Source organism: Pseudomonas sp. KCJK9058, from assembly GCF_046230975.1.
Lineage (GTDB): Bacteria > Pseudomonadota > Gammaproteobacteria > Pseudomonadales > Pseudomonadaceae > Aquipseudomonas > Aquipseudomonas alloputida.
In genome coordinates this window covers 115,344-170,988 of record NZ_JBJJLR010000004.1, presented here as the reverse complement: position 1 = coordinate 170,988, position 55,645 = coordinate 115,344, and the positions used below count along the sequence as shown (strand labels likewise).

The following is a 55,645-nucleotide window of genomic DNA, read 5'->3' as shown; positions in this document are numbered from 1 at the left end:
TCGGCCTGAGCCTGAATACCAGCCTGCGAGACCAACGCCACGGCACCCGGCTGGTTGCCGCGCTCAGCTTCATCACCCTGGCCGGTGTATTCCTCGGCTGGCCCTACCTCCATGAGTTCGACCAAGGCGTGATGACACTGGTCCAGGAGCATCGCAGCCAGGCCATCGACAGCACCGTGGTGCTGGTGACACGGCTAGGCGATTTCCGCACCCAGTTGTTCCTCGGCGGCCTGCTGACCGGCCTGCTGCTGCTTGCCCGTCAGTGGCGACACGCATTTTTCGCCGCTGGCGCGTTGATGGGCACGGCGATCGCCAACGGCACACTGAAATGGCTATTTGCCCGGGCCAGGCCGGAAGTACTGACCGACCCACTGACCAGCTATAGCATGCCCAGCGGGCACAGCTCGGCATCGTTCGCGTTCTTCCTGGTAATGGCCGTACTGGCGGGGCGTGGCCAGCCACCACGCATGCGCCTGACCTGGGTGATGCTGGGGTGCATTCCGGCGCTGGCGATTGCCCTGTCGCGGGTGTACCTGGGGGCGCACTGGCCAACCGATATCCTGGCTGGGGCCCTGCTGGCCTGTTGCGTATGCGCACTCAGCCTGACATTGGTACAACGCCAGCAGACCCTGCCAGCTCTGCCGCTGCGGGTGTGGTGGCTGGTGTTGCCGGCATGTGTGGCGCTGCTGACGTTCTTCGCCATGCATGCGCTGCCGCAGGCGTTGGTCAGGTATCAATATTGATGTTGCCTGTGCCGGCCTATTCGCGGGTGAACCCGCTCCTACACTGGGTATCGCGCTTGTCGTAGGAGCGGGTTTACCCGCGAAGGGGCCGGAACAGGCAATACAGAACCATCAGGCGAACAACTCACCCTGAATCCGCTCCAGCAGCTTCTGGATTTCCCCCAGCCGCTGCTGCGGCGAATCGAGGGTCAGCAGGTCCAGCTTGTCTTCTTCCATGAACGGCAACAAGTACGCCAGCTGATTGGCCAGCGCCTGACGCCCGTCCACCGGGCGCGGCATGCCCAGCGCTTCGACCATGGGGTGCTCACCCAGGGCCACCAACAGCGCCAGCAGGTCGTCATCGGCCTCCAGCAACGGGCTGTCTGCCTGCTCCGGCAGCCATTGCACCTGGCCCACCAGCAACTGGTCCTTCTGCACCTCGGAGCTTTCCAGATTGAAGCGCCGCACGCCCTCGACGCGAATACCCAGCAAGCCATTATCCTGCTGCACGAAGTCGCGGATCACCGCTTCACAGCCGATCGAGGCGACCACCGGCGGCGCCTTGCCAACTTGTTCGCCCTCAAGGATGCACACCACACCAAACCCTTCGCCCTGCTTCATGCAGCGCCCGATCATGTCCAGGTAGCGTGCCTCGAAAATCTGCAAATCGAGGAAGCAGCCAGGAAACAGCACGGTATTGAGCGGAAACAGCGGTAGCGTCATCACAATTCCTCAAGCCACCAGGCTGACTGCCAGCGGCAGGAACACCGCTGTAGCCACCCCCATCAGGCTCATCGCCAGCGCGGCAAAGGCGCCGCATTCGTCACTTTCCTGCAGGGCCACCGAAGTGCCCACTGCGTGTGCGGTCACGCCCAGCGACATGCCGCGCGCCTCAGGGCTGTGCACGCCGAAGCGGCTCAGCAACGCCGGGCCGAAGATCGCCCCGATCACCCCGGTAATCAACACGAACACTGCCGCCAGGGCCGCCACGCCGCCAATCTGCTCAGCCACCAGCATGGCGATCGGCGAGGTGACGGACTTCGGCGCCATGGTCATCAGGATCATGTGCTCGGCACCGAACCACCAACCCAGCACCAGGCAGCAGAGCGTGGCAAACAGGCCTCCGACTACCAGCGTAGTAAATGTCGGCCAGAACAGCTGGCGGATACGCCGCAGGTTGAGGTAGAGCGGCACAGCCAGGGCCACCGTAGCGGGCCCCAGCAGGATGTTCATGATTTCGGTGCTTTTGCGGTATTCGCTGTAATCGATACCGCACAGCAGCAACACACCGATCACCAGCAGCATCGACACCAGTACAGGTTGCAGGAAGATCCAGCGGGTTTTCTCGTAGGCTGCCAGCACTACCTGATAGGCCCCCAGCGTGATGCCAATACCGAACAATGGGTGGTGAATGACCGCATCGAGTGCGCCCTGCCAGTCGAGCATCATGGCTGCTCCTCACGCTTGCCCTGGCGCTGGATGAGCTTTTGCATCAGCACACCGACGAACACAAGGGTCACCAGGCAGGAGATCAGCAAGGCCCCGACAATCGCCCAGAAGTCGGCGGCAATGTCCTTGGCATATACCATCACCCCGACTGCCGGCGGTACCAGCAGCAGCGGGAGATAGCGCAGCAAGCTGCTGGCGGCCTCGTTCAGCGGCTTGCCGACCTCACCGCGAGCCATGAGAAAGAGCAGCAGCAACAACAGGCCGATGATCGGCCCGGGCAAAAACGGCACAAACAGGTGATTGATCGCCGTCCCCAGCAGCTGGAACAGTACCAGCCAGGTCAAACCACGCAACAGCATAAGCATCTCCCTCGGGCATGGCCGCCATTATAAGCACGCTCAGCTATAGACCGATATTCGCCGAAAAGCGGGCAACTTGACTGAAACGGTTCGCCGTGCTGATCTTGTACTTTCGTACCAATTGACAACTCGGAGAGTCCGCGATGCCCCATGTACCGGTTACAGAGCTTTCGCAGTACGTTGGCAAGGAGCTGGGCCACTCGGAGTGGGTTAAGATCGACCAGCAGCGCATCAACCTGTTCGCCGAGGCGACCGGCGACTTCCAGTTCATCCATGTCGACCCTGAGAAGGCAGCAAAAACCCCGTTTGGCGGCACGATTGCCCATGGTTTCCTGACCTTGTCGCTGATCCCCAAGCTGATCGAGGACATCCTCGTTCTGCCGCAAGGGCTGAAGATGGTGGTGAACTACGGGCTGGACAGCGTGCGCTTCATTCAGCCGGTCAAGGTCGACAGCCGGGTTCGGCTGAAGATAAAGCTGGGCGAGGTGACCGAGAAAAAACCGGGGCAGTGGCTACTCAAGGCGATTGCCACGCTGGAGATCGAGGGTGAAGAGAAGCCTGCTTATATAGCCGAGTCGCTGTCGCTCTGTTTTGTCTGATACATGCCCGGGGGGCTGCAGTGCAGCCCCCGATCCACAAATCCCCCGCACTCGCGTAAACTGCCAGCCTTCGCGCAGCCTAGGGCTGCCCCTGTCGATTTATCAAAGGTGCCCGCCATGCCCTGGCTGCAAGTACGCCTGGCCATCAGCCCGGAACAAGCCGAAACCTATGAAGATGCGCTGCTTGAAGTAGGCGCCGTCTCGGTCACGTTCATGGATGCCGAAGATCAACCGATCTTCGAACCAGACCTCAACACCACCCCGCTGTGGTCGCACACTCACCTGCTGGCGCTGTTCGAGGCCGATGCCGACCCTGAACAGGTGTTCGCCCACTTGCGCCTGCTGACCGGCGCCGAGCTGCCCGAGCACCAGGCCGAGGTGATCGAGGATCAGGACTGGGAGCGCAGCTGGATGGACAACTTCCAGCCGATGCGCTTCGGCCGCCGCCTGTGGATCGTGCCCAGCTGGCACGATGCCCCGGAAAAGGACGCCGTGAACCTGCTGCTCGACCCGGGCCTGGCCTTTGGCACCGGCACCCACCCCACAACGGCCCTGTGCCTGGAATGGCTCGACGGCCAGCAGCTTGAAGGCACCCAGGTGCTGGACTTTGGCTGCGGTTCGGGCATCCTGGCCATCGCTGCGCTGCTGCTGGGCGCTCGCGAAGCGGTAGGTACCGACATCGACGTGCAGGCCATCGAGGCTTCGCGCGACAACGCCCAACGCAACGGCATTGCCGACGAGAAACTGGCGCTGTACCTGCCCGAACACATGCCGGCGATGCAGGCCGACGTGCTGGTTGCCAACATCCTCGCCGGCCCGCTGGTGTCGCTGGCGCCACAGTTGTCCGGCCTGGTTCGCCCAGGTGGCCTGCTGGCGCTGTCGGGCATCCTCGCCGAGCAAGGTGAAGACGTGGCCGCCGCTTATGCCGCCGACTTTGAACTGGACCCGATCGTCGTGCGCGACGGCTGGGTGCGCATCAGTGGTCGGCGTCGCTAAGCGGGCCTAGAATACTTTTCTGCACAGCTCCCGGATCGCCGCATGACCGACAGTTTCGTCACCCAGTGCCCGCATTGCCAGACCAGCTTTCGCGTCACCCACCACCAGTTGGGCGTGGCGCGTGGCGTGGTGCGCTGCGGTCACTGCCTGCAGGTATTCAATGCCGCCAAGCAGCTGCTGGAGCAAAACCGCGCCGCTACCACAAGCGCCCCCGTGGTGCCGGCACCGGTACCTGCAGTGCCTGCCGAGCCGCTGGCCGAGCTGGCGCCAGAGCCTGCCATCAGTGTACGCGGCACCCCTCCTGACCAGGACTGGGCGCTGACTGCCCAGGCGCTGGACGAGCTCGACCTCGACAAGGAACTGGAGCGCCTGGAGCGTCGCGGCCAACCGGCCCCGACCCACCCGGCCAGCCAGGATGACAAGCTGCAGGCACGGCGCGATGAACTTCACCCGGACGAGCACGCAGAAGACCTTTTCGGTACGGCTACCGATGAGCCCTACGCGCCGCAGGAACCGGCAGAGCCTACCCCGGTGCTACTGGAACCGGAACCTTTGGAGCTGGACCTGGAGCCTGCCCCCGGCGAGCGTACCGAGCCTACCCTGGGCAGCAACCTTGACCTGGACATCGATGGCGAGCCGCCTGTGCACCGTGCGGCCGAACGCGATGACCAGCCCGCATTCAGCGAACCGCTGCGTATCAGCGATGACGAAACCCCGGAAACGGGCCTGAGCGCCCGCGACGACGAGCCACTGGCGCTGCGCCTGTCGGCGCATGACGACGAGCCCGTCGAGCCGCTGCCCGGAGAGCGCTTGGAACCAGGCTTTGCTGGCAAGCCCGAGCGCCCCTCGCGCAAGGAGCCGCTGGTCGATGTGGTCGATGACCCGCTGCAGCTAGGCTGGGAAAAACCCGCACCCAACTGGGGCAAGCGCCTGCTGTGGGGCTTTCTGACCCTGCTGGCTGGCGGCCTGCTGGCGTTCCAGTACGTGTGGTTCCACTTCGACGAAATGGCCCGCCAGGACCAGTATCGGCCGATTTTCCAGCAAATCTGCCCGATGCTCGGCTGCCAGGTCCCTACCCGCGTCGATATTGCACGCATCAAGAGCAGCAATCTGGTGGTGCGCAGCCATCCAGACTTCAAGGGCGCACTCATTGTCGACGCGATCATCTACAACCGCGCACCGTTCGCCCAGCCGTTCCCGTTGCTGGAACTGCGCTTCGCCGATCTCAATGGCCAACTGATCGCCAGCCGTCGCTTCAAGCCCAGCGAGTACCTGTCGGGGGAACTGGCAGGGCGTGGCGAAATGCCCAGCCAGACGCCAATCCACATTGCCCTGGACATCCTCGACCCTGGGCCGAAGGCCGTGAATTACAGCCTGAGCTTCCGTTCGCCGGAGTAGGCGACAAGCGGCCAGCAGCAAGCGACAAGACAAGAAGCCCCAACCGCGACCGCTTTTTGTCCTGTCGCTTGCTGCTTGAAGCACAAAGGCATAAGCCGACAACTGTTCAGATTTTATCCAAATCCATCTTTATCCAGTCATCGAGAGCGGGTATCATGCCAACCCTTTTTCGAACTCCAAGATTCGGCCCCACAACAGGGATCACCTATGTCGGCGGTACGCATCGGCCAATACACACTACGTAACAACCTGATCCTCGCGCCCATGGCCGGGGTCACGGACCAGCCTTTCCGTACACTTTGCCAGCGCCTGGGCGCCGGCATGGTGGTGTCGGAAATGGTAAGCAGCGACATGAGCCTGTGGAACAGCCGCAAGTCGAGCCTGCGCCGCATCCATGAAGGTGATCCCGAGCCACGCTCGGTGCAGATCGCCGGCGGTGATGCGCAGATGATGGCAGCGGCGGCAAAGGCCAATGTCGAAGCGGGTGCCCAGATCATCGACATCAACATGGGCTGTCCGGCAAAAAAAGTCTGCAACAAAGCCGCAGGCTCTGCTTTATTGAGAGATGAAGCCTTGGTCAGCGAGATCCTCCACGCCGTAGTCAGCGCTGTGGACGTACCGGTGACCCTGAAAATCCGCACCGGCTGGGACCGGGCGAACAAGAACGGCCTGAACGTGGCGAAGATCGCCGAACAGGCTGGCATCCAGGCGCTGGCGGTGCATGGCCGCACACGTGCCGACCTGTACACCGGCGAAGCCGAATACGACACCATCGCGGCCATCAAGCAGGCGGTGTCAATCCCGGTTTTTGCCAACGGCGATATCACCTCGCCAGAAAAGGCCCGGGCGGTGCTGGAAACCACCGGGGTCGATGGCCTGTTGATTGGCCGGGCTGCCCAAGGGCGGCCATGGATCTTTCGCGAGATCGAGCATTACCTGCGCACTGGCGAACATCTGCCAGCGCCGCAACTGGACGAAGTGGAACGCATCCTGCTGGAGCATCTGGCCGCGCTGCATGCCTTCTATGGCGATGTGATGGGCGTACGTATCGCCCGCAAGCACGTTGGCTGGTACCTGGCAACACGACCCGGCGGCAAGGAGTTTCGCTCCCGGTTCAACGCTTTGGAAGACACACAAGCGCAGTGCGCCAACGTTCGCGCGTTTTTCAGCGAACGTCGACAGAGCCTTGAGACAGAGGACGGACAAGGGGTGGCCGCATGACGATGATGACCGAGAATTTTGTGAGTGGAACAACGCCCGTGAGCGACAACGCCAACCTGAAACAGCACCTCAACACGCCGAGCGAAGAGGGCCAGACCCTTCGCGACAGCGTCGAGAAGGCGCTGCACAACTACTTCGCCCACCTGGAAGGCGCGACCGTGACGGACGTGTACAACCTGGTGCTCTCCGAAGTCGAGGCGCCCCTGCTCGAAAGCGTGATGAACTACGTGAAGGGCAACCAGACCAAGGCCAGCGAGATGCTCGGGCTGAACCGAGGCACCCTGCGCAAGAAGCTCAAGCAGTACGACTTGTTGTAAGCCAGAATCCCATCCAGAAAAGGCGACTCCCTGAACAGAGGCGCCTTTTTTGCTGACTCCACCGCGTTATTGGAACCCGAAATGACCGACCAGACTACCCGCCTGCCAGTCCGCCGCGCCCTGATCAGCGTCTCCGACAAGACCGGTATCCTCGAATTCGCCCGTGAGCTGCAGCAGCTCGGTGTCGAGATCCTGTCCACCGGCGGCACCTACAAGCTGCTCAAGGACAACGGCGTAAACGCGGTGGAAGTGGCCGACTACACCGGCTTCGCCGAAATGATGGATGGCCGGGTCAAAACCCTGCACCCGAAGATTCACGGCGGTATCCTCGGCCGTCGTGGCACCGACGACGCCATCATGAACGAGCACGGCATCAAGCCGATCGACCTGGTTGCGGTCAACCTGTACCCGTTCGAAGCCACCATTTCCAAGCCTGGCTGTGACCTGCCGACCGCCATCGAGAACATCGACATCGGCGGCCCGACCATGGTCCGTTCGGCAGCCAAGAACCACAAGGACGTGGCCATCGTGGTCAACGCCAGCGACTACGCCGGCATCGTCGAAGGCCTCAAGGCCGGTGGCCTGACCTATGCCCAGCGCTTCGATCTGATGCTCAAGGCGTTCGAGCACACTGCCGCCTACGACGGCATGATCGCCAACTACATGGGCACCATCGACCAGGCCAAGGACACCCTGAGCACCGAGGCGCGCAGCGAATTCCCGCGCACCTTCAACAGCCAGTTCGTCAAGGCACAGGAAATGCGTTATGGCGAGAACCCGCACCAGAGCGCGGCGTTCTATGTCGAAGCCAAGAAAGGCGAAGCCAGCATTTCCACCGCTGTCCAGCTGCAAGGCAAGGAACTGTCATTCAACAACGTGGCCGACACTGACGCCGCGCTGGAATGCGTAAAGAGCTTCGTCAAGCCGGCCTGCGTCATCGTCAAGCACGCCAACCCGTGCGGCGTGGCGGTAGTACCGGAAGACGAAGGCGGCATCCGCAAAGCCTACGACCTGGCTTACGCGACCGACACCGAATCGGCGTTCGGCGGCATCATCGCATTCAACCGCGAACTGGACGGCGAAACCGCCAAGGCCATTGTCGACCGCCAGTTCGTCGAAGTGATCATCGCCCCGAAAATCTCCCAGGCCGCCCGCGACGTAGTGGCTGCCAAACAGAACGTACGTCTGCTGGAGTGCGGCGAGTGGCCAGCCGAGCGCGCTGCCGGTTGGGACTTCAAGCGCGTCAACGGTGGCCTGCTGGTGCAAAGCCGCGATATCGGCATGATCACCGCCGATGACCTGAAGATCGTCACCAAGCGTGCCCCGACCGAGCAAGAGATCCACGACCTGGTATTCGCCTGGAAAGTGGCCAAGTTCGTCAAGTCCAACGCCATTGTCTACGCCAAGCAGCGCCAGACCATCGGCGTCGGCGCCGGCCAGATGAGCCGCGTCAACTCCGCCCGCATCGCTGCAATCAAGGCCGAGCACGCTGGCCTGCAGGTGCAGGGCGCGGTCATGGCGTCGGATGCATTCTTCCCGTTCCGTGACGGCATCGACAATGCAGCTAAAGTGGGTATCAGCGCCGTGATCCAGCCGGGTGGTTCGATGCGTGATGCTGAAGTCATCGCTGCTGCCGACGAGGCCGGCATCGCGATGGTCTTCACTGGCATGCGCCACTTCCGCCACTAATTACGCGGATCCCGAGGCGAGTCGAGATCCTGTGGGAGCGGGCTTGCCCGCGAATACGATGGTGGATTCACCGCCGCATTCGCGGGCAAGCCCGCTCCCACAGTGTTCGGCGCAAGCCACGGGATCACTTGAATCGAGGTTTTGACATGAAAGTTTTGATCATCGGCAGCGGCGGCCGTGAGCACGCCCTGGCCTGGAAAGTCGCCCAGGACCCACGCGTCGAGAAAGTCTTCGTTGCCCCGGGCAACGCCGGTACCGCCATTGAAGCCAAGTGCGAGAACGTCGCCATCGACGTGTGTGCCCTGGAGCAACTGGCCGACTTCGCCGAGAAAAACGTCGACCTGACCATCGTCGGTCCGGAAGCACCGCTGGTTATCGGCGTGGTCGACCTGTTCCGCAGCCGCGGCCTGGACTGCTTCGGCCCAACCAAGGGCGCGGCCCAGCTGGAAGGCTCCAAGGCCTTCACCAAGGATTTCCTGGCACGTCACAAGATCCCGACCGCCGACTACCAGAATTTCACCGAGATCGAGCCAGCGCTGGCCTATCTGCAGGAAAAAGGCGCGCCAATCGTGATCAAGGCCGATGGCCTGGCGGCAGGCAAGGGCGTGATCGTCGCCATGACGCTGGAAGAAGCCGAAGCCGCCGTGCGTGACATGCTGGCTGGCAACGCCTTCGGTGAAGCAGGTTCGCGTGTCGTGATCGAAGAGTTTCTCGACGGCGAAGAAGCCAGCTTCATCGTCATGGTCGACGGCCACAATGTGCTGCCCATGGCCACCAGCCAGGACCACAAGCGCGTCGGCGACCAGGATACCGGCCCGAACACGGGCGGCATGGGCGCCTACTCCCCTGCCCCGGTGGTTACCGCCGACGTGCACCAGCGCGTGATGGACCAGGTGATCTGGCCAACCGTGCGCGGCATGGCCGAGGAAGGCAACGTCTACACCGGCTTCCTCTACGCCGGCCTGATGATCGACAAGGCGGGCAACCCCAAGGTCATCGAGTTCAACTGCCGCTTCGGCGACCCGGAAACCCAGCCGGTCATGCTGCGCCTGGAGTCGAGCCTGGTCCTGCTGGTGGAAGCTGCGTTCGCCAAGGCACTGGACAAGGTCGAAGCACAGTGGGACCCGCGCCCGAGCCTGGGCGTGGTCCTGGCAGCTGGCGGTTACCCGGGCGACTACGCCAAGGGCGACGTGATCAACGGCCTGGACGCTGCCGCCAAGATCGAAGGCAAGGTATTCCATGCCGGTACTGCGCTCAAGGATGGCAAGGTAACCACCAACGGCGGGCGCGTGCTGTGTGCCACCGCCATGGGCAGCACCGTTGCCGACGCGCAGCAGCAGGCTTATCGCCTGGCCAAGGAAGTCAGCTGGAACGGCAGCTTCTACCGTTCCGACATCGGCTATCGGGCCATCGCCCGCGAGCGCGGTGAGCACCAGCAGTAAGTACTACCGGTATGCCGTAGCGGTTTCAGCCTGCGGCATCCGGCTCGTCGACAGGGCCCGGAATGGGCCTTGCCTTCGACTTCGCGCGCCGCGCATAGTGAGTACCCGGCACATCGGCCAAGAAGGGATTTCGTAGTGCGTCGGCTTCGGATTGCCTCAGCTCTGATCGTCAGCTTGCTGACCCTGCTCTGCATGTTTCCGGCTGCGGCCGAACATGACGGAGGCTGGACCGTTCTGCTCGACGAACAGGCCAACCTGCAACTGAGCGATGTGCGCTCCGAGCGCTATCGCAACCAGTTCAGCCCACTGCCTCTCGCCGACCTTGATGCTGCCCCGGCTGGACAGGCCTTGTGGCTGCACTATCGTCTGGCACCAGGTGACCAGGAGCAGCTGCTGCGGGTATTTGCCCCGGACCTTTCTGGCCTGGACCTCTACGCCCTCGAAGGCGAACAACTTCTGCGTCAGCTGCACCACGGGCGCCAGGCCGGCAATGCCAGCCCGACCCTGCGTGGCAGCGACCATGTATTGCCCCTGCCCAACAGCAGGCAACCGCTGGACATCTACTTGCGCCTGGCCTCAGAGCACCAGCTGCGTCCGGCCATCAGCCTTGAACCTGCGGCCGAGGCAGCCTCGGATCAACGCCAGCCGCTGTGGTTCGGCATGCTGTTCGGCGGCCTGATCATGCTGATCATGCACAACCTGATCCGCTTCCTCTACACCCGCTCCAGCACCACCCTGATCCTGGCGCTGTACCACGGCCTGATGCTGCTCAGCGGCCTGATCCTGCTGAACCTCAGCGGCCCTTGGTGGCATGTGTGGCACAGTGCGCAAACGCCTGCCGCCTATCTGACGCTGGTCCTGGCCGGCCTGTCCGGGTTGTATTTCACCCAACATTTCTTTTCGCCGTGCAATTCGCCACGGCTTAACCGCCTGCTGCAGGGTGAGATGCTGATTGTCGGGCTCAGTGGCCTGGTGCTGCTGTTCGTCGATACCCTGCCACTGAACCTGATGACCTACGCCCTGATGGCGCTGGGCAGCGTGAGCATGCTGCTGGTCAGCAGCTACCACTGGTACAAGGGCTATGCACCCGGACGCCTGTTCAGCCTGGCCATGGTGGTGTTCAACCTCGGAGGCCTGGTCCTGCTGCCAGCCCTGCTGGGCCTGACACGCACCTCGACCCCCTGGCTGCTGTGCATCCTGCTGGGCCTGACCGTGGTCAGTGGCCTGCTGCTCAACCTGGCAGTCAGTGAACGGCTGCGGCGCATAAGCGAGGAGCGTTTCAGCGCCAGCCGTGCACTGGCCGCCAGCGATGCAGAAATCAACGCCAAAGCCGAGTTCCTGGCCAAGATCAGCCACGAAATCCGCACCCCGATGAACGGCGTGCTCGGCATGACTGAACTGCTGCTGGGCACACCGCTGTCGGTGAAGCAACGTGACTATGTGCAGACCATCCACAGCGCCGGCAACGAACTGCTGACGCTGATCAACGAAATTCTGGACATTTCCAAGCTGGAATCCCGGCAAATCGAGCTGGATGATGTGCAGTTCGACCTTAACGCGCTGATCGAGGATTGCCTGAACATCTTCCGCGCCAAGGCCGAGCAACAGAACATCGAGCTGATCAGCTTCACCCAGCCACAAGTACCGCGGGTTATCAGCGGAGACCCGACGCGCCTGCGCCAGGCCTTGTCGAGCCTGCTGGAAAACGCCCTGAAAAACACCGACCAGGGCGAGATCCTGCTGGTGGTGGCGCTGGATCAACGCGGCGAGGTGCCACGCCTGCGTATCGCCGTGCAGGACAGCGGTGAACCGTTGCCCGCTGCCGACCGTGAAGCCTTGCTGCAGGCCGAGTTGCACAGCCACCACTTCCTTTCCAGCAACAAGCTGGGCGGCCACCTGGGGCTGGTCATCGCCAAACAGTTGATCGGTCTGATGCAGGGCGAGTTCGGCATCAAGAGCAACACCGGCATGGGCAACACCCTGTGGCTGACCTTGCCGCTGGACCCTTCACGCCTGGAACAGCCACCGGCGGACCTCGACAGCCCGCTGCGCGATGCTCGCGTGCTGGTAGTGGACGACAACGACACGTGCCGCAAGGTGCTTGTACAGCAGTGCAGCGCCTGGGGCATGAACGTCAGCGCGGTGCCGTCGGGCAAGGAGGCTCTGGCCCTTTTGCGCACCAAGGCGCACCTGCGCGACTACTTCGACGCGGTGCTGCTGGACCAGAACATGCCCGGCATGACCGGCATGCAGCTGGCCGCCAAGATCAAGGAAGACCCGAGCCTGAACCACGACATTCTGGTGGTGATGCTCACCGGCATCAGCAATGCGCCGAGCAAAGTCATCGCGCGCAACGCCGGGGTCAAGCGAATACTGGCCAAGCCGGTGGCCGGTTATACGTTGAAGACCACCCTGGCCGAGGAGCTGGCCCAGCGCGGCCGCGAACAGGCGATACCTGCCAGCCTGCCTGGCATCCCGCAGGCGCTGGACCTGCCTGGCGACTTCCGCGTGCTGGTCGCCGAAGACAACAGCATCTCGACCAAGGTGATCCGCAGCATGCTCGGCAAGCTCAACCTCAAGCCCGATACCGCCTGCAATGGCGAAGAGGCCTTGCAGGCGATGAAAGCGCAGCATTATGACCTGGTGTTGATGGACTGCGAGATGCCGATACTGGACGGTTTCTCGGCCACCCAGCAGTTGCGGGCCTGGGAAGCTGACAACCAGCGCCAGCGCACGCCGGTGGTGGCACTGACAGCGCACATACTGGCCGAACACAAGGAGCGCGCGCGGCTGGCAGGCATGGACGGACACATGGCCAAGCCGGTGGAGTTGTCGCAGTTGCGCGAGCTGATTCAATACTGGGCCAATCACCGGGAAGCCAAGGTGGACCCGGCACATACGTCCTGACCGATATCCAATGCTCTTGCAGGAGCGGCCTCGCGACACAAGGCCACGCCGGCATAAACCCAAGGAACACTGCTCATGCTCCATGAGTTGTTCAGCGTCTACCTGAAAATGCTCGTGCTCTACAGCCCGTTCTTCGTGCTGTCGTGTTTCATCAGCCTGACCCGCGGCCACTCCAGCAAGGAGCGCAAGCAACTGGCCTGGAAGGTCGCGTTCGCAGCCTTGGTCGCCAGCGTGATGCTGTACCTGTTCGGGCGGGCGATCTTCGGAATTTTCGGCATCACCGCCGATGCCTTTCGCATCGGTGCCGGCAGCGTGCTGTTCATTTCAGCGCTGGGCATGGCCCAGGGCAAGCCGGCGGTACAGGCCGACAACGTTCAGCAGGATGTGACCATCGTACCGCTGACCATTCCGCTGACCGTTGGCCCCGGTACCATCGGTGCCCTGTTGGTGATGGGGGTAAGCCAGCCGCACTGGGATGAAAAACTGCTGGCCATCGTCAGCATTGCCTTGGCCAGCTTTACCGTAGGCCTGGTGCTGTATCTATCGCACCGTATCGAGCGCCTGCTCGGTGACCAGGGCTTGCAAATCGTCAGCCGCCTGATGGGGCTATTCGTCTGTGCCCTGGCAGCACAGATCATCTTTACCGGGATTCGCGGTTACCTGCTGCCCTGAGCTTTCCAAGCCGGGCGCCTACAATTGCAGCTCAAGGATCGCCTTGCCATTTTGCTTGTCGACACTGGCCTGGGCCCGCTTGCGGTAGTCTTCGCGGAACCCCTGCAAGTTGAAGTGGATCACTTCGACACGCATGTCCAGGAGTTTTACTTCGCTGTTCAACTGCATGAACAGGAAGTCCTTGGAGGTCTTTTTCATCGACATTTCCATGTGGACCAATACCATGTCGATGAAGCCGCTCGACTGCTGAGAGCAAGGCAGCAACTGAAAACGTCCAATAGCTTTCGAGACTGCCCGGGATTCAAACGCGGTCAAGGTCTGGCTGTGATTACGCAGTGCCTGAAGCGACGACTGGGCAGATTGATAATGACCGGCAGAGCCTTTCTGACGAACCTGGGCAAGCGCCTGCTCGGCAAGGCTGGCCCTGTCCGGTCCCGGTCGAGTCGCCGTGGGCGCGAGCTTGCCATCAAAGCCCAGAAACGCAAGGTTACGCCAGTAGTTCCTGAACCAGTCCGGCTCCAGGCCTTCGTTGAAGTCCCCCCAGGCAACTTGCTGGGCAAACGCATTGGCCAACAGGATGTCGTCACGGGCTTCGCGGTTAACACCTGGCAAGAATGACAGCAGGCTGCTGTGGACGAGTTTGCCACTGGCGGCACCTTGATTGAACTCACTCATCTTCGACTCCTGATGTTGTCGCACGTTTGACTTGGCTGCGGTACTGCAATTGCTTGACCTTGATAGCGTCATGCAAGCCCGTACTTATTGAACTGATCACTTTTTCATGGGTGAAATAATTGGCATCGAACTGCTGAGCGGCATGGGCACTTGCAAGATTCAGCGGCTGCCACAGCCAATCCATCGCCAGATGCTCTGCTGTGCTAAAGCCCAACTCGGTACTGATGACGCCTGAATCGGCCAGTATCAGGCGCAACTCCATACGTACATGGCTCATGCCTTTATCGTCCGGGGGCCGAACACATTCGGCCCATAACAACTGTTCTATGGCACCGTCGGGTTGGGCGGAATAGGCGTCGAGGCATGTGGCTACCGGCCCCTGCAGGGCGCTGGGCACACCTGCCAAGAGCTTGGCCCGCAACATGCTCCACGGTTCACAGGCCACTGCGGGTGCAGCAGGCACAGCGCTGGAATGCAAGGTCGCGACAGTGCAGCCGAAGTTACCCTGAATTCGCAGATATTCCTTGTGCCACCCAGCGTCCTGAAGGGCGTGCCCCTTGCTAGCGGTCAAGTAGGCTGCCAGCTGAACATCCAACAGTGCTTCTGCTCGTGAAGCACTGACATTGTTGTCGATCAATACCAGGCTATTGCCGTTCAACCACAACGTGTAATTGGCGTGCATCAGTATGCCCTCCAGGCCCGTCGACGCCGTGTCGACAGGCCAACTTCATCGTCAGAGTTCCAGTGCCAGCAGGACCTGCAGGGCATTGTCGTCAAGTTTGGTTTCTACAATGGCGCGAACTTTGTCGTATTGGCGCTTATCGAAATTCAACACCGCACCACAAGCAAAGTTGGAAGTACCGTTGCTTTCCCACTTGACCAGCAGATAGTTGGCAGCCTTGTCAGGCTTGGCGTCGGTCTGGATCGCACTGACCAGCATCGCCACTTGGCCGCCGTCCGTTTGCTCGCACTTGGCAAGGCTCAGCCCGGTTCGGTCATCTTCGACCGACTTGCGGTCGAGCAACTCGACGTTTTTGGTGCTGGCGGCCAAGGCTGAAACAACCGTTTTGCCGAGATTGTCCAGGGCGGTTGCCACATCGCCAGTGAAAACGCCATATGCCGCCTGCAGGCCCTTGCCCAGCAAGTTGCTGATCTCAAGGCGCATATTGCGTTCAGTGACCTGCTGTACATCGACATTGGTCGGCGCCCAGCCCATCTTCGACATCAGGTAGATGTAGTGTTTGAACCAGAGTTGCGTTTCACGGATAGGGTCATGCTGCTTGTTGGCACCTTGCGTGGCCAGGGCATGACAAGCCTTTGCAGCATCGCGGTTTTGCTCACCCATCAGGTCGGGGAACACGAACAGATTCTTGTCCGGCAGAACCTGAAGCTGCAGCTTCTCTTTATCGGTCGTCATGGGAAAGGTCTCCAGGAAGGGTACGGTTGGAGCCAAATAGCTCCAGCCGCAAACCTACCTGTGACCTTTACCTCAATCTGCCACGAAGCAGTTCCTCATCTGCCCGCGCTGCCGCCGCTTACGGCTTTGCGCCATACCAGCGCGGGGTATAGACCCAAACCCCACCCGCTGCGCGGTCGAAAGTGCAGGTAGTGGAAGACCCAACCAACACCATGGTGCGCATGTCGACCATTTCTGGCAGCAGTTCGGCCAGGGTGACTACCTTCAGTGTCTGCCCCGGCCTACCGATGTCACGGCCAAGGACTACAGGCGTGTTCCCGTCACGGTGGCGGCGCACAACCTCCAGGGCGACACCGAGCTGGTGCGGCCTGGCCTTGGAGATCGGGTTGTAGAAGGCCAGCACCAGGTCGGCCTGGGCAGCCAGGTCCAGGCGCTTTTCAATGATCGACCAGGGCTTGAGGTTGTCCGACAGCGACATCACGCAGAAGTCATGCCCCAGCGGTGCACCTGCCTGGGCGGCGGTTGCCAGCGAGGCTGAAACCCCCGGCAAGATCTGCAGGTCGACGCGATGCCAGGCAGGGTCACTGGATTCGTGCAATGCTTCGAGCACCGCAGCGGCCATGGCGAAAACGCCCGGGTCACCTGACGACACCACCACCACCGAACGGCCTTGGGCTGCCAGTTCGAAGGCATGTCGGGCGCGTTGCATCTCTTCGCGGTTGTCGGTGCAGTGCAGCACCTGGTCGTCGCGGAACGGGCCAGCCATGCGCACGTAGGTTTCGTAACCGAGCACATCTTCGGCCTGCGCCAGTTCGGCCTTAACCGCCGGCACCATCAGTTCCGCCGCACCTGGGCCAAGGCCGATGACCGCCAGGCGACCGCGACGGCGGCCGACCTGCACTACGTCGACCGGGGCAGGCGCCACCGCGACCACGACTTCTTCAAGCGCTATCAACTCGGCATCGGGCACCGCCGCAGCGACCATGCTGGCCACATCGCCAGGGCCGGTGGCAAAGCGCAAGGGGACCCCCAGGGCCTGCGCAGCTTCGTGCAGGGCGCTGTCGGCCATGGTTGCCTCGTCGGCCAGCACGCAGGCTACCGAGGGCTCAGCGATGCCGGCTTGCTGCAGTGCTGCGCGAATACTGTGCAGATTGCCACCTGCAACCCCCACGACCACCTGGCGCGGGTGGATCAGCAGCTCGTCGCGGTTGGCTGGACGCGCCCGATGCCCCACATGGATGGTGCGCTGCGCCGTCTCGCTGGCGGGCAACTGCGCCAGCTGCAGCCACGGTGCGTTACCTTCGATACGCACGGACTCACCTGCCAGCAGGTCGGATACAAAGCGCTTGCCTTGCTCGATATCGGCCAATGCATAGCCCTGCGGCGGGTTCAGCAGGCAAGTACCGAAGCGCAGCTCGCCACTGGTGGTGATGGCCGCGGAAACGCCCAGCGCATCAGCGATTTCCCGCGCCATCACGTTCACCCCACCGAGGCCTCCGAGCAACGGCACTACCGCGCTACCATCCTCGGCCACGGCCAGTACCGGCGGCTCGCTGCCCTTCTCGCAGAGCAGAGCGGCCAGGCTACGGATAACGATACCCGCGGCGCACAACGCAATGATCGGCGTGTCTTGCTGGTACAACCCGCGCAAGGTATCGCCGAACGACACGTACGACTGGTCTGCACCCTCGACACGCCCCTCGAGGCCATGGATCGTGGCCTGCGGATAACAGGCCTGGATACGCTGCGCCGTCGCCAGGCTGCCCGGGCCGAGAATGACGATGGCCGGTGCCCTGTGCATGTTCAGCCCTGCCATTTTTCCCCCGGCACGATGATCAGCGAGAAGTACGGCGACGACTGCGGGTCGACCTGGTCCAGCGGCACGATCTTCTGGTTGGCCATGGTCGCCCGTTCCACATACAGCGCACGCCCATCCAGGCCCAGGTCGGCCAGCACTTCGCGCACCTTGGGGAAGTTGCGCCCAAGTTTCATGATCACCGCTGCATCGGCGTCGGCCAGACGGCGCTTGAGCTCTTCAGCGGGCAACACGCCAGACAACACCGACAGGCTCTGGTTGCGGTACACCAGCGGCGCCCCCAGCACCGAAGCGCCACCGAGCATGGAGCAGACACCGGGAATCACTTCTGCCTCGTAGCGCTGCGCCAGGCGGTCATGTAAGTACATGTAGGAGCCATAGAAGAACGGGTCGCCTTCGCAAATCACCGCCACGTCGCGGCCGGCATCCAGGTGCTCGGCCACCTGTACGCTGGCTTCGTCGTAGAAGTCGCTGATCACTTGCTCATAGGACAGCGGCGCCGGCAGCACTTCGGTGGTGACCGGGTAGACCAGCGGCAGCAGGGTCTGCTCGGGCTGCAGGTGCGCCTCGATAATGCCGAAGGCATTGCCACGCTTGCCCTTGGCCACGAAGTAGCCGACCACCGGCGCCTCACGCAACAGGCGCAGGGCTTTGAGGGTAATCAGTTCAGGATCGCCAGGGCCCACGCCCAGGCCAAGCAGTCGTCCGCGCGGGGCCATCATTCCACCTCCGTGGCCAGGGCGTTGACCGCCGCGGCGGCCATCGCGCTGCCGCCCAGGCGGCCTTGCATGATCACGAACGGCACGCCACGGCTGTCGGCGGCGAGCATGGCCTTGGACTCGGCAGCGCCGACGAAACCGACCGGGAAACCGAGGATCAGCGCGGGCTTGGGCGCGCCGGCATCGAGCATCTCCAACAGGTAGAACAACGCGGTAGGGGCATTGCCGATGACCACCACGCTGCCCTCCAGGTAAGGGCGCCACAGCTCCAGGGCTACGGCGGAGCGTGTGTTGCCAGCGTCTTTGGCCAGGCCCGGCACGCTGGGGTCACGCAGGGTGCAGATGACTTTGTTGTCAGCTGGCAAGCGCGCCCGGGTGATCCCTTCGGCCACCATGTGCGCATCGCAGAGGATCGGCGCGCCGTTGAGCAGCGCCTCGCGCCCGGCCCGGCCGGCACCGTCTGAGAACTGCAGGCCATCGATGGCGTCGACCATGCCACACGCGTGGATCACACGCACGGCGAGCTTTTCAAGGTCTGCGGGGATCCGCTCGAGTCGGGCTTCCTCACGGATGATCCGGAAGGAGTTGCGATAGATCTCCTGACCATCGCGGATGTAGTCAATCATCAAGGTGCTCCGTCGGCAGGTCGAGCATGGCGCCTGCTTCATTCAAGGTAAGGTCGGTGGCGCGCAGGGCACCGAAACCCGGCTGGCGCGCATCACGCAGATACAAGTCGTAACGGCCCGGCGAACGGGCCAGCAAGGTGGCCGGGGCAACATGGGCCACAGCACAGGAACGGGGGCAGCCGGACAGGTGCACGCTGGCCGGCACGCCGGGGCCCAGCAGCGCGGCCAGGACAACGGCGTCAGCCTTGGTCTCGGCAAGGGCCTTGGCGCAGCCGCTGGCACCGGTGCAGGCGCTGATACGCGCCAGGGGTTCACGGTCGTGGCACAGCAACCCCAGCGCAGACAGTTCGGCCAGGGCCTGATCGATGTGCTGCGCTTGCAGGTTGGTCAGCACCAGGCTTTGCCAGGGGCTAAGGCGCATGCTGGCATCGCCCAGTTCACGGGCAATACGTGCGGCGCCACGCAGCATCGCGGGGGTCAGGCGGCCTTGCGGCGGGGCAACGCCAAGGGCAACGCCCTGCGCCTGGGGCAACCTGCCCAACCACGAGGCGCGGTGCTGTTCACGCCGCCATGTGAGCACGGCGGCATCGCGGCGGATGACCAGGCCGAGCCCAGCGACAAAATCAGCTGGCGGGTACACCTCAAGCAGCTGGCGCATGCGCGTCTGCGTCGGGGATGCCAGATCGAGGAAGCGCTCCAGCACGGCGCGCACCAGTATCAGGCCCTGCGCCAGCGGCACCGCACCGAGCGCCTGGCCCTCTGCCGGGCAACCTGCCAGGCCAAACGCCAGCCAGGTCTGCTGGTCCAGGGGCAAGGGCGACAGCCACAGGTCATGAGGGTGCTCGAGCATCGCCAGGCGCTCGCCGGCATCCAGCTGCACAGCGAACTTGGCCGACAGCTGGTGAAAGCGCGGGGTGCCTTCCAACAGGTCGAGGACCTGCCCGGCCAGCGGCCGGGCGTCCAGCAGCATGAGCGGGTCATGCCCGGCCAGCGGGCTGAGCATCACGTTGCGCACATCGTCACCCGCCGCATCGCGTGGTCCCAGGCCGGCTGCGAGCAGTGCCTCGACCAAGGCGCGATGCTCGCTGCCAATGCCGCGAATCTGCAGGTTGCCACGGTTGGTGGCCTCGATCACGCCGCCAGCAAAACGCTCCGCCGCCGCCGCCACGGCTTCAGCCTGCTCGGCCAGCAGCAGGCCACCCGGCAGCTTGATGCGGCAGATACCGCCATCACGGGCACTGACAATGCGCCACAACCCCGGGCAGGCCGAGGGGCGGGGCGATACGTGGGGGGCATGGGCCTGCGTCAAAGGGGCATCCGGCAGTCTGTGAAAATGCGCTTGAGTGTAGAAGGCGCGGTATTATGCCTGCTTTGTCCGGCGGCATGAAAAGCCGGTGGTCGAGCATCCTCGGCGATTAAGTAGAATTTCAGGACCGCGTCGCCTTCTTCGCGGGCTCGCCCGCTTCCACAGGATCACTGCAGGCTGCACAGGCTGCCCTGTATCTGTAGGAGCGGGCTTGCCCGCGAAGGGGCGCGAAGCGGCCCCAAAAATGGCGGATCGAAATACATGACACCCTGGCTGACAGTAGTAGGCATCGGCGAAGACGGCTTCAGCGGCCTGGGCAAACAGGCCCGGCGCGCCCTGCTGGGCGCTGGGCGGGTCTTCGGCAGCCCACGCCAGCTGGCCTTGCTGCCACGTTGCGTGACCGCGGAACAGCTGGCCTGGCCCAGCCCGTTCTCGTTGGCCCCGGTGTTGAACCTGCGCGGCGAGCCGGTGTGCGTGCTGGCCAGCGGTGACCCTATGTTCTACGGCGTCGGTGCCAGCCTGGCGCGCCAGGTGCCTGCTGCAGAAATGCGCGTGCTGTCGATGCCCTCTTCCTGCGCCCTGGCCGCTGCCCGCCTGGGCTGGCCGCTGCAGGACCTGCAGGTGGTGTCGCTGGTGGCCCGCCCCCTGGCAGCGCTCAATGCCCACTTGCACAGCGGCATGCGCCTGCTGGTGCTGAGCAACGATGGCGACAGCCCGGCGGCAATTGCCGCGCAGCTGCGCGGGCAAGGCTTCGGCCCAAGCCGCCTGCAGGTGTTCGAGCACTTGGGGGGCGTGGACGAACGTGCACTGGCCGGCACCGCCCAGGACTGGCCGCACACCGGTATCGCGGCGCTCAACCTGGTCGCCATCGAATGCCTGGCTACGCCCGATGCGCCCCGCCTGCACCGGCTGGCCGGGCTGCCAGACGCCGCATACCGGCACGATGGCCAGTTGACCAAGCGCGATGTCCGCGCCATCACGCTGGCGCGCCTGGCACCGCAACCCGGCGAACTTTTGTGGGATGTCGGTGCGGGCTGCGGCTCGATCGGCATCGAATGGATGCGCGCCCACCCGGCATGCCGCGCCCTGGCCATCGAGGCCGACGAAGGCCGCCAGGGTTTGATCGAGCATAACCGCGATGCATTGGGTGTACCCGGCCTGCAACTGGTTCGCGGCAAGGCGCCAGCGGCGCTGCAAGGCCTGGAACAACCGGATGCAATCTTCATCGGAGGCGGCGTTACCCGCGCAGGTGTACTGGACCTGTGCTGGGCAAGCCTGCGCCCCGGCGGCCGTTTGGTGGCCAACGCCGTCACCCTGCAAAGCGAACTGGCCCTGGCACATTTTCGCGAACAGCACGGTGGTGAGCTGACCCGCATCCATGTCGCTCATGCCCAGCCCTTGGGTGCGTTCGACACCTGGCGCCAGGCGCTGCCGATCACCATTCTGGAAGTACTGAAACCCGCCGATGCGTGAAGAAACCCGCGAACAGCCCGCGCCTCTGCGCAGCGGCCTTACCACTGGCAGTTGCGCCACCGCCACCAGCCTGGCAGCGGCCAAGCTGCTGCTCACCGGGCAGCGTGATGATGCGGTGGACATCACCTTGCCCAAAGGCAAGGTCGTGCAGATGCGCCTGGAATTCTGCCGCCTGATCGGCGAGTGCGCCGAAGCCGGCACCCTCAAGGATGCGGGTGACGACCCGGACGTGACCCACGGTGCCCTGCTCTATAGCCAGGTGCGCCTGCTGGCGGAACCTGGCATTGGTTTTGTCGCTGGCAGCGGCGTGGGCACGGTGACACGCCCGGGGCTGGTGCTGGCGGTGGGTGAACCGGCCATCAACCCGGTGCCTCGGCTCATGATCAGTGAACACCTGCAACGCCTGGCCGACGCGTGCGGCTACCTTGGCGGCTTCGAGGTCACGGTCAATGTGCAAGGTGGTGAGCAACTGGCCCTGAAAACCATGAACCCGCGCCTGGGCATCCTCGGCGGGCTGTCGATCCTCGGCACCAGCGGCATCGTCCGGCCGTTCTCTTGCGCGGCCTACATTGCCTCGATCCACCAAGGCATCGACGTGGCCCACACCAACGGCTACACGCACATAGCCGCGTGCACCGGCAATGCCAGCGAAGACACCATGCGCCGCGTCTACGGCCTGCCGGAAATCGCCCTGATCGAAATGGGCGATTTCGTCGGCGCGGTGCTCAAGCACCTGCGCAAGGTACCGGTGCCGCGCCTGACCCTGTGCGGCGGCTTCGGCAAGATCAGCAAACTGGCCGCCGGGCACATGGACCTGCACAGTCGTCACTCCAGCATCGACTTGCCGCAACTGGCAGGTTGGGCCGCAGACATTGGCGCTGACGAGGCGTTGCAGGCTGCCATCAGCGGCGCCAACACCAGCCAGCAAGCGCTCGCCCTGGCTCATGCGGCCGGCATTGCCCTGGGTGACGCGGTGTGTGCCCACGCCCTGGCCTTCGCCCGTAGCGTCGTGCCGGCGCAGGTGCACGTGGAGGTGTTCGCCATCGACCGCCAAGGCGGCATCGTCGGCCAGGCGGGTGTGCAATGACTGCGCGCATCCTGTTGCTGGGGGGGGTCACTGAAGCCCTGGCGATGGCCCGCCAACTCGGGCCTCGACATGTCTACAGCCTGGCCGGTATCGGCCGCGTGCCGCAGGGCTTGCAATGCCAGGTGCGGGTCGGGGGCTATGGCGGTGTCGAGGGCTTGACCCGTTACCTGCGCGAAGCGGGCATCACCCTGCTGATCGACGCCACCCATCCCTATGCCGCGCAAATCAGCCGCAATGCCGCCAACGCCGCACGCAACGCCGGCATCCCGTGCTGGGCCTTGCGTCGCCCCGCCTGGCAGGCGCAAGCAGGGGACGACTGGCGAGAAGTCGAGGATTGGGCAGGGTTGATCGAAGCACTGAAGCCGTTCCGCAGGCCACTGTTCACGCTAGGACGCGAGCCGCTGCAGCACCTGGACGAGATTCCGCCAGAGCAGTTCTGGACCTTGCGTGCGCTGGAGGCGTGCCCTGGCAACGAGCGCTGTGAAGTGATTGGCGCACGTGGGCCGTTCCATATCGATGATGAGCGGGCGTTGTTCCAGCGCCGCCACATCGATGTGCTGATCAGCAAGAACAGCGGCAGTGTGGCGACCGAGCCGAAGCTGGAGGTAGCGCGGGAGCTTGGCGTGCCGGTGCTTGTCCTGAAACGTCCGGCACTGCCGGAGGTGGACCGGGCATTCGACTCACTGGCGGACCTGGCAACAGCACTCGCCCTCTAGGCGCTGCGCTTTCGCGACACATAGGCACTCCTACAAGGATTTCAGACTTTTCTTCCAACTAACCCAGTGGCCCGTTGCCGCTCTGCTGCCTTAAACTCGACGCCCCTCCCCCGGAAGGTTTCACCCATATGGAAATGCAATGGTGGATCTGGCTGGTCTTCGGCATTGCGCTGATCCTGCTTGAACTGGTCCTCCCAACGTTCTTCATACTCTGGTTCGGCATCGGCGCCGTGCTGGTCTCGCTTATCTCGCTCGCCGCACCCAGCCTGCAACTGGACATGCAGGTCCTGCTGTGGGTACTGCTGTCGTCGGCCACCACCGTGCTGTGGTTCAAAGTGTTCCGGCGCAAGCAGCCGGATGTGCGCTGGACCGCCGACAGCGTGATCGGCGAAGTGGGCCTGCTGACCGCTCCCGTGTCGGAGTTCCAGAAAGGCCGCGTACGCTTCCAGAAGCCGATCCTCGGCAACGAAGAGTGGACCTGCGTCGCCGATAGCCAGATCGCCGCCGGCGAGCGGGTACGCCTGACCGCCATCGAGGGGAACACCGCCCGCGTTATCCGGGCCTGAATCCGCATTAAAAGGAATTTTGCAGCATGACCAGCCTCATCGTCGTCGGCGCCATTGCCCTGTTCGTCCTGATCACCGTGTTCAAGGGGGTGCGCATCGTGCCCCAGGGCGAGGAGTGGATCGTCGAGCGCCTGGGCCGCTACCACAGCACCCTCAAGCCGGGCCTGAACATTGTCATCCCCTACATGGACGTGGTCGCCTACCGCCTGCCGACCAAGGACATCATCCTCGATGTGCAGCAGCAGGAAATCATCACCAAGGACAACGCGGTAATCGTCGCCAACGCCCTGTGTTTCGCCAAGGTAGTCGACCCGCAGAAAGCCTCGTATGGCGTGCAGGACTTCTCGTTCGCCGTCACCAGCCTGACCATGACCTCGCTGCGCGCCATCGTCGGTGCAATGGACCTCGACGAGGCGCTGTCCAGCCGCGAGCAGATCAAGGCCCGTCTGCGCGATGCAATGTCCGAGCAGACCGAAGACTGGGGCGTGACCGTGCGCTCGGTGGAAATTCAAGACATCAAACCTTCGGAAAACATGCAGTTGGCCATGGAACGCCAGGCCGCAGCCGAGCGTGAGCGCAAGGCCGACGTCACCCGCGCCGAAGGGGCCAAACAGGCGGCGATCCTAGAAGCAGAGGCGCGCCTGCAGGCGGCCAGGCTGGATGCCGAGGCGCAGATCAGCCTGGCCGAGGCCTCGGCGCGCTCGATTTCGCTGGTGAAGGAAGCGGTGGGCAACGAGACCGTACCGGCGATGTACCTATTGGGCGAACGCTATGTGGGCGCGATGGAGAACCTGGCGGGCAGCAGCAATGCCAAGGTGGTGGTGTTGCCGGCTGACCTGCAAGAGACCGTGCGCGGGTTGATGGGCCGCAACAAGGTTTGAGAGTGTCGGGGGCGGCCTTGTGTCGCGATGGGCTGCACAGCAGCCCCCATTACCAGGCCAACTGCGTCACTTCACCGCACCCCGGCATTTTTACCTATACTCCGCCTTACAATAGCCACCACGATTCCTGACCGGATCTCTCCATGCCCCCACGTCGGCACATTGCCTGGGTAGCCTGCCTTGCAGTGCTATTCAACTTGCTGGCCATGCCGCTGTCTTCTGCTGCGCCCAAGGGCCCGGCCGAGCAGCTGCTGTGGGGGGCTTTCTGTTCCAGCATGGCCAACAAGGCCAACGTCGACGTTCAGGCCCTGGCCAAGATCGACCTCGGCCCGCAAAGTGACGACAGCGCCGGCATGATGAACTGCTGGTGCTGCTCCGGTGCCGTGCCGTTGCTGGCCCTGCCCGGCTACCCGCCACAGTTGCACCACCCGCCGACACTGCTCAGCGGGCTGCTGCCGCCAGCTGCCAAGTACACACCCACGCCCCGCCAGCTCTGGCCTGGGCTGAATCCTCGTGCCTCTCCGCTAGCCTGAGTTCATCACGCTGTCTGCCTGAACCAGAACGGAAACGGAGATTCACCATGCTCAAGCACGCCCTCGTCATGGCCGCCCTGCTGCTGCCTGGCGCCTTTGCCAATGCCCACGAATACAGCGTGGGTGACCTGCACATTGCCCACCCGTGGTCGCTGCAATTGCCACCCAACGCGCCTAACGTCGCTGCGTATTTCGTGGTGCACAACAAAGGCCAGGCCGATGACCGCCTGCTCAGCGTCGACAGCCCCATCAGCGATGACGCGCAACTGCACGAGCATGCCATGAGCGCCACTGGCGCCATGAAGATGCAACAGGTGCGCAGTGTGGTAGTACCTGCCGGCAAGGACCTGACCTTTGCCCCTGGCGCCTACCACGTGATGCTGATGCAGCCCAAGGACCGTAGCCTGCTCAGCGACGGCAAACGCTTCCCGTTGACCCTGCACTTCGAAAAGGCCGGCGATATCACCGTCGAAGTGGCCGTGCAGAAGCAGGCGCCAGCGGACCAGCCGCAAGCCCACGAACACGCGCACTGATACCTGCTGACAGGCACGCGCCATGAGCCTGCCGCGCCACAGCATCGGCCGTACCATCCGCCCTGACCTCAGGCGCGCCGGTGGCGGATGGCTGAGCCTGTTCGCCATGTGGATGATCTTCATCGGCCCACTGATTTCCCAGTCGATGCCGATGGACCACCACGCGGGCATGAACATGCCGATGGACATGCCGATGGCGGCTGCCCATCAGCACGGCGGCGACGCCCATCACGGCCACGGCGGCGATGGCCAGCTGCATGTGATGTGGGAAAAGTGCGGTTACTGCAGCCTGTTGTTCAACTGCCCGGCCCTGCCCCAGGCCCTCAGCCCGCTCAGCGCCGGCAGCATCGTCCCCACCAACCACCTGCTTGCGCCAACGCACCAGGGCCATGCCCGGCAGGCTGTATTCCCTGGTGCGCGCAGCCGCGCCCCGCCTTCTTCGATCAACGTCTGAAACCACATTTTGCGCACGAAGCCAGGAGGCTTCGCGCTAACTCATGACTGATCGACTGGAATCATTATGTCCGGCTGCACCCCTGTTTTTGCCTTGTCCCTGCGTGGGACCATCGCCGCCCTGTGCGGTTCGCTGCTCGCACCCATGGCCCTGGCCGCCGACCCTGGCCATGAAGGCCATGTGCACGACGCACCCGAGCTGAGCCCGACGGTGATCACCGCCGTGGCCCCGAGTTCACCGCTGACCGTGGTCACCAACCCGAAAGACCCGCGCCAGCCAGTGCCGGCCAGCGACGGCGCCGACTACCTGAAGACCATCCCCGGCTTCTCGGCAATCCGTGCCGGCGGTACCAACGGCGACCCGGTATTGCGCGGCATGTTCGGCTCGCGCCTGAACATCCTCACCAACGGCGGCTTGATGCTTGGCGCCTGCCCCAATCGCATGGACGCGCCCACGTCCTATATCTCGCCAGAAACCTACGACCGCCTGACCGTGATCAAAGGACCGCAGAGCGTCATCTGGGGGCCCGGCGGCTCGGCCGGCACCATCCTCTTCGAGCGCGAACCGGAGAAATTCGGCACCCTCGGCAGCCGCGTCAACGCAAGCCTGCTGGCCGGCTCCAACGGCCGCTTCGACAAGGTGCTGGATGCTGCGGCCGGCAACAGTCAGGCCTATGCCCGCTTCGTCGGCAACCAGTCACGCTCGGACGACTACCACGACGGCAACAACGACACCGTGCCGTCGCGCTGGGACAAGTGGAATGGCGATGTCGCCCTCGGCTGGACACCCGACCAGGACACCTTGCTGGAGCTGACTGCCGGCAAGGGTGACGGCGAAGCCCGCTACGCCGGGCGCGGCATGGACGGTTCGCAGTTCAAGCGCGAAAGCCTGGGCCTGCGCTTTGAAAAGTCCAACCTCGGCGAGGTGCTCGACAAGGTCGAGGCGCAGGTCTACTACAACTACGCCGACCATGTGATGGACAACTACAGCCTGCGCACGCCGTCGGGTAGCGGCATGATGGGCATGCCGATGGTCAGCAACGTCGACCGCCGCACCATGGGTGCACGCATCAAGGCCACCTGGCGCTGGGCCGACGTGCAGCTGATCAGCGGCATCGACGCGCAAACCAACGAACATCGCAAGCGTGGCGGTATGGGTGTGGACGCACACAAGGGCCAGGCCTGGACCAAGGACGCCGACTTCCACAACTACGGCGCCTTCAGCGAACTGACCTGGTACGTCAGCGGTGAGGACCGCTTGATTACCGGCGCCCGTCTGGACCGCGCCTCGGCGCGCGACTTCCGCAAAACCAGCGCCACCGAGGGCGACACCCGTGCCGACACCCTGCCGAGCGGTTTCATCCGCTACGAGCACGACCTCGCAGCCATTCCAGCCACCACCTACATCGGCCTCGGCCACGCCCAGCGCTTTCCCGACTACTGGGAGCTGTTCTCACCCAAGCTGGCACCCGCCGGGGCAGCCAACGCCTTCGATGGCATCAAGCCAGAGAAAACCACCCAGCTCGACTTCGGCATCCAGTACCGCACCGAGCGCCTGGAGGCCTGGGCTTCGGGCTATGTCGGGCAGATTCGCGACTACATCCTGTTCGACTACCGCACCGGCATGATGGGCATGAGCACCTCGCAGGCGCAGAACATCGACGCCCGCATCATGGGTGGCGAACTGGGCGCCGCCTACCAGCTGACTGACAACTGGAAGGCCGACGCCACGCTTGCCTACGCTTGGGGCAAGAACAGCAGTGACGGCAAGGCGCTACCTCAAATGCCTCCCCTGGAAAGCCGCCTGGGCCTGACGTACAGCCGCGATGTGTGGAGCGTCGGCGCACTGTGGCGGCTGGTGGCGGCGCAAAACCGCATTGCCGAAAACCAAGGGAACGTCGTTGGCAAGGACTACGACAAGAGCGCCGGCTTCGGCGTGTTCTCCCTGAACGGCGCCTACAAGGTGAACAACAACCTCAAGCTCAGCGCAGGGGTCGACAACCTGTTCGACAAAACCTACGCCGAGCACTTGAACCTGGCCGGGAACGCCGGGTTCGGCTACCCGGCTACAGATCCACAGCCGGTCAACGAGCCAGGCAGGACCTTCTGGACCAAGGTCGATTTCAGCTTCTGACAACAACGGGCGCAGCTTCGGTTGCGCCTTTCAGCTGGTCAAAAAAGGAGGTTCCCATGAGAGGAACACGCGTCTCTTTCTACAACCTGGCCTGGCGTTGGCATTTTTATGCGGGGCTGTTCGTGGCCCCGTTCATGATCCTGTTGGCAATCACCGGGATCATCTACTTGTTCAAGCCCCAGCTCGACCCGCTGCTGTACCGCGAGCTGATGGTGGTCGAGGCCGGCCAGCACCGGCAGGGCGCAGACACGATGCTGGCTGAAGTGCGCCAAGCCTACCCAAAGGGCCACATCGCCCAGTACTTGCCGCCACTGAACGCCGCGCGCAGTGCGCAGTTCGTGGTGCATGACGGCGGGCGCGAACTGAACGTGTTCGTCGACCCATACAGCGGCAAGGTCCTCGGCGAACAGGACGGCAAGCAGAACCTGCAGGCCATCGCCCGCGCCCTGCATGGCGAGCTGATGGTCGGCACGGTCGGTGACCGGCTGGTGGAACTGGCGGCGGGCTGGGGCATCGTGCTGGTGGTATCGGGCCTGTACCTGTGGTGGCCGCGCGGGCGCAGTGGCGCTGGCGTGCTTTGGCCGCGGCTGACGGCACGCGGCCGGCTGTTCTGGCGTGACCTGCACGCGGTAACCGGTTTCTGGGGTTCGGCCTTGCTGTTGTTGATGCTGATCAGCGGCATGACCTGGACCGGCTTGTGGGGCAAGCAGTACGCTGATTTGTGGAACCGCTTCCCGGCAGCCATGTGGAACGACGTGCCCAAGTCGGACCAGCAGGCGCGTGAGCTGAACAGCGCACACCGCCAGACCGTGCCCTGGGCCATGGAAAACACGCCGATGCCACAGTCCGGTGCACACGCCGAGCACGGCGGGCACCACATGATGTCGGACCCGCCTGCAGCGCCCCAGGTGAGCGTGCAGCAAGTCGAAGACATTGCCACTTCGCGTCAGGTCGAGCCGGGCTACAGCATTACCCTGCCCACCACTGCCGACGGGGTGTTCACCATTGCCGTGTTCGCCGACGACCCGCGCAACGACGCCACCCTGCATGTCGACCAATACACCGGCAAGGTTCTGGCCGATGTGCGCTGGCAGGACTACAGCCCGGTTGCCCGCGCCACCGAGCTGGGCGTGATGCTGCACGAAGGCAAGATGTTCGGGGCGCTGAACCAGATCATCATCCTGCTGGTGTGCCTGATGATCCTGCTGGGTTCGGTGAGCGGGCTGGTGATGTGGTGGAAGCGCCGGCCGGACGGCGGCCTGGGCGTACCGCCTTTGCGTCATGACCTGCCACGCTGGAAGGCGGCGGTGGCAGTGATGCTGGTGCTGGGGGTGATGTTCCCGCTGGTAGGGGTGTCGATGGTGGTGATGTGGGGGGTGGATAGTTTGGTGGTGAGGCGCCGCAGGGTCTTGGCCAGCGCTTGAGCCTTGTGTTGCCTGTGCTGGCCTCTTCGCGGGTAAACCCGCTCCTACAGGGGACCGCGTTGCCTTTGTAGGGCCGGGTTTACCCGCGAAGAGGCCGGTCCAGGCCAAATGCTGAGCTGCAAATGGAGAGTCGATCTGTCGCGCCCCGAACTGGAACGCGCGTGTTAGCCTAGCCGGCTACCTCTGACAAGAAGACTGGCCTTTACAAGGGAATGCAGCCTATGACGCAAACCTCACCCATAGCGACAGATGAACCGCACCTGCAACGCAACCTGACCAACCGCCACATCCAGCTGATCGCCATCGGCGGCGCGATCGGTACCGGTCTGTTCATGGGCTCAGGCAAGACCATCAGCCTGGCCGGGCCATCGATCATCTTCGTCTACATGATTATCGGCTTCATGCTGTTCTTCGTCATGCGCGCCATGGGCGAACTGCTGCTGTCGAACCTGAACTACAAATCGTTCATCGACTTTTCCGCCGACCTGCTCGGCCCCTGGGCCGGCTACTTTACTGGCTGGACCTACTGGTTCTGCTGGGTGGTCACCGGCATTGCCGATGTGGTCGCCATCGCCGCCTACACGCAGTTCTGGTTCCCTGACTTGCCGCAGTGGATACCGGCGCTGACCTGCGTAGGGCTGCTGCTGTCGCTGAACCTGGTCACCGTGAAAATGTTCGGCGAAATGGAGTTCTGGTTCGCCCTGGTCAAGATCGTTGCCATCCTCGGTCTGGTCGTGACCGGCCTGTACATGGTCATCACCGGCTTCACCTCGCCCAGCGGGCGTACCGCCCAGCTGGCCAACCTGTGGAATGACGGCGGCATGTTCCCCCATGGCCTGATGGGCTTCTTCGCCGGTTTCCAGATCGCCGTGTTCGCCTTCGTCGGCATCGAGCTGGTGGGTACCACCGCCGCCGAAGCGAAGAACCCGGAACGCACCCTGCCGCGGGCGATCAATTCGATCCCGATCCGCATCATCGTGTTCTATGTGCTGGCGCTGATCGCGATCATGGCCGTGACCCCGTGGCGCGACGTGGTGCCAGGCAAGAGCCCATTCGTTGAGTTGTTCGTGTTGGCAGGCCTGCCGGCGGCAGCGAGCATCATCAACTTCGTGGTGCTGACCTCGGCGGCCTCCTCGGCCAACAGCGGCGTATTCTCCACCAGCCGCATGCTCTACGGCCTGTCGCAGGAAGGTGACGCGCCCAAGGCCTTTGAAAAACTGTCGAGCCGTTCGGTGCCGGCCAACGGCCTGTACTTCTCGTGCACCTGCCTGTTGCTGGGTGCAGTGCTGATCTACCTGGTGCCGAACGTGGTCGAGGCATTCACCCTGGTCACCACCGTGTCAGCGGTACTGTTCATGTTCGTGTGGACGCTGATTCTGCTGTCATACCTGAAGTACCGCAAAGACCGCGCGGCGCTGCACCAGGCATCGAACTACAAGATGCCGGGCGGGCGCTTCATGTGCTACGTGTGCCTGTCGTTCTTCGCTTTCATCCTGGTGTTGCTGAGCCTGGAAGCGGATACCCGTTCAGCGCTGGTGGTGACGCCGATCTGGTTTGTGGTGCTGGCGGTGACCTACCAGCTCGTACGCAGCAGGCGCCATCCCCGCACGGCCGTGCGTAACGGCTGATGGCCTCGGGGGCTGCGTCGCAGCCCTTTCGCGACACGAGGCCGCTCCCACGAAGGCACGGTGTACGTCCGATGTGGGAGCAACTGTCTTGCTCAATTTCTAAAAGCTGGCGCCTGTGGGAGCGGCCTTGTGTCGCGATGGGCCGCACCGCGGCCCCAATCCTGTGCACACAATTCCATCAGGCACCAACCTGGATCCAACCAACGCCCCAACACCTCGCACAGCCCCTCTAAACCGTACCTTTTGCCACTAGGCACACCCCTTGCAACGCCCTCCCCGCTTGCCCAACACCATAAAAAACTCAGCGGAGAGAGCACATGAAGCGTCGCAGTCTGATCAAGGCCCTTACCCTCAGCGCATCGATTGCGGCGATGGGCCTGAGCTGGAGTATCCAGGCCGCCGAGACCATCAAGGTCGGTATCCTGCATTCGCTTTCCGGGACCATGGCCATTTCCGAGACATCGCTCAAGGACATGGCGCTGATGACCATCGAGCAGATCAACGCCAAGGGTGGCGTGAACGGCAAGATGCTGGAACCGGTGGTGGTCGACCCGGCGTCCAACTGGCCGCTGTTCGCTGAAAAGAGCCGCCAACTGCTGACCCAGGACAAAGTGGCCGTGGTGTTCGGCTGCTGGACCTCCGTGTCGCGCAAGTCCGTTCTACCGGTGTTCGAAGAACTCAACGGCCTGCTGTTCTACCCGGTGCAGTATGAGGGCGAAGAGATGTCGCCGAACGTGTTCTACACGGGCGCCGCCCCGAACCAGCAGGCCATCCCGGCCGTGGAATACCTGATGAGCGAGGACGGCGGCAGCGCCAAGCGCTTCTTCCTGTTGGGCACCGATTACGTCTACCCGCGCACCACCAACAAGATCCTGCGCGCATTCCTGCACAGCAAAGGCGTGGCCGACAAGGACATCGAAGAGGTTTACACGCCCTTTGGCCACGCTGATTACCAGACCATTGTCGCCAGCATCAAAAAGTTCTCCGCCGGCGGCAAGACCGCTGTCATATCCACAGTCAACGGTGACTCCAACGTGCCGTTCTACAAGGAACTGGCCAACCAGGGCCTGAAGGCCACCGACGTGCCGGTGGTGGCCTTCTCGGTGGGCGAGGAGGAACTGCGCGGCATCGATACCAAACCGCTGGTGGGCCACCTGGCGGCATGGAACTACTTCGAATCGGTGGATAACCCGGTCAACCAGAAATTCGTCGCCGACTGGAAGGCCTACGCCAAGGCCAAGGGCCTGCCGGGTGCCGACAAGGCCGTGACCAACGACCCCATGGAAGCCACCTACGTGGGCATCCACATGTGGGCCCAGGCTGTCGAGAAAGCCAAGTCCACTGACGTTGACAAGGTCCGCGAAGCACTGGCCGGGCAGAGCTTCGAGGCGCCGTCGGGCTTCACCCTGACCATGGACAAGACCAACCACCACCTGCACAAGCCGGTGATGATTGGCGAGATTCAGGATGACGGCCAGTTCAGCGTGGTGTGGGAAACCGAGCAGCCGCTAAGGGCGCAGCCTTGGAGCCCGTTCATTCCAGGCAATGACAAGCGGCCAGATTACGCCGTGAAAGGTAACTGAGTGCATGGGGCTGCTTTGCAGCCCATTCGCGGGTGAACCCGCTCCTACAAGGACCGCGCAGGTTTCAAACCTTGCACCGTCTCTGTGTAGGCGCGGGTTCACCCGCGAAGAATCCAACACCGATTTCCAGGATTGCCCGCATGCTCAGACTCCTGCTCACACTTCTCCTGCTAATCCCCCTGGCAACCCACGCCAGCGAGGGCGAATTCTTTCTCACCGCCAAGCCCGCCGAGCAGGCCGGCCTGCTCGAAGGCTGGGCAGCACAACCCGATGCCGCGCGCCTGCCGCTGCTGGAAAATCTGCGCCAAGGCCGCATCGCCACCGATGACACGCGCAAGGTGCGCCTGAACAACCGCCTGCGCGGCCTGATCGACAACGCTCTGGCCAGCCATCAGTTGCTCAGCGACGACAGCGACACCCGCCTGGCCGCCGCACAACAACTGCAAAAAACCGCAAAACCCGCGCAAATGGCCTTCCTCGACCGGCGCTTCGCCGCCGAGCCGGACGCCGCCGTACAGGCCGCCCTCGGCCTGGCCCTGGCCAACCTGCAACTGGGCGCCAGCGAGCCTGCGGTACGCCTGGCCGCCGTGCGCCTGCTGGGTGAAACCGGCGACCCGCTGGCCCGCACCCGCCTCGAAGCCCTGCTGCAGCCCGATGCAGAACTAGACCCGGGCGTGCGCACAGCCGCCGAAACGAGCCTGGCCCAGGTCAAGCGCAAACTGCTGGTAGGCGAACTGCTCGGCCAGGCCTTCAGCGGCCTGTCGCTGGGTTCGGTCCTGCTGCTGGCAGCGCTGGGCCTTGCGATTACCTTCGGCCTGCTTGGGGTGATCAACATGGCCCATGGCGAGATGTTGATGCTCGGCGCCTACAGCACCTACATGGTCCAGGTACTGCTGCAGCGCTTCGCCCCAGGCGCCATCGAGTTCTACCCGCTGATTGCCCTGCCGGTGGCGTTCGCCGTCAGTGCCGGGGTAGGCATGGCGCTGGAGCGCACGGTGATCCGCCACCTGTACGGCCGGCCACTGGAAACCCTGCTGGCCACCTGGGGCATCAGCCTGATCCTGATCCAGGCCATCCGCCTGCTGTTCGGCGCGCAGAACGTCGAGGTGAGCAACCCAGCCTGGCTGTCTGGCGGCATCCAGCTGCTGCCCAACCTGGTGCTGCCGTACAACCGCCTGGTCATCATCGGCTTCGCCCTGGCCGTGGTGCTGCTCACCTGGCTGCTGCTCAACCGTACCCGGTTGGGCCTGAACGTGCGCGCAGTCACCCAGAACCGCAACATGGCCGCCTGCTGCGGCGTGTCCACCGGGCGCGTCGACATGCTCGCCTTTGGCCTCGGCTCGGGCATCGCAGGGCTCGGTGGCGTGGCCTTGAGCCAGGTGGGCAATGTCGGCCCGGACCTGGGCCAAAGCTACATCATCGATTCATTCCTGGTGGTGGTGCTCGGCGGCGTCGGGCAACTGGCCGGTAGCCTCTGGGCCGCGTTCGGCCTGGGCATCGCCAACAAGCTGCTGGAGCCGCAGATCGGTGCCGTACTCGGCAAGATCCTCATCCTTGCGTTGATCATTCTGTTCATCCAGAAACGCCCGCAAGGCCTGTTCGCCCTCAAGGGACGGGTAATCGACTGATGAACCAGCCACTGCTTGTCACTGCTACGCAAAAGACCGGCCCACGCCTGACCCTTGCCATCGGTGCCGTCGTCGTCCTGCTGCTGGTGGCTTTGCCACTGTGCTCACTGCTGCCGGCAGACCATGCCCTGCACGTGTCGGCCTACACCCTGACCCTGGTCGGCAAGATTCTTTGTTACGCCATCGTCGCCTTGGCCCTGGACCTGGTCTGGGGCTATGCCGGGCTGCTGTCACTGGGCCATGGCCTGTTCTTCGCCCTGGGCGGCTATGCCATGGGCATGTACCTGATGCGGCAGGCCGCCGGCGACGGCCTGCCCGGGTTCATGACCTTCCTGTCATGGACCGAACTGCCCTGGTACTGGGCCGGTACCCAGCATTTCGCCTGGGCCCTGTGCCTGGTGGTGCTGGCGCCCGGGCTGCTGGCGCTGGTGTTCGGCTGGTTCGCTTTCCGCTCGCGGATCAAAGGCGTGTACTTCTCGATCATGACCCAGGCCCTGACCTTTGCCGGCATGCTGCTGTTTTTCCGCAACGAAACCGGCTTCGGCGGCAACAACGGCTTCACCAGCTTCCGCACCATCCTCGGCTTCGACATTGCAGCCCAGGGCACCCGCGCGGTGTTGTTCCTGCTGACCGTGGGCCTGCTGCTGGCCAGCCTGTACCTGTGCTGGCGCCTGACCCGCAGCAAGTTCGGCCGCCTGCTTACCGCCGTGCGTGACGCTGAAAACCGCATGATGTTCTGCGGCTACGACCCGCGCGGCTTCAAGCTGCTGGTGTGGGTACTGAGCGCCGTGCTGTGCGGCCTGGCCGGTGCGCTGTACGTACCGCAGGTGGGCATCATCAACCCCAGCGAGATGTCGCCGACCAACTCGATCGAAGCCGCCGTCTGGGTAGCCTTGGGCGGGCGCGGCACGCTGATCGGCCCGCTGCTCGGTGCCGGCCTGGTCAACGGTATGAAAAGCTGGTTCACCGTGGCCTTCCCCGAGTTCTGGCTGTTCTTCCTCGGCGCGTTGTTCATCCTCGTTACCCTGTACCTGCCCAAGGGCGTGGTCGGCCTGTTGAAGAAAAGGAGCCAGCCATGAGAGGCGTGCCCCCAGTCCACCCGGAGTTCATGCTGGAACCGGTATTCGACAACCTCGGCGCCGGGCGCGATGCCATCGGCCTGGGCCACAGCCGCAAGGCCGGACTGGATACCCGACACGGTACGGTGCTGAGCCTGGAAGACATCAGCGTCAGCTTCGATGGTTTCAAGGCGCTCAACGCGCTGAACCTGTACATCGGGGTGGGCGAGCTGCGCTGCATCATAGGCCCCAACGGTGCCGGCAAGACCACGATGATGGACGTAATCACCGGCAAGACCCGCCCCGACAGCGGCACGGCTTACTTCGGCGATACCCTCGACCTGACCCGCATGAGCGAATACCAGATCGCCCAGGCCGGCATTGGCCGAAAATTCCAGAAGCCCACAGTGTTCGAAGCGCTGACCGTGTTCGAGAACCTGGAACTGGCGCTGAAGACCGACAAGTCGGTGTGGGCCAGCCTGGCCGCGCGCCTGAGCGGTGACCAGCGCCAGCGTATCGAGGACGTGCTGACCACCTTGCGCCTGCTGCCGCTGGCCCAGCGCCAGGCCGGCTTGCTGTCGCATGGGCAGAAGCAGTTTCTGGAGATCGGCATGCTGCTGGTGCAGGAGCCGCAACTGCTGCTGCTCGATGAACCGGTGGCCGGCATGACCGATGCCGAGACCGAATTTACCGCCGAGCTGTTCAAGGGCCTGGCTGGCAAGCATTCGCTGATGGTGGTGGAGCATGACATGGGCTTCGTCGGCAGCATTGCCGACCATGTGACCGTGCTGCACCAGGGGAGCGTGCTGGCGGAAGGCTCGCTGGAGCAGGTGCAGGCAGATGAGCGGGTGGTCGAGGTGTATCTGGGCCGGTGACCGGATTTGAAATTTTTGGCGCCTGTGCCGGCCTCTTCGCGGGTAAACCCGCTCCTACAGGGGGCGTAATGCCATGGGGCGGTTCCCGTCGTAGGAGCGGGCTTGCCCGCGAAAAGGCCGGCACAGGCACAGCATCCCTTTCAGGAACTCTCACATGCTCAAGATCGACACCCTGCACCAGTACTACGGCGGCAGCCACATCCTGCGCGGCCTGTCCTTCGAAGCCAAGGTCGGCGAAGTGACCTGCCTGCTGGGCCGCAACGGCGTGGGCAAGACCACCTTGCTGCGCTGCCTGATGGGCCTGGTGCCCGCCCGCGACGGCAGCATCGAATGGGAAGGCAAGCCGATCACCGCGTTCAAACCACAGCAACGGGTGCAGGCCGGCATCGCCTACGTGCCCCAGGGCCGCGAAATCTTCCCGCGCCTGACCGTCGAGGAAAACCTGCTGATGGGCCTGTCGCGCTTCCCCGCCCGCGAAGCCCGCGAGGTACCAGCCTTCATCTACGAGCTGTTCCCTGTGCTGGAGCAGATGAAACAACGCCGCGGTGGCGACCTGTCTGGCGGCCAGCAGCAACAGCTGGCCATCGGCCGCGCCCTGGCCAGCCGCCCGCGCCTGCTGATTCTCGACGAGCCGACCGAAGGCATCCAGCCGTCGGTGATCAAGGAGATCGGCGCGGTCATCCGCCGCTTGGCCGAGCGTGGCGACATGGCAATTTTGCTGGTGGAGCAGTTCTACGACTTTGCCGAAGCGCTGGCTGACCAGTACCTGGTCATGGCCCGCGGCGAAATCATCCAGCGCGGCCGCGGCGAAAACATGCAAGCCGAAGGTGTACGCGGGCTGGTAACCATTTAATCTGCGAGCAACGACCTTGCGAGACGCTGTCATGAGCTACGAAATCCGCGATGCCCGGCCCACCGATGTGCCGGGCATACTGGACATCTACAACGACGCGGTGCTCAACACCACGGCGATCTGGAACGAAACCCCGGTGGACCTCGGCAACCGCCAGGCCTGGTTTGAAGCGCGGGCGCAGCAGGGCTACCCGATTTTGGTAGCTACAGATGAGACGGGCGTGCTGGGGTATGCCTCGTTTGGCGACTGGCGGCCGTTCGAGGGCTTTCGCCTGACTGTGGAGCACTCGGTGTATGTCCGTGGCGACCAACGGGGCAAGGGATTGGGGCCGGTGTTGATGGCCGCGCTGATCGAGCGTGCGAAGGGGTGCGGCAAGCATGTGATGGTGGCGGCCATCGAGAGTGGCAATGCGGCGTCGGTTCGCCTGCATGAGCGGCTGGGCTTCGTGGTGACCGGCCAGATGCCGCAGGTGGGGGTAAAGTTTGGCCGCTGGCTTGATCTAACCTTCATGCAACTGGTGCTGAACGCGGGCGCCGGACCGACCTGAAATACGGTCCATTGCGGGGGCGGCCTTGGGTCGCGAACGGGCTGCAAAGCAGCCCTGGCAATGTTGCGGTGGAGCAAAGATCTGGGGCTGCTGCACAGCCCATCGCGACACAAGGCCGCTCCCACAGATACCGGCAAGGCCTGATCGTCAAACAGCCAGTACTCCGGCGTTCGCCCGGAAGGTTGAACCCGGGCGCCGAACCGACCTGAAATGCGGTCCATTGTGGGAGCGGCCTTGTGTCGCGAACGGGCTGCAAAGCAGCCCTGGCAATGTTGCGGTGAAGCAAAGATCTGGGGCTGCTGCGCAGCCCATCGCGACACAAGGCCGCTCCCACAGCCGGCAAGGGAACCTACATCTGAATAAACCGGCCCAGCCGCTGCTTCAGCATGTTGTTCTCACTGCGCAACTGCTGCACTTCCTGCAGTAACTCCAGCGCCAGCGCCACCCCTTCCCACTCCAGTTCCAGCTCCTGGTGCAGCTTCACCGCTCGTTTGGTCACCAACGGCGCCTGATCGTCAAACAGCCAGTCCTCCGGCGTTCGCCCGGAAGGTTCGACAATGCCATGTTCGACGATTTCGATCACGCATTCAGCCGTGACATCGGCTTCCTGACACAGGGTACGCATGTCCAGTTGAACGATCAGGGTGCTGCTCATGATCACTTACTCCATTGTGTCCTCGGGTTGAACGCAGCTTTCTCGGAAAGCTTGGTCCAGAGTTCGCGGGCAGATTCGTCCGACGCAGGCGGCATCACCACCTTGAGCTGCGCATAAAGGTTGCCGCGCTCTCCCTGCTTGTTGACCAGGCCCTTGCCCGGTACACGCAGGCGCTGGCCGCTCTGGCTGTCAGGACGGATGGTCAGGTTGATCTTGCCATCCAGGGTCGGAACCGCCACCTTGGCGCCCAGGGCCGCCTCCCACGGTGCCAACGGCACAGTGATGATCAGGTCATGACCTTCGACATCGAACAGCGGGTGCGGTGCCATGCGGATGGTCAGGAACAGGTCACCGTTGGCCCCGCCACCGCTGCCCGGCGCACCCTGGCCCTTGAGGCGGATGCGCTCGCCGTCGGTCACCCCAGCCGGAATCCTCACGTTCAAGGTCTTGGTGGTGAAGCCGGTGCGCTGGCCCATGGCATTGGTTTGCGGCACCTGGAAGCTGATCTGCTTGGACTCCTTGCTCAGGGTCTCTTCAAGGAACACTGCCAGTTCAAGCTCCACGTCCTGCCCCCGCCTGCCGGCACTGCGTTGCTGCTGCCGGGCGCCACCGAAGGGGTTGCCACCCGCACTGCGCCCACCGAAGATCGAGCTGAAGAAGTCGGAGAAGTCGCCGCCTTCGAAGCCGCCGCCGCCACCACGGTTTTCCCAACCCGGTGGGGCCTGGAACGGCCGGCCATGCTGGCCGCCGTACTTGCGGATTTCGTCGAACTCGGCACGTTTCTGCGCGTCGCCCAGCACCTCATAGGCCTCGTTGGCCTCCTTGAATTTCTCCTCGGCGTCGCGCTCCTTACTGACATCGGGGTGATACTTGCGCGCCAGTTTGCGGTACGCGGCCTTGATCGCCTTTTCGTCCGCAGTGGGCTCTACGCCGAGTATCTTGTAATAGTCTTTGAAGTCCATTTGTGGATCACCAATGTGAATGTGCGTGTTGCAACTGAAGATAGGGGTCAAGCATAGCCTTTCAAGACCGACTTGGGTTTGCCTCAAGGCAGACGACTGGTCTTGATTCTGTAGCCAACTGGCATACACTGCGCGGCCGTTTTGCCTCCGGAAGCCCATTTCCCATGTCTGACGTATCCCCGGCCCGCGCCCTGGGCATCGACTTTGGCACCTCCAACTCCACGGTCGGTTGGCACCGGCCTGGCGTCGAGTCGCTGATTGCCCTGGAAGACGGCAAGATCACCTTGCCCTCGGTGGTGTTCTTCAATATCGAAGAGCGGCGCCCGGTGTATGGCCGCCTGGCGCTGCACGAGTACCTGGAAGGCTACGAAGGCCGCCTGATGCGCTCGCTGAAAAGCCTGCTGGGCTCGAAGCTGATCAAGCACGACACCAGCGTGCTGGGCAGCGCCCTGCCGTTCAAGGACCTGCTGGGCATGTTCATCGGCGAGCTCAAGAAGCGCGCTGAAGCGGCCGCTGGCCGTGAATTCGACCAGGTGGTGCTGGGCCGCCCGGTGTTCTTCGTCGACGAAGACCCGGCTGCCGACCAGGAGGCCGAGGACACCTTGGCCGAAGTGGCGCGCAAAATCGGCTTCAAGGACGTGTCGTTCCAGTACGAACCGATTGCCGCAGCCTTCGACTATGAGTCGAGCATCAGCCGCGAAGAGCTGGTGCTGATCGTCGACATCGGCGGTGGTACCTCGGACTTCACCCTGATCCGCCTGTCGCCCGAGCGCCACCTGGTCGCCGAGCGCCAAAGCGACATCCTCGCCACGGGCGGTGTGCACATTGGCGGTACCGACTTCGACAAGCAACTGAGCCTTCAGGGCGTGATGCCGTTGTTTGGCTATGGCAGCCGCATGAAGAGCGGTGCGCTGATGCCGACCAGCTACCACCTCAACCTGGCCACCTGGCACACCATCAACGCCTTGTATTCGCAGAAGTCACAGTTGGCGCTGGGTAGCATGCGCTATGACATCGAGGACAGCTTCGGCATCGATCGCCTGTTCAAACTGATCGAGCAGCGCGCTGGGCACTGGCTGGCGATGGAAGTAGAAGCCAGCAAGATCGAGCTGACCGAGCATGACAGCCGCCACATCGACCTGCGGCGCGTCGAGCCCGAGCTGACTGCGGAACTGACCCGCGCGCTGTTCGAAGAGGCGATCGAAGGCCTGCTGGAGCGCGTGCGCGGTAGCGTGACCGAGCTGCTGGCCAAGGCTGGGGTAAGCGAAGACCAGGTCGATACGGTGTTCTTCACCGGTGGTTCAAGCGGCATTCCGGCGCTGCGCAACAGTGTTTCGGCGATGCTGCCGAATGCGCGGCATGTGGAAGGCAACATCTTTGGCAGCATTGGTAGCGGGCTGGCCATCGAGGCGCGCAAGCGTTACGGCGCGGCCTGATTTGTCGTTTAGCCTGTAGCCGCGAACGGGCCGGCCCTGCTGGCCAATCTCCACCCGCCTTTCACCGTTGCTGCCGCTACCGTATTCGCGGGTAAACCCGCTCCTACGCACCGATCGGGGGTGGACACACGTCGGTGATTGGCCGCAGGCCCCTGTAGGAGCGGGTTTACCCGCGAAAGGGCCGGCCCTGCTGGCCAATCTCCACCCGCCGTTCACCGTTGCCGCCGCTACCGCATTCGCGGGTAAACCCGCTCCTACGCACCGATCGGGGGTGGACACACGTCGGTGATTGGCCGCAGGCCCCTGTAGGAGCGGGTTTACCCGCGAAGAGGCCGGCCCTGCTGGCCAATCTCCACCCGCCGTTCACCGTTGCCGCCGCTACCGCATTCGCGGGTAAACCCGCTCCTACGCACCGATCGGGGGTGGACACACGTCGGTGACTGGCCACAGGCCCCTGTAGGAGCGGGTTTACCCGCGAAGAGGCCGGCCCTGCTGGCCAATCTCCACCCGCCGTTCACCGTTGCCGCCACTACCGTATTCGCGGGTAAACCCGCTCCTACGCACCGATCGGGGGGGACACACGTCGGTGACTGGCCACAGGCCCCTGTAGGAGCGGGTTTACCCGCGAAAGGGCCAGTACAGGCCACTACATGATCAGACCAGCTCCGCCCGCTTCAGCTCACTCTTCAGATAGGCATAGTAGATGGGCCCCGCCACGACACCGGGCAGCCCGAACGCCGCCTCGAATACCAGCATCGCCAGCAGCAATTCCCACGCCTTGGCACTGATCTGCCCACCCACGATCCGCGCGTTGAGGAAGTACTCGACCTTGTGGATGACGATCAGGTAACCCAGCGCCGCCGCCGCCACCCAGATCGACAGCGACAGGCCGACGATGGTGATCAAGGTGTTGGACATCAAGTTGCCGATCACCGGCAGCAAGCCCAGCAGGAAGGTCAGCACGATCAGCGTCTTGGTCAGCGGCAGGTGCACGTCGAACAGTGGCATCACCACGGCCAGGAAAATGCCGGTGAAGATCGTGTTGAGCAGCGAGATCTTGATTTGCGCGAACACGATGTTGCGAAACGCCTTCACCAGCAGGCTAAGACGTTCGAACAGCGCCGCCGCCAAGGGCTTGCGCCGGGAGATATCGGGAATACGCTGCAAAGCGATGATGGCGCCGAGGATCATGCCGATCAGCATCGTCACGAACATGTGGGCCATACCCTTGCCCACCAGCTGCAAATCGCTCAGGTGGCTCTTGATCCAGTCACCGATGGCCACCTTGAACTCTGCGGCACTGGCAGGCAGGTAGCCCTCGATGAAGGGTGGCAGCTGACCGCGAGCACGCTCGACCAAGGCCATGAACTTGTCCAGCGAGGCGCCGGGGTTTTCCGCCTCGTGCAGCAGGAAGCTGAAGGCACCGGCAATCAGCAGTGTCAGGGTGCTGACCACCAGCGTGCCGAGCAGCGCCACGGCCAGCCAGCGCGCGCGTTGGCCAGCAAGCAGCGGTTGCAGGCGAGGGGTCAGCATGTTGACCAGTTCGAACACCAGCAGACCGGCCAGCAGGCTGGGCAGCAACTTCAGGGGCAAAGCCAGCAGCAGCCCAGCCATGACGATGATCAGGCTGGCCAGGGTGATCTGACGGGGAGTAAAGGTCATACAGCCTCGACGGCAGACAGCGGGAATGCCGCAGTCTGCCAGCCTTGGCGGCGCAGGCATAGGCGCAGGTCATTTCTTCTTCAGGCAATCGCTCATAAAGGCCTTGCGCTCGTCCCCCTTCAGGGCTTTGGTGGTGGCGTCAGCATTGCAGGTCTTCATTTTGTCTTGCTGGGTTTGTGGCACATCCTTTTTCAGGCAGGTGCTCATGAACGCTTTGCGTTCATCGCCCTTGAGGGCCTTGGCGGTGGCGTCGGCGTTGCAGGTTTTCATCTTTTCCTGCTGCGCGGTATTGGCAGCGAAACCTTGGGCACTGAACAACACCGCCAGGGCCAGTAACGGGATTTGCAGCACTTTCATGGAGTGGTCTCCTTGGCTCCGCGCACGATGCACGGGGATCGAGCTGAGTGTAGCCAAGAATGTTCAGCGCCCCGCCCGCGCCTGCCGGCGGTACTGCTCGGGCGTACACCGGGCCTGACGCTGGAACATGGCGATGAACGCCGAAGCGCTGCTGTAGCCAAGGTCGAAGGCGATGGCCTGAATCGGCAGGCCGGCTTCCAGTGCTTCGATGGCACGCAGAAAACGCAGGCGCAGGCGCCATTCGCCAAAGCTGATGCCCAGCTCGCGCAGAAACTGGCGGGCCAGGGTGCGTTCGCTGACATGCACCCGGGCGGCCCAGTCGGCCAGCGGGCGGTTGTCCCCCGGCTCGGCGCTGAGCGCGTCGAGCACCTGGCGCAAGCCATCGCTGTGGGCAAACGGCAAGTAGCAGGCCAGGGTGGGCGCCAGCAGCAACTGGTCAAGCAGTACCTGTACCAGACGCTGGTCACGCTCGTCCTCGGCCACCTTGAGATTGCGGCGGGCGAAGTCACCGAGGATAGCCTTGAGGATGTCACTGATCATCAGGCTGCACGGGTGCGATGGCAGCGCTGCGCACAGGCTGCGGTCGAGATAGATGGAACGGTAGACGATGGCCTGGGGGTTGTAGCAGCCATGCTCGGTGTCGGGCGGCACCCAAACGGCGTAGTGCGGCGGCGACAGGAAGCGCTGGCCGGCCACATCCAGATGCATTACGCCGTGGGCGGTGTAGTTCAGCTGGCCCCAGCCGTGTTGGTGCACGGCGCTGTGGGTGTCGGCAACGAACTCGTCGTGGCGGAAGTACACCGAGGCCGGCAGTTGGGTGAACTGGGGGATATCAAGGTATTTGCGCGGCATGCTGTCTGCTTTGCAGGGTCGATTGTCTGGATAGAAGTATAGGCTTGTTAACAGACATTCGATAATACAGGCCTATCGAGGGCCTGCCTTGCAGGCCTTCGCGGGCTCGCCCGCTCCCACAGGATCTGCGCCAGCCTCCAGGCCTGTGTATCCCCATGGGAACGGGCAAGCCCGCGAGGGCGGCAAGGCAGCCCCAATCCAGGCCCCAATGAGTGACCCGCTACATGAATTACCTGTTCCCCCTCACCGCCATCCTCATCTGGGCTGGCAACACCGTGGTCACCAAGATGTCCGCCGGCGCCATCCACCCTGCGGAGATCGGTTTCTACCGATGGTTGCTGGCCGCCTTGCTGTTCACGCCGTTCATGCTGCCCGCCGTTTGGCGCAACCGCGCAGCCATCCGCCCGCACCTGACCCAGGTGTTCGTGCTCGGCGTGCTGGGCATGGCGATGTACCAGAGCCTGGCCTACTTCGCCGCCGGCATCACCAGTGCCACCAATATGGGCATCATCCTCTCGCTGATGCCGCTGATGTCACTGGCGCTGTCCATCGCCTGGCTGGGCCAGCGCCTGAGCTACGGTGCCCTGCTGGGCGCGGTGGTGTCATTCTTTGGCGTGCTTGAAGTGGTCAGTGCCGGCCACCCCGCCAGCCTGCTGCAGCATGGGCTGAACAGCGGCGACCTGTTGATGCTGGTGGCTACATTGGCCTATGCGCTGTACAGCTTCCTGCTGAAGAAATGGCAGCTGCGCCTGCCGCCGATGCAGCTGCTGTACCTGCAGGTTCTGGTGGCCATCGTCGTGTTGCTACCGCTGTTCTTGCTGTCGGCCAAGACCGGCCTGAACAGCCACAACATCGGCCTGGTCCTGTATGCCTGCGTACTGGCCTCGATGATCGCGCCACTGGTGTGGATGCAGGCCGTGCACCGCCTGGGGCCCAGCCGCACCACACTGTTCTTCAACTTGCTGCCGCTGGTCACCGCGCTGATCGCCGCCGTGGTGCTCGATGAGCAACTGGCCAGTTACCACCTGGTCGGCGGCCTGCTGACCCTGGCCGGGGTAGTGCTGGCCGAACGCTGGACCACGCCGATCCGCCGCCAACGCACTTGAGCTAAAGCCCCGCCGCCTTGAGCCGGGCGGCATGTTCGGTGAACAGCCGCACCGGCTCCGCGCCTTTGCCCACGGCACCGAGCGACTGGTTGACGATGTCCAGGTGATCGAGCGGGTAATCGTCACCGATCACCTGCCCCAGGTGCGAACTGAAACGCCCGACCATGCCGTCGCAATGGCCCTTTTCCTTGATGAAACTGCGTGCGAACAGGCGGCAGAAGCGGCTGCTGCCGTCAAAGCGGTTGCGCCCCTGGTCTGTCAGGCCGGGTTGCAAGGTGCCGGACCAGGAGTAATAGCGGACGCCATTGACCTCATAGGCCCCTTCCCCACCCCAGGTTTGCGGCAGGCCCTGTGGATAAGCCTGGTTGAACAGCGCCACCCCGGCGCTGGTCAGCGACTGGTGCGAGGCGTGCACATCTACCGGCAGCGGGTCACGACGCCAGCCGGTTTCCAGCCACACCAGCAGCACGGCAAACCCATGCAGCACGGCCTTGAGGACGCGCCCCTGGGGTGAATGGCCCGGTGCCGTGCGTTCCAGGTGGTCGGCCAGCTCGGAGCCATGGTTGGGCCCCGCCACCGAGGTGACCGACGCCACCCGCTCCGGCCGTTTGGCCGCTGCGTAACGCGCGCTCAGGGCGCCCTGGCTGTGGCCGATGAGGTTGACCTTGTCGACGCCGGTACGTTGGCAGATATCGTCGATGATCGCCAGCAACTGCTCGCCGCGCACCTCGCTGGAATGCAGCGGCGAAACCTGCACCGGAAACACCTGCGCCCCGCCCTTGCGCAAGGCCGGCACAATGCCGAACCAGTAGGGGTAGAGCACCATCCGGACAAACCCGAGCATGCCTGGCACCAGCACCAGCGGGTATCGCGTTGCCAAATCCTGCTGCATTGCCGCAGCTCCTTTGCGTGTACGACGGGCCAACACTACAGCGGCCATCATGACCATCGCAATCGAACTCCTGGCGCGCGCTGTGGTTCAAAACCACACAGACCCTTTGCAAGGAGCGGGACCATGTACAAGCAGACCCTGGCAATCCTTCTGGCAAGCGCCACCCTGGCCGCCTGCGGCAGCCGCCCGGAAAACCCGGTGGATTACGTCACCTACCGCGATGAGCCGCTGGTCAAGCAGGTGGAAAACGGTATGACCATGCAGAAGGTCATCGCCATTGGCGGCAGCCCGTCGAACGTGATCGACCTGCCGCATGGGGGTACCTGCAACGACTACATCCTTAACCGCGACGGCAAGCAGCAGCCCTATTACGTGCGCTTCGACGCCACCGGCCATGTCGATGCCAAAGGCTTCAAGACCTGCAAGCAACGCCAAGAGGACAGTGACGCCCTGCATGGCGCGTAAGCCTGCGCCCCAACCTGACCCTGACCCCTGCTGGAGATAACCCATGAGCAATGTTGAACTGACCGATGTGAAGACCCTGCGCGAGCGTGCACGCCAGCATGTGGAGCAGGGCGCGGTGACCGAGGGTTACCACGCTGACCGTGAGCAGATCCTGCGCCTGCTTAATGAATCGCTGGCCACCGAGCTGGTCTGTGTTCTTCGCTACAAGCGCCATTACTTCATGGCCAGCGGCATCAAAGCCAGTGTGGCTGCCGAGGAGTTTCTGGAACATGCCAACCAGGAAGCCGAACATGCCGACAAGCTGGCCGAACGCATCGTGCAACTGGGCGGGGAGCCGGACTTCAACCCCGACAACCTGACCAAGCACTCGCATGCCCAGTACGTGGCCGGCAATTCGCTGAAAGAGATGGTGCTGGAAGACCTGGTGGCAGAGCGCATTGCCATCGACAGCTACCGCGAGATCATTCAGTACATCGGGGATAAAGACCCGACTACCCGTCGTATCTTCGAAGACATCCTGGCGCAGGAAGAAGAGCACGCGGACGATATGTCCGACCTGTTGCAAGGCCTTTGATTTCTGACACCCTCAAGGGGCCGCTTTTGCGGCCCCTTGCTATTTCCGCGCTTTCACCGCTGCCGGCGCCTTGCCTGCCTTCATCTGCTGCAACAACGGTGTGCACTGGTTCGGGTCATCCCCGCTGCTGGGCGCAATCAGCGCCAGCAACCCCGCCGCCGGCCCAGCCACCACACCCAGCGCAACCATACCTGCGCCACGCAACGCCAGCGGCAATGCCTGCACACCGGCGTTCGGTTTGGCAAACGGTCCGCGCACATACAGGGGTGAACGCAGCGAGAACAACCGCAGCCCTTTCGATTCCGGGGTGATGTTCAAATCCAGTTGCTCGGAAGCGAAGTTCGCCGTGCCGTCGATGTAGATGATCGCGTTCTCGGTATCGAAGATGAACAGCCGCGTAGTCGCCAGGCCATCCTTGATGCCCACATCGGCCGCCGCACAGTTGATCTTCACGTCCTCATCACCAAACAGCTTGCCGACCACATAGTTGCCCACGTTCAAGCCGGCAATTTCCATCAGGCTGCGGCTGATGGCGCCATCGTTGATCAGCATGCGCAAGTCGCCATTGGCTGTACCCAGCAAGGCAGCTACCGAGTTGCCACGGCCGCTGATGTCGGCGTCGCCATTGAGCTCACCAAAGCTGGTCTGCATTGGCGCGAAGGTAGGGAACAGTTGCTTGAGCTTGAAGCCACGCGCAGTCAACTTCGCGCGCCCCTGCAAGGGCACGCTGCGCCCGTCCAGGCGGATGTTGGAGGCCAGGCTGCCGCCGGCCACGCCAAAGCGCAGGGGCTCCAGGCGTAACAGGCCGTCTTCGAGCACCACATGGGCCGACAGGTCAGTGAACGGCAGTTGCGCGCTGTGCACGATGCGCTTGCCAGCAAAGGTGACATCAGCGTCCATTGCCCGCCAACGCTCGGTGCGAAACGCCTCCACTGGCAGCACCTTGCCTGCAGGCTGCTTGCTGGCACCGCCGCGGGCCTTCTGTTCGGCATTGGAGTCGGCACCGATCAGCGGCGCCAGGTCCTTGAACAGCAACTGGTTCGATACCAGGTTGCCAGACAGTCTGGGCCGTGGCTGGCTGGCAACGAAGGCCAGGTCCCCATGGATATCGCTGTCGCCGATCTTGCCGTTGAAGCCCTGGTAATTGAACGACGCCCCTTGCGCCGCCTGCAGGTTGGCGCTTAGGCGGCCGTCGGTGGAATAGGCCGGGGTGTCAGGCAAGGTGACGCCGGTCAATGGGTAGAGGTTGCCCAGGCTGGCACCCGACAAACGCAGGCGCAGGTCGAGGGCACCAAGGTTGCGCGGGTCGGTGAGGGTGCCCGCGAGCACCACATGGGTGTCGGCGATGCGCACGTCGGCCTGCAGCGGGAACGGCTGGCTGGCGTCCTGCAGGGCCAGCAGGCCGCCGATCTTGCCGGTGCCGGACACTGGCTGGCCTTTGTAGCGGCCCTGGGCCTTGAGGCCGAAGGCATAGTCCTGCGCACCGCCGGCCTTCTCGGCGCTGGCCTTGCCGACAATCTCACTGAACGGGATTGGCTTGCCAAGCGGGTCAATCTGCACCTTCATGCTGGTTTTGAGGGTCTGGTCGTCGAAGCTGACGTTGCCTTGGTCAAAGCCGATGGCGCCGATGTCCAGCTGCCATTTGGAAGGTTCAGCGTTTTCATCCTTGGGGCCGAAGTCGAAGACCCAGTTGGCGCGGCCATCGGCCAGGCGAGTGAGGCTGGCAGTGGGCTTGGTGAGGTTGATGCGGGGTATGCTGATCTGCTGGAACACCAGCGGTAGCGGCGCCAGGCGAAACTCCACGCGCTCAAGGCCGACCATCTTCGGCTCCTTGAGCCACTCGGGGTTGCCCAGCGTCAGGTCTTCGGCAATGAAGTGCGGCCAAGGCACCCAGGCACGCCAACCGCCCTCTTCGGGCTCGGTACGCCAGTGCACGGCGAGGTTGCCGTTGATCGCGAAGGGCCGATGCAAGGCTTCGGAGACCTTCTCGTTGAGCAGTGGCTTGACGCGGTTCCAGTCGAAGGTGGCAATCACTACCACCAGGATCGCCAGCACGGTAAGCAGGCTGGCGAGGGTCCAGACGAGGATTCTGGCGGGACGCGTCATTGCGTATTTCTCCTTGCGGCATGACAGAAAACAGGCGCAGCGATGGCCTCAATAACTCCGACTGATGAAAACCCGTGAGGTTTTATCGGTGGCGCCATGATAGCGAAGTTTTTCCTGGCCTCTTGCTCAGAAATTTGTCTTACCAGACTGTACATGTTACCCACCGCCAACCGGGCAAGGGGATTGCCTGCATGGCTGCAATGGCCGGAATAGACGCCCTGAAAACCTCTATCAATATGGTCGATTGTTACCATTACCCGTATGAACTTCTCTCTGGCGTTACGCGGCGTAGCATTGGCTTCGTACCCACTTTCCAGCCCCCGAGAGGAGCACCGAAATCATGAAACGCCATCTGCTGACCCTGACCCTGTCCCTTCTGGCCGCCAACGCTTTCGCCCTGCCGGCGTCCGAGCAACACCTGACGTCCGAAGCGCGCTCCAGCGCTGCCGAAATCGCCCAGCCGCTGAAAACCGTCGCTGAAGGCGGCTCCGATCGCCTGATCGAACGTTCTGCCCGTGTTGCCGAAGGTGGCGCTGATCGCCTGATCGAACGTTCTAGCCGCGTTGCCGAAGGTGGCTCCGATCGCCTGATCGAACGTACTGGCCGCGTTGCCGAAGGTGGCTCCGATCGCCTGATCGAACGTTCTGGCCGCGTTGCCGAAGGTGGCTCTGATCGCCTGATCGAACGTTCCGGCCGTGTTGCCGAAGGTGGCTCTGATCGCCTGATCGAACGTTCTGGCCGCGTTGCTGAAGGTGGCTCGGATCGCCTGGTTGAACTCAGCCGTGTGAGCTGATCGCCATGGCCGAAAAGAACAACTTCTGTCACAACGCTTGCTCCCCTCCAGGCCCGGTCCATTGACCGGGCTTTGTTTTTTTATCTAGAGTGCCCAGCCTGACCGTTACAGAAGCCCGCATCATGCTGCCGCGCGCCGAACAGAAGCTACAGACCCGCCAGGCCCTGCTCGATGCCGCCTGCCTGCTCATGGAGAGTGGCCGTGGTTTCGGCAGTATCAGCCTGCGCGAAGTGGCGAAGACAGCTGGCATCGTGCCGACCGGCTTCTATCGGCATTTCTCCGACATGGACGCTCTGGGCCTGGCCCTTGTCGCCGAAATCGACACCACCTTCCGCCAGACCATCCGACTGGTGCGCCAGAACGAATTCGAACTGGGCGGCATCACCGACGCCTCGGTGCGCATCTTCCTCGACGTGGTAGCCGCCCACCGCGCGCAGTTCCTGTTCCTGGCCCGCGAGCAATACGGCGGTGCGCAGGCCGTGCGCCAGGCCATTGCCCGCCTGCGCCAGGATATCAGCGACGACCTTGCCACCGACCTTGCTCGGATGAAGCGCTGGCAACACCTGGACAGCGCCGCGCTTGCGGTGATGGCCGACCTGGTGGTGAAGACCGTGTTCGCCACCCTGCCCGAACTTATCGACAACCCGGAAGCGGGTTATCCACAGGCCCTGACGCCCCAGGAAAAGATCACCCAGCAGTTGCGCTTCATCTTTGTCGGGGCGCGGCATTGGCAGGGGCTCGGCAACCCAGGCTACTGAAAACCCCACTTCTGCTACCATGGCGCCCTGCCCGACAGCGACGAGCGCCGAAATGTCCGACCCCCGCCCCACCCTGCCCGAACTGGCCCGCTTCAACCAGCACTTCGCCGAACGCATCGTGCCGCTGTGGCAAGGCCCGGGCTGGAACGCCGACATGGCTCTGCCCTACGAAGCGCTGGACGCCCAGCACCATCCGTTGCCGGTGCAGCGCTACCGGGCCATGGCCTGTGCACGCCAGCTGTATGTGTTCAGCAGCCGTATCGGGCAACCGGGAGCTGCGGAGCGTGCCGCAGCCCTGTTTCGCTCGCTGCAAAAGCACTTCCACGATGCCGAGCACGGTGGCTGGTTCTACAGCATCGACGCCCAAGGCAAGCCGCTGGACCGGCGTAAGGACCTGTATACCCACGCCTTCATCGTGTTCGCCTGCGCGCACTACTGGGGCAAAGTGCGCGAAAGCCTGGTGGAGTCCACGTTGAATGCCGCGCTGGACATCATCGACCAGCAGTTCGCCCGTGACGATGGCCTGTACGAAGCCTGCCTGGGCGAAGACTGGGCCGACCTCGGCAGTGGCCCGCTGCAGAACCCGCAGATGCACCTGGCCGAAGCGTTCCTGCAAGTACTGGCAGTGCGTGGCGACGAACATGTCCGCCAGTCGCTGCTGCAATTGTGCCAGGCGCTCGAGGCGCATTTCATTGAACCGGCCCATGGCCTGATGCTGGAAAAGCCACACGGGGCTGTGGATAACTGGTTCGAGCCTGGGCACCAGTTCGAGTGGTTCTATCTGCTGCATACCTCCCCGCTGCTGCGTGACACGCCGCTGCATGCGTCGATAGACCGGGCCTTCGGCTTTGCCGAGCAATTCGGGGTGAAGGATGCGGCCGTACTGGCCATGCTGAATGTGGATGGCCGGGTGCTTGATGCCTCCCAGCGTATCTGGGCGCAGGCCGAGTACCTGCGGGCGCTTACATTGCGTGAAGGCAGTGAAGCAAAGCTCGCGGGGCAGTTGGGCGCCCTTTCAGCGCGGTTCCTGCGTGACGCCGGCTGGTATGAGTGCCGAGGGGGTGACGGCGCGGTGAGCAGGGATGACATGCCATCGACCACGCCTTATCACTTGGCTACCTGCCTGGAAGGGCTGAATCAGGCGAACCTCTGACTGTCCATACAACGAACCTGTCAGGGGTGAGCGTTTCCCTCTGCCGGAAGCATCTCCCCACGCCTATGTTGGTGCTCCTTTCTCGAACGTTCAGGAGTAACCAACATGGAAGCAGAAGCCTTCAAGGCATTTGTCGAAGAGCAGATCAACCGAGCGGCACAGAAGATAATCGATCACGGCCACCGCTATGACGAGCACTCCCATGGCAAACTCAGCTACCTGCTAAGCCTGCGCCGTGTCATCAATTGCAAAGCAACGGCCGAGGACATGGGCCGGCATGACGCCATCAACGATGTCCTTCAAGCGTTAGGCATCATTCCTAAAGAAAGAACCAGCTTTTACTATATCAACTGAGCGATGCGTTGCTTCGCGAACCGGATCTTTCCGGTTCGCGCCTCTTGCTTAGCCTTTTGATCGGTCGATCGAGAACCCTGCCCAGTCCTGGCTCACCGGCATCAGTTCCAGGCTGTTGATATTGATGTGCGCCGGCTGGTTGAGGATCCAGAAGATGGTCTCGGCAATATCCTGTGGCTGGATCGGCTCCGCACCCGCGTAGGTAGCATCGTACTTGGCCTGGTCACCCCCGAAGCGCACCAGCGAGAACTCGCTCTCGCACAGACCCGGCTCGATGTTGCTCACACGCACACCGGTACCGCGCAGGTCGCAACGCAGGCTCAGCGAGAACTGGCCGACGAAGGCCTTGGTGCCGCCATACACGTTGCTGCCCGGGTACGGGTAGTTGCCCGCCACCGACCCGACGTTCAGGATCGACGCGCCGCGGCCATGGGCGATGAGCCGTGGCAGCAGCAGGCGAGTGGTGTACATCAGGCCCTTGATGTTGGTGTCGACCATGGTTTCCCAGTCGTCCAGGCTGCAGTTCTGCGCAGCATCCACACCCAGCGCCAAGCCGGCGTTGTTGACCAGACCGCGAATCTTTTCAAAGCCGGCCGGCAGATTGGCAATAGCCTGCTCCATGGCTTTGCGGTCACGCACGTCCAGCACCAGGCCATGCACTTCGGTCTTGGCCGACAGTTCAGCGCACAGGGCGTCCAGGCGCTCTTTGCGGCGCCCAGTGAGTACCAGCTTCCAGCCGGCTTCTGCGAAGCGGCGGGCAGTGGCCTCGCCGAAACCGGAAGTCGCGCCAGTGATGAATACGGTGGACGTCATGCTGTGTTCCTCACGCTAGGTTGTCATGGCAGCTTTGCAGCATGCCCGCGCCTGGCCTTGACAGCAAGCCGTTCAGGGGCTGTTCATTTTTTGTTCATATTCTGCAAACCCTTGCGGCAGAGGGCTCGCCGCCAGGTATACGCATGTTATCCACAAGGCTTTCCCCACGGATTGGGGGCAACTTGTCCACCGCACGGAACCCTTTCAGCGGGTTGTGGTCGGTGGATATCTTGGCGGTGATGGCGCAAGGCTTTCAAACATGCCGCCTACAGCGGTCTGTCCAAGGTTTTTACACAGAGTTATCCACAGGATTATCGCAGCACTTCAAGTGCACGCAGAGATTTTGAACGCTTGGGGAAATCATCCACAACGGGGATATGAACAAAAAATGATCAAATCGCTACAGGGCTTGATACTCAAGGGCTTGAGCGATATGCCACCATGTTTTCCACAGGCGGCTCCACACTATCCGTGGAAAAGAGTTGGCCTGTGGAAACAATGGCTTGCGAAGTAATATGGGTGTGTTTCGGGAGAAGGGAACGACAAGTTTTCCACATTGAGAAGGGGGCTGCATTGCAGCCCCTGCATACAACTCAGTGCCCGCCCAGATAAGCGTTACGCACTTCCTCATTGACCAACAGTTCCTGCCCGGTCCCGGTCATGCGAATCTGCCCGTTGACCATCACATAGGCCCGGTCCGACAGTTTCAGCGCATGGTTGGCGTTCTGTTCCACGAGGAAGATGGTCATCCCGGTCTTGGCCAGTTCTCGCAGGGTCGAGAAAATCTGCTTGACCACGATCGGCGCCAGCCCCAGCGAGGGCTCGTCCAGCAACAGCAACTTCGGCCGGCTCATCAGCGCCCGGGCAATCGCCAGCATTTGCTGCTCGCCACCCGACATGGTCATGGCCCGCTGGTTACGCCGCTCCTTCAACCGCGGGAACAGCTCGTACATGCGCTGCATGTCTTCGTCGGCATGCTTGTCGCCGATGGGGATGGTACCCATCATCAGGTTTTCCTCGACAGTCATGTCGGGAAACACCCGGCGCCCCTCCGGCGACTGGGCAATGCCGTTGGAGGCGATGTAGTGCGAGGATTTGCGGGTAATGTCGGTGCCACGGTACACGATATGCCCGGATGCCGCCCGCGGCTGGCCGAAAATCGACATCAGCAGGGTCGACTTGCCGGCACCGTTGGCGCCGATCAGGCTTACCGTCTCGCCCTCGTTGATGTGCATCGAGACTTTCTTCAGTGCCTGGATCGGCCCATAGAACACGTCCAGGTCTTTCAGCTCGAGAATGGGTGCACTCATACCAGTTCCTCTTCGTCTGCACCCAGGTAGGCGGCAATCACCGTCGGGTTGTGGCGGATGTCCTGCGGCGCACCTTCGGCAATCACATTGCCGTGGTCCAGCACCACGATATGGTCGGAGATACTCATGACCATGCCCATGTCGTGCTCGATCAGCACCACAGTGATGTCGTGCTCGTCACGTAGCACACGGATCATGCGGCTGAGTGCTTCGGTTTCCTGCGGGTTCAGGCCCGCCGCCGGTTCGTCCAAGCAGATGATCTTCGGCCGCGTGCACATGGCCCGGGCAATTTCCAGGCGGCGCTGCTGGCCGTACGACAGTTCGCCGGCCAAGCGGTTGGCACAATCGACCAGGTCGACCACTTCCAGCCAGTAGAAGGCGTGGTCCAGCGCATCGCTCTCCGCCTTGCGATAGGCCTTGGTGTTGAACACACCTGCCAGCAGGTTTCGGTTGACCCACATGTGCTGCGCCACCAGCAGGTTCTCCACCACCGACATTTCCTTGAACAGCCGGATGTTCTGGAAGGTGCGTGCCAGGCCGGCGCGGTTGACCAAATGGGTACCGCCGAACATCTTGTAGTACATGCGGTTGGCAAAGCGCGCAGGCGAAACGAAGTCGGCCGGCTGGAAGCGCTCACCGAGCAGCTGGATCACGTTGGTATGGCTGCCGCGCACGTTCAGCTCGATGCGCCCGCCACTGGCCTTGTAAAAGCCGGTCAGGCAGTTGAACACCGTAGTCTTGCCGGCGCCATTGGGGCCGATCAGGGCGAAGATCTGGTTGCGCCGGACCTTCAGGCTGACATCGCTGAGCGCCTTGATGCCACCGAACTGCATCATCAGGTTGTCGACCGAGAGAATGATATCGTCGCTCATGGCGCCACTCCTTTACGCGGGGTCACACCGGTACGGCTGATGCGGATCAGCCCACGCGGTCGCCAGATCATCATCAGCACCATCAGCACGCCGAACAGCAGCACCCGGTATTCGGAGAAGCTGCGCAGCAGCTCTGGCGCCACGGTCAGCACGAACGCCGCAATGACCACGCCCACGGTCGAGCCCATACCCCCCAGTACGACAATGGCAAGGATCAACGCCG

Annotated in this window: 56 protein-coding genes (2 of these 56 only partly in view); 35 read left to right on the top strand and 21 right to left on the bottom strand. The window is 63.2% G+C overall.

From position 1 onward, the window contains the following. Positions 1-743, top strand: the 3' portion of a protein-coding gene (locus ACK59Z_RS04705; protein ID WP_004576853.1) for a bifunctional DedA family/phosphatase PAP2 family protein. It extends 574 nt beyond the left edge of the window; 743 of the gene's 1,317 nt are visible here — the last part of the coding sequence; its start codon lies off the left edge, out of view; the stop codon is at positions 741-743. Between the two features lie 111 nt (positions 744-854). Here the strand turns inward: ACK59Z_RS04705 and ACK59Z_RS04700 are convergent, their stop codons facing one another. From ACK59Z_RS04700 to ACK59Z_RS04690, 3 genes are read right to left on the bottom strand one after another with little or no spacing between them, the layout of a single operon-like run. Then, positions 855-1,445 carry an LON peptidase substrate-binding domain-containing protein gene (locus tag ACK59Z_RS04700; RefSeq protein ID WP_003249708.1) on the bottom strand — a complete coding sequence of 197 codons (591 nt, stop codon included), beginning with the start codon at positions 1,443-1,445 and terminating at the stop codon, positions 855-857. A 9-nt stretch (positions 1,446-1,454) separates the two neighbouring features. Further along, the gene (locus tag ACK59Z_RS04695) at positions 1,455-2,171 is read right to left on the bottom strand and encodes an LrgB family protein (protein WP_004576852.1); all 717 of its coding nucleotides are present in this window, start codon (positions 2,169-2,171) and stop codon (positions 1,455-1,457) included. Further along, positions 2,168-2,530: a CidA/LrgA family protein gene (locus tag ACK59Z_RS04690; protein ID WP_012053815.1), complete on the bottom strand. Its 363-nt coding sequence runs from the start codon at positions 2,528-2,530 to the stop codon at positions 2,168-2,170. The genes ACK59Z_RS04695 and ACK59Z_RS04690 overlap by 4 nt, the downstream gene beginning before the upstream one ends. A gap of 143 nt (positions 2,531-2,673) precedes the next feature. On the opposite strand from ACK59Z_RS04690, the gene ACK59Z_RS04685 reads away from it, so the two are divergent. From ACK59Z_RS04685 to ACK59Z_RS04645, 9 genes are all read left to right on the top strand, one after another. Beyond that, positions 2,674-3,129 (top strand): MaoC family dehydratase, encoded by a 456-nt coding sequence (locus ACK59Z_RS04685; protein ID WP_014861017.1) that lies wholly within the window; start codon positions 2,674-2,676, stop codon positions 3,127-3,129. 117 nt (positions 3,130-3,246) lie between these two features. After that, positions 3,247-4,125: a 50S ribosomal protein L11 methyltransferase gene (prmA, locus tag ACK59Z_RS04680; protein WP_003249700.1), complete on the top strand. Its 879-nt coding sequence runs from the start codon at positions 3,247-3,249 to the stop codon at positions 4,123-4,125. 42 nt (positions 4,126-4,167) lie between these two features. After that, entirely contained in the window at positions 4,168-5,523 is a 1,356-nt protein-coding gene (locus ACK59Z_RS04675) for a DUF3426 domain-containing protein (RefSeq protein ID WP_108190999.1), read from the top strand. Between the two features lie 207 nt (positions 5,524-5,730). Then, on the top strand, positions 5,731-6,744 hold the full coding sequence (gene dusB / locus ACK59Z_RS04670; RefSeq protein ID WP_047604682.1) for a tRNA dihydrouridine synthase DusB: 1,014 nt from the start codon (positions 5,731-5,733) through the stop codon (positions 6,742-6,744). Then, positions 6,741-7,061 (top strand): DNA-binding transcriptional regulator Fis, encoded by a 321-nt coding sequence (gene fis, locus ACK59Z_RS04665; RefSeq protein WP_003249693.1) that lies wholly within the window; start codon positions 6,741-6,743, stop codon positions 7,059-7,061. The genes dusB and fis overlap by 4 nt, the downstream gene beginning before the upstream one ends. An 81-nt stretch (positions 7,062-7,142) precedes the next feature. Continuing rightward, positions 7,143-8,750: a bifunctional phosphoribosylaminoimidazolecarboxamide formyltransferase/IMP cyclohydrolase gene (gene purH / locus ACK59Z_RS04660; protein ID WP_003249687.1), complete on the top strand. Its 1,608-nt coding sequence runs from the start codon at positions 7,143-7,145 to the stop codon at positions 8,748-8,750. Positions 8,751-8,896: 146 nt separating this feature from the next. After that, on the top strand, positions 8,897-10,192 hold the full coding sequence (gene purD, locus ACK59Z_RS04655) for a phosphoribosylamine--glycine ligase (protein WP_003249685.1): 1,296 nt from the start codon (positions 8,897-8,899) through the stop codon (positions 10,190-10,192). Positions 10,193-10,327: 135 nt separating this feature from the next. Continuing rightward, positions 10,328-13,099 carry a hybrid sensor histidine kinase/response regulator gene (locus ACK59Z_RS04650; RefSeq protein WP_014861020.1) on the top strand — a complete coding sequence of 924 codons (2,772 nt, stop codon included), beginning with the start codon at positions 10,328-10,330 and terminating at the stop codon, positions 13,097-13,099. 75 nt (positions 13,100-13,174) lie between these two features. Continuing rightward, on the top strand, positions 13,175-13,771 hold the full coding sequence (locus ACK59Z_RS04645; protein ID WP_003249681.1) for a MarC family protein: 597 nt from the start codon (positions 13,175-13,177) through the stop codon (positions 13,769-13,771). A gap of 18 nt (positions 13,772-13,789) precedes the next feature. On the opposite strand, the gene ACK59Z_RS04640 is transcribed toward ACK59Z_RS04645, so the two are convergent. The 7 genes from ACK59Z_RS04640 to cobG form a co-directional block, all read right to left on the bottom strand. Next, complete coding sequence (locus ACK59Z_RS04640; RefSeq protein WP_409292487.1) at positions 13,790-14,446, bottom strand: hypothetical protein; 657 nt, start codon at positions 14,444-14,446, stop codon at positions 13,790-13,792. Next, positions 14,439-15,128 (bottom strand): hypothetical protein, encoded by a 690-nt coding sequence (locus ACK59Z_RS04635; protein ID WP_070096414.1) that lies wholly within the window; start codon positions 15,126-15,128, stop codon positions 14,439-14,441. The genes ACK59Z_RS04640 and ACK59Z_RS04635 overlap by 8 nt, the downstream gene beginning before the upstream one ends. Positions 15,129-15,179: 51 nt before the next feature. Next, the gene (locus tag ACK59Z_RS04630) at positions 15,180-15,863 is read right to left on the bottom strand and encodes a hypothetical protein (RefSeq protein ID WP_003249674.1); all 684 of its coding nucleotides are present in this window, start codon (positions 15,861-15,863) and stop codon (positions 15,180-15,182) included. A 118-nt stretch (positions 15,864-15,981) separates the two neighbouring features. Beyond that, the gene (gene cobJ, locus ACK59Z_RS04625; RefSeq protein WP_108191001.1) at positions 15,982-17,679 is read right to left on the bottom strand and encodes a precorrin-3B C(17)-methyltransferase; all 1,698 of its coding nucleotides are present in this window, start codon (positions 17,677-17,679) and stop codon (positions 15,982-15,984) included. Further along, positions 17,667-18,398 carry a precorrin-2 C(20)-methyltransferase gene (locus tag ACK59Z_RS04620; RefSeq protein WP_026031823.1) on the bottom strand — a complete coding sequence of 244 codons (732 nt, stop codon included), beginning with the start codon at positions 18,396-18,398 and terminating at the stop codon, positions 17,667-17,669. The genes cobJ and ACK59Z_RS04620 overlap by 13 nt, the downstream gene beginning before the upstream one ends. Then, positions 18,398-19,024, bottom strand: a complete 627-nt coding sequence (locus ACK59Z_RS04615) for a precorrin-8X methylmutase (RefSeq protein WP_003249670.1) — start codon at positions 19,022-19,024, stop codon at positions 18,398-18,400. The genes ACK59Z_RS04620 and ACK59Z_RS04615 overlap by 1 nt, the downstream gene beginning before the upstream one ends. Further along, positions 19,017-20,348 (bottom strand): precorrin-3B synthase, encoded by a 1,332-nt coding sequence (cobG, locus tag ACK59Z_RS04610; protein WP_181318763.1) that lies wholly within the window; start codon positions 20,346-20,348, stop codon positions 19,017-19,019. The genes ACK59Z_RS04615 and cobG overlap by 8 nt, the downstream gene beginning before the upstream one ends. A gap of 243 nt (positions 20,349-20,591) precedes the next feature. On the opposite strand from cobG, the gene cbiE reads away from it, so the two are divergent. The 17 genes from cbiE to ACK59Z_RS04525 all read left to right on the top strand — a co-directional run bounded on the left by cbiE (position 20,592) and on the right by ACK59Z_RS04525 (position 38,302). Continuing rightward, the gene (cbiE, locus tag ACK59Z_RS04605; protein ID WP_108191003.1) at positions 20,592-21,803 is read left to right on the top strand and encodes a precorrin-6y C5,15-methyltransferase (decarboxylating) subunit CbiE; all 1,212 of its coding nucleotides are present in this window, start codon (positions 20,592-20,594) and stop codon (positions 21,801-21,803) included. Beyond that, entirely contained in the window at positions 21,796-22,890 is a 1,095-nt protein-coding gene (locus ACK59Z_RS04600) for a cobalt-precorrin-5B (C(1))-methyltransferase (protein ID WP_108191004.1), read from the top strand. The genes cbiE and ACK59Z_RS04600 overlap by 8 nt, the downstream gene beginning before the upstream one ends. Further along, complete coding sequence (locus ACK59Z_RS04595; protein ID WP_108191005.1) at positions 22,887-23,606, top strand: cobalt-precorrin-6A reductase; 720 nt, start codon at positions 22,887-22,889, stop codon at positions 23,604-23,606. The genes ACK59Z_RS04600 and ACK59Z_RS04595 overlap by 4 nt, the downstream gene beginning before the upstream one ends. Before the next feature lie 128 nt (positions 23,607-23,734). Continuing rightward, positions 23,735-24,172, top strand: a complete 438-nt coding sequence (locus ACK59Z_RS04590; RefSeq protein ID WP_049586722.1) for an NfeD family protein — start codon at positions 23,735-23,737, stop codon at positions 24,170-24,172. Positions 24,173-24,198: 26 nt separating this feature from the next. After that, on the top strand, positions 24,199-25,053 hold the full coding sequence (locus ACK59Z_RS04585; protein WP_012053830.1) for an SPFH domain-containing protein: 855 nt from the start codon (positions 24,199-24,201) through the stop codon (positions 25,051-25,053). Between the two features lie 143 nt (positions 25,054-25,196). Continuing rightward, positions 25,197-25,586: a DUF2946 domain-containing protein gene (locus ACK59Z_RS04580; RefSeq protein WP_108191006.1), complete on the top strand. Its 390-nt coding sequence runs from the start codon at positions 25,197-25,199 to the stop codon at positions 25,584-25,586. Positions 25,587-25,633: 47 nt separating this feature from the next. Continuing rightward, positions 25,634-26,119 (top strand): copper chaperone PCu(A)C, encoded by a 486-nt coding sequence (locus ACK59Z_RS04575; RefSeq protein WP_108191007.1) that lies wholly within the window; start codon positions 25,634-25,636, stop codon positions 26,117-26,119. A 22-nt stretch (positions 26,120-26,141) separates the two neighbouring features. Then, complete coding sequence (locus tag ACK59Z_RS04570) at positions 26,142-26,573, top strand: DUF2946 domain-containing protein (RefSeq protein ID WP_108191008.1); 432 nt, start codon at positions 26,142-26,144, stop codon at positions 26,571-26,573. A gap of 66 nt (positions 26,574-26,639) precedes the next feature. Beyond that, positions 26,640-28,706 carry a TonB-dependent copper receptor gene (locus ACK59Z_RS04565; RefSeq protein ID WP_004577042.1) on the top strand — a complete coding sequence of 689 codons (2,067 nt, stop codon included), beginning with the start codon at positions 26,640-26,642 and terminating at the stop codon, positions 28,704-28,706. A gap of 56 nt (positions 28,707-28,762) precedes the next feature. Then, positions 28,763-30,130 (top strand): PepSY domain-containing protein, encoded by a 1,368-nt coding sequence (locus tag ACK59Z_RS04560; protein WP_108191009.1) that lies wholly within the window; start codon positions 28,763-28,765, stop codon positions 30,128-30,130. Between the two features lie 221 nt (positions 30,131-30,351). Beyond that, positions 30,352-31,758 carry a D-serine/D-alanine/glycine transporter gene (gene cycA, locus ACK59Z_RS04555; RefSeq protein WP_108191010.1) on the top strand — a complete coding sequence of 469 codons (1,407 nt, stop codon included), beginning with the start codon at positions 30,352-30,354 and terminating at the stop codon, positions 31,756-31,758. Between the two features lie 317 nt (positions 31,759-32,075). Further along, positions 32,076-33,341: an urea ABC transporter substrate-binding protein gene (gene urtA, locus ACK59Z_RS04550; RefSeq protein WP_003249642.1), complete on the top strand. Its 1,266-nt coding sequence runs from the start codon at positions 32,076-32,078 to the stop codon at positions 33,339-33,341. A 140-nt stretch (positions 33,342-33,481) separates the two neighbouring features. Then, the gene (gene urtB, locus ACK59Z_RS04545; RefSeq protein ID WP_108191011.1) at positions 33,482-34,969 is read left to right on the top strand and encodes an urea ABC transporter permease subunit UrtB; all 1,488 of its coding nucleotides are present in this window, start codon (positions 33,482-33,484) and stop codon (positions 34,967-34,969) included. Beyond that, complete coding sequence (gene urtC, locus ACK59Z_RS04540) at positions 34,969-36,048, top strand: urea ABC transporter permease subunit UrtC (protein WP_108191012.1); 1,080 nt, start codon at positions 34,969-34,971, stop codon at positions 36,046-36,048. The genes urtB and urtC overlap by 1 nt, the downstream gene beginning before the upstream one ends. Continuing rightward, complete coding sequence (gene urtD / locus ACK59Z_RS04535; protein WP_003249637.1) at positions 36,045-36,902, top strand: urea ABC transporter ATP-binding protein UrtD; 858 nt, start codon at positions 36,045-36,047, stop codon at positions 36,900-36,902. Before urtC ends, urtD begins: the two co-directional genes overlap by 4 nt. A 154-nt stretch (positions 36,903-37,056) precedes the next feature. After that, the gene (urtE, locus tag ACK59Z_RS04530) at positions 37,057-37,755 is read left to right on the top strand and encodes an urea ABC transporter ATP-binding subunit UrtE (RefSeq protein ID WP_003249634.1); all 699 of its coding nucleotides are present in this window, start codon (positions 37,057-37,059) and stop codon (positions 37,753-37,755) included. A gap of 31 nt (positions 37,756-37,786) precedes the next feature. After that, complete coding sequence (locus tag ACK59Z_RS04525) at positions 37,787-38,302, top strand: GNAT family N-acetyltransferase (protein WP_409292479.1); 516 nt, start codon at positions 37,787-37,789, stop codon at positions 38,300-38,302. A 349-nt stretch (positions 38,303-38,651) separates the two neighbouring features. Here ACK59Z_RS04525 and ACK59Z_RS04520 read toward each other — a convergent pair whose 3' ends face one another. Further along, complete coding sequence (locus tag ACK59Z_RS04520; protein ID WP_003249630.1) at positions 38,652-38,957, bottom strand: chaperone modulator CbpM; 306 nt, start codon at positions 38,955-38,957, stop codon at positions 38,652-38,654. Between the two features lie 2 nt (positions 38,958-38,959). Beyond that, positions 38,960-39,919 carry a curved DNA-binding protein gene (cbpA, locus tag ACK59Z_RS04515; protein ID WP_003249627.1) on the bottom strand — a complete coding sequence of 320 codons (960 nt, stop codon included), beginning with the start codon at positions 39,917-39,919 and terminating at the stop codon, positions 38,960-38,962. A 164-nt stretch (positions 39,920-40,083) separates the two neighbouring features. Between cbpA and ACK59Z_RS04510 the strand changes: the two genes are divergently transcribed. Continuing rightward, positions 40,084-41,355 carry an Hsp70 family protein gene (locus tag ACK59Z_RS04510; protein WP_012053839.1) on the top strand — a complete coding sequence of 424 codons (1,272 nt, stop codon included), beginning with the start codon at positions 40,084-40,086 and terminating at the stop codon, positions 41,353-41,355. A 654-nt stretch (positions 41,356-42,009) separates the two neighbouring features. Here ACK59Z_RS04510 and ACK59Z_RS04505 read toward each other — a convergent pair. From ACK59Z_RS04505 to ACK59Z_RS04495, 3 genes are all read right to left on the bottom strand, one after another. Beyond that, a complete protein-coding gene (locus ACK59Z_RS04505) occupies positions 42,010-43,017 on the bottom strand; it encodes an AI-2E family transporter (RefSeq protein WP_003249623.1) in 1,008 nt (335 codons plus the stop codon). Between the two features lie 69 nt (positions 43,018-43,086). Continuing rightward, positions 43,087-43,374, bottom strand: coding sequence for a PsiF family protein (locus tag ACK59Z_RS04500; protein ID WP_003249621.1), 288 nt, complete (start codon positions 43,372-43,374; stop codon positions 43,087-43,089). 63 nt (positions 43,375-43,437) lie between these two features. Further along, positions 43,438-44,226 carry a helix-turn-helix transcriptional regulator gene (locus ACK59Z_RS04495; protein ID WP_019752613.1) on the bottom strand — a complete coding sequence of 263 codons (789 nt, stop codon included), beginning with the start codon at positions 44,224-44,226 and terminating at the stop codon, positions 43,438-43,440. A gap of 224 nt (positions 44,227-44,450) precedes the next feature. On the opposite strand from ACK59Z_RS04495, the gene ACK59Z_RS04490 reads away from it, so the two are divergent. After that, positions 44,451-45,332: a DMT family transporter gene (locus tag ACK59Z_RS04490; protein WP_108191647.1), complete on the top strand. Its 882-nt coding sequence runs from the start codon at positions 44,451-44,453 to the stop codon at positions 45,330-45,332. A gap of 1 nt (position 45,333) precedes the next feature. Here the strand turns inward: ACK59Z_RS04490 and ACK59Z_RS04485 are convergent, their stop codons facing one another. Further along, positions 45,334-46,224 (bottom strand): triacylglycerol lipase, encoded by an 891-nt coding sequence (locus ACK59Z_RS04485; protein ID WP_003249615.1) that lies wholly within the window; start codon positions 46,222-46,224, stop codon positions 45,334-45,336. 123 nt (positions 46,225-46,347) lie between these two features. Here ACK59Z_RS04485 and osmE point away from each other — a divergent pair, with 123 nt between their 5' ends. Next, positions 46,348-46,689: an osmotically-inducible lipoprotein OsmE gene (gene osmE / locus ACK59Z_RS04480; RefSeq protein WP_004576961.1), complete on the top strand. Its 342-nt coding sequence runs from the start codon at positions 46,348-46,350 to the stop codon at positions 46,687-46,689. 43 nt (positions 46,690-46,732) lie between these two features. Continuing rightward, positions 46,733-47,263 carry a bacterioferritin gene (locus ACK59Z_RS04475; RefSeq protein WP_004576962.1) on the top strand — a complete coding sequence of 177 codons (531 nt, stop codon included), beginning with the start codon at positions 46,733-46,735 and terminating at the stop codon, positions 47,261-47,263. Between the two features lie 39 nt (positions 47,264-47,302). Here the strand turns inward: ACK59Z_RS04475 and ACK59Z_RS04470 are convergent, their stop codons facing one another. Then, the gene (locus ACK59Z_RS04470) at positions 47,303-49,369 is read right to left on the bottom strand and encodes an AsmA family protein (protein ID WP_060545173.1); all 2,067 of its coding nucleotides are present in this window, start codon (positions 49,367-49,369) and stop codon (positions 47,303-47,305) included. A 340-nt stretch (positions 49,370-49,709) separates the two neighbouring features. Between ACK59Z_RS04470 and ACK59Z_RS04465 the strand changes: the two genes are divergently transcribed. The 4 genes from ACK59Z_RS04465 (at position 49,710) to ACK59Z_RS04450 (ending at position 52,427) form a co-directional block, all read left to right on the top strand. Next, positions 49,710-50,162 (top strand): phage infection protein, encoded by a 453-nt coding sequence (locus tag ACK59Z_RS04465; RefSeq protein WP_108191649.1) that lies wholly within the window; start codon positions 49,710-49,712, stop codon positions 50,160-50,162. A 122-nt stretch (positions 50,163-50,284) separates the two neighbouring features. Continuing rightward, positions 50,285-50,920, top strand: coding sequence for a TetR family transcriptional regulator (locus tag ACK59Z_RS04460; protein WP_003249603.1), 636 nt, complete (start codon positions 50,285-50,287; stop codon positions 50,918-50,920). Between the two features lie 52 nt (positions 50,921-50,972). Next, positions 50,973-52,073, top strand: a complete 1,101-nt coding sequence (locus ACK59Z_RS04455) for an AGE family epimerase/isomerase (protein WP_060545171.1) — start codon at positions 50,973-50,975, stop codon at positions 52,071-52,073. A gap of 105 nt (positions 52,074-52,178) precedes the next feature. Beyond that, a complete protein-coding gene (locus tag ACK59Z_RS04450; protein WP_012053847.1) occupies positions 52,179-52,427 on the top strand; it encodes a hypothetical protein in 249 nt (82 codons plus the stop codon). Positions 52,428-52,475: 48 nt separating this feature from the next. Here the strand turns inward: ACK59Z_RS04450 and ACK59Z_RS04445 are convergent, their stop codons facing one another. From ACK59Z_RS04445 to livM, 4 genes are all read right to left on the bottom strand, one after another. Further along, positions 52,476-53,240 carry an SDR family oxidoreductase gene (locus tag ACK59Z_RS04445; protein WP_003249597.1) on the bottom strand — a complete coding sequence of 255 codons (765 nt, stop codon included), beginning with the start codon at positions 53,238-53,240 and terminating at the stop codon, positions 52,476-52,478. Positions 53,241-53,833: 593 nt separating this feature from the next. Beyond that, positions 53,834-54,550, bottom strand: a complete 717-nt coding sequence (locus ACK59Z_RS04440; RefSeq protein WP_004576969.1) for an ABC transporter ATP-binding protein — start codon at positions 54,548-54,550, stop codon at positions 53,834-53,836. After that, positions 54,547-55,422, bottom strand: a complete 876-nt coding sequence (locus ACK59Z_RS04435) for an ATP-binding cassette domain-containing protein (protein ID WP_003249594.1) — start codon at positions 55,420-55,422, stop codon at positions 54,547-54,549. Before ACK59Z_RS04435 ends, ACK59Z_RS04440 begins: the two co-directional genes overlap by 4 nt. Continuing rightward, positions 55,419-55,645: the end of a high-affinity branched-chain amino acid ABC transporter permease LivM gene (gene livM / locus ACK59Z_RS04430; RefSeq protein WP_108191650.1), read on the bottom strand. Its footprint extends 1,075 nt past the window's final position; the window shows 227 of its 1,302 coding nt (coding positions 1,076-1,302); the start codon falls outside the window, past its right edge; it ends in the stop codon at positions 55,419-55,421. Before livM ends, ACK59Z_RS04435 begins: the two co-directional genes overlap by 4 nt.

Coding starts and splice junctions, on each gene's coding strand:
- ACK59Z_RS04700 (WP_003249708.1), bottom strand. CDS start 1,445: ATGACGCTACCGCTGTTTCCGCTCAATACCGTGCTGTTTCCTGGCTGC.
- ACK59Z_RS04695 (WP_004576852.1), bottom strand. CDS start 2,171: ATGATGCTCGACTGGCAGGGCGCACTCGATGCGGTCATTCACCACCCA.
- ACK59Z_RS04690 (WP_012053815.1), bottom strand. CDS start 2,530: ATGCTGTTGCGTGGTTTGACCTGGCTGGTACTGTTCCAGCTGCTGGGG.
- ACK59Z_RS04685 (WP_014861017.1), top strand. CDS start 2,674: ATGCCCCATGTACCGGTTACAGAGCTTTCGCAGTACGTTGGCAAGGAG.
- prmA (WP_003249700.1), top strand. CDS start 3,247: ATGCCCTGGCTGCAAGTACGCCTGGCCATCAGCCCGGAACAAGCCGAA.
- ACK59Z_RS04675 (WP_108190999.1), top strand. CDS start 4,168: ATGACCGACAGTTTCGTCACCCAGTGCCCGCATTGCCAGACCAGCTTT.
- dusB (WP_047604682.1), top strand. CDS start 5,731: ATGTCGGCGGTACGCATCGGCCAATACACACTACGTAACAACCTGATC.
- fis (WP_003249693.1), top strand. CDS start 6,741: ATGACGATGATGACCGAGAATTTTGTGAGTGGAACAACGCCCGTGAGC.
- purH (WP_003249687.1), top strand. CDS start 7,143: ATGACCGACCAGACTACCCGCCTGCCAGTCCGCCGCGCCCTGATCAGC.
- purD (WP_003249685.1), top strand. CDS start 8,897: ATGAAAGTTTTGATCATCGGCAGCGGCGGCCGTGAGCACGCCCTGGCC.
- ACK59Z_RS04645 (WP_003249681.1), top strand. CDS start 13,175: ATGCTCCATGAGTTGTTCAGCGTCTACCTGAAAATGCTCGTGCTCTAC.
- ACK59Z_RS04640 (WP_409292487.1), bottom strand. CDS start 14,446: ATGAGTGAGTTCAATCAAGGTGCCGCCAGTGGCAAACTCGTCCACAGC.
- ACK59Z_RS04635 (WP_070096414.1), bottom strand. CDS start 15,128: ATGCACGCCAATTACACGTTGTGGTTGAACGGCAATAGCCTGGTATTG.
- ACK59Z_RS04630 (WP_003249674.1), bottom strand. CDS start 15,863: ATGACGACCGATAAAGAGAAGCTGCAGCTTCAGGTTCTGCCGGACAAG.
- cobJ (WP_108191001.1), bottom strand. CDS start 17,679: ATGGCAGGGCTGAACATGCACAGGGCACCGGCCATCGTCATTCTCGGC.
- ACK59Z_RS04620 (WP_026031823.1), bottom strand. CDS start 18,398: ATGGCCCCGCGCGGACGACTGCTTGGCCTGGGCGTGGGCCCTGGCGAT.
- ACK59Z_RS04615 (WP_003249670.1), bottom strand. CDS start 19,024: ATGATTGACTACATCCGCGATGGTCAGGAGATCTATCGCAACTCCTTC.
- cbiE (WP_108191003.1), top strand. CDS start 20,592: ATGACACCCTGGCTGACAGTAGTAGGCATCGGCGAAGACGGCTTCAGC.
- ACK59Z_RS04600 (WP_108191004.1), top strand. CDS start 21,796: ATGCGTGAAGAAACCCGCGAACAGCCCGCGCCTCTGCGCAGCGGCCTT.
- ACK59Z_RS04595 (WP_108191005.1), top strand. CDS start 22,887: ATGACTGCGCGCATCCTGTTGCTGGGGGGGGTCACTGAAGCCCTGGCG.
- ACK59Z_RS04590 (WP_049586722.1), top strand. CDS start 23,735: ATGGAAATGCAATGGTGGATCTGGCTGGTCTTCGGCATTGCGCTGATC.
- ACK59Z_RS04585 (WP_012053830.1), top strand. CDS start 24,199: ATGACCAGCCTCATCGTCGTCGGCGCCATTGCCCTGTTCGTCCTGATC.
- ACK59Z_RS04580 (WP_108191006.1), top strand. CDS start 25,197: ATGCCCCCACGTCGGCACATTGCCTGGGTAGCCTGCCTTGCAGTGCTA.
- ACK59Z_RS04575 (WP_108191007.1), top strand. CDS start 25,634: ATGCTCAAGCACGCCCTCGTCATGGCCGCCCTGCTGCTGCCTGGCGCC.
- ACK59Z_RS04570 (WP_108191008.1), top strand. CDS start 26,142: ATGAGCCTGCCGCGCCACAGCATCGGCCGTACCATCCGCCCTGACCTC.
- ACK59Z_RS04565 (WP_004577042.1), top strand. CDS start 26,640: ATGTCCGGCTGCACCCCTGTTTTTGCCTTGTCCCTGCGTGGGACCATC.
- ACK59Z_RS04560 (WP_108191009.1), top strand. CDS start 28,763: ATGAGAGGAACACGCGTCTCTTTCTACAACCTGGCCTGGCGTTGGCAT.
- cycA (WP_108191010.1), top strand. CDS start 30,352: ATGACGCAAACCTCACCCATAGCGACAGATGAACCGCACCTGCAACGC.
- urtA (WP_003249642.1), top strand. CDS start 32,076: ATGAAGCGTCGCAGTCTGATCAAGGCCCTTACCCTCAGCGCATCGATT.
- urtB (WP_108191011.1), top strand. CDS start 33,482: ATGCTCAGACTCCTGCTCACACTTCTCCTGCTAATCCCCCTGGCAACC.
- urtC (WP_108191012.1), top strand. CDS start 34,969: ATGAACCAGCCACTGCTTGTCACTGCTACGCAAAAGACCGGCCCACGC.
- urtD (WP_003249637.1), top strand. CDS start 36,045: ATGAGAGGCGTGCCCCCAGTCCACCCGGAGTTCATGCTGGAACCGGTA.
- urtE (WP_003249634.1), top strand. CDS start 37,057: ATGCTCAAGATCGACACCCTGCACCAGTACTACGGCGGCAGCCACATC.
- ACK59Z_RS04525 (WP_409292479.1), top strand. CDS start 37,787: ATGAGCTACGAAATCCGCGATGCCCGGCCCACCGATGTGCCGGGCATA.
- ACK59Z_RS04520 (WP_003249630.1), bottom strand. CDS start 38,957: ATGAGCAGCACCCTGATCGTTCAACTGGACATGCGTACCCTGTGTCAG.
- cbpA (WP_003249627.1), bottom strand. CDS start 39,919: ATGGACTTCAAAGACTATTACAAGATACTCGGCGTAGAGCCCACTGCG.
- ACK59Z_RS04510 (WP_012053839.1), top strand. CDS start 40,084: ATGTCTGACGTATCCCCGGCCCGCGCCCTGGGCATCGACTTTGGCACC.
- ACK59Z_RS04505 (WP_003249623.1), bottom strand. CDS start 43,017: ATGACCTTTACTCCCCGTCAGATCACCCTGGCCAGCCTGATCATCGTC.
- ACK59Z_RS04500 (WP_003249621.1), bottom strand. CDS start 43,374: ATGAAAGTGCTGCAAATCCCGTTACTGGCCCTGGCGGTGTTGTTCAGT.
- ACK59Z_RS04495 (WP_019752613.1), bottom strand. CDS start 44,226: ATGCCGCGCAAATACCTTGATATCCCCCAGTTCACCCAACTGCCGGCC.
- ACK59Z_RS04490 (WP_108191647.1), top strand. CDS start 44,451: ATGAATTACCTGTTCCCCCTCACCGCCATCCTCATCTGGGCTGGCAAC.
- ACK59Z_RS04485 (WP_003249615.1), bottom strand. CDS start 46,224: ATGCAGCAGGATTTGGCAACGCGATACCCGCTGGTGCTGGTGCCAGGC.
- osmE (WP_004576961.1), top strand. CDS start 46,348: ATGTACAAGCAGACCCTGGCAATCCTTCTGGCAAGCGCCACCCTGGCC.
- ACK59Z_RS04475 (WP_004576962.1), top strand. CDS start 46,733: ATGAGCAATGTTGAACTGACCGATGTGAAGACCCTGCGCGAGCGTGCA.
- ACK59Z_RS04470 (WP_060545173.1), bottom strand. CDS start 49,369: ATGACGCGTCCCGCCAGAATCCTCGTCTGGACCCTCGCCAGCCTGCTT.
- ACK59Z_RS04465 (WP_108191649.1), top strand. CDS start 49,710: ATGAAACGCCATCTGCTGACCCTGACCCTGTCCCTTCTGGCCGCCAAC.
- ACK59Z_RS04460 (WP_003249603.1), top strand. CDS start 50,285: ATGCTGCCGCGCGCCGAACAGAAGCTACAGACCCGCCAGGCCCTGCTC.
- ACK59Z_RS04455 (WP_060545171.1), top strand. CDS start 50,973: ATGTCCGACCCCCGCCCCACCCTGCCCGAACTGGCCCGCTTCAACCAG.
- ACK59Z_RS04450 (WP_012053847.1), top strand. CDS start 52,179: ATGGAAGCAGAAGCCTTCAAGGCATTTGTCGAAGAGCAGATCAACCGA.
- ACK59Z_RS04445 (WP_003249597.1), bottom strand. CDS start 53,240: ATGACGTCCACCGTATTCATCACTGGCGCGACTTCCGGTTTCGGCGAG.
- ACK59Z_RS04440 (WP_004576969.1), bottom strand. CDS start 54,550: ATGAGTGCACCCATTCTCGAGCTGAAAGACCTGGACGTGTTCTATGGG.
- ACK59Z_RS04435 (WP_003249594.1), bottom strand. CDS start 55,422: ATGAGCGACGATATCATTCTCTCGGTCGACAACCTGATGATGCAGTTC.